This window comes from Aeromonas enterica (assembly GCF_054052465.1).
In genome coordinates, this window is sequence record NZ_JBSTYL010000004.1 from 169576 (window position 1) to 226292 (window position 56717).

A 56717-nucleotide genomic window follows, 5' to 3' on the forward strand; every position below is an offset into this window, starting at 1 on the left:
TGGGCGCAGCCCCTTGCATATCGGCTGACGCCGAGTCGACCGCGGACGAGGCGGGTTGCGTCGCCAAAGCGGCCGAGGGGATATCCGCAGTCACAGTCTGAGTCGCCACGGCGGCTGAGACCGGCTCCACCGACATGGGCTGGGTCACCAATGCCTCCGGGGCTGCTGCCTGTGCTGCGTCATCCCCGGTGGCCTGCGCCGCCGACTGGGCTGCCAGGGTTTCCGTTGCCGCCGAACTCTCTGTATCCAGGGGGGTCAGGGAGTCGGGAATAAGTGGCGGTGGCGGCAGGGCGGCATCCTCCATGCCCGGGTGGCGCGGTATCTCCGTCTTGGCCTGCATTGAGTCCAGAGTGAGGGGCGTCAGCGCCGGATGCAGGCGAGTGAATTGCTTGAGTCGTGCCGTCAGTACGTCACGCACCGTGCGCACCTCGGCGTCTGGCAGGCTGTCCAGCGCAATCAGTTCGGCGGTGACGGAGAAGGTGTTGATGCCGCTGGGCTGCCCCGGATAGAGGTTGGCGCCGATGCGGCTGCGCTGGTAGTAAGGGTGATTCTTGAGCAGGTGGTCGACCTGCTCCCCCTCGATGGGAATGATGCGTGCCTTGCAGCGGCCGGTCAGATCCCCTATGCCCTGATTGGGGTGCCCCGCCACCATGAAGGCGGCATCCAGAGTGCCATCGCAGAGCCCTTCCAGCCGACTGTTGACGGAGGTGGAGATGACAGGGGCAAAGCTGCTCTCCTGCCAGCCCATTGCATCGAGCAGAGCCTGGCTGGTGACGCGCTCTCCCGACCCCGGATTGCCCAGATCGACCCGCTTGCCTTCGATGTCGGCCAGGGTGTTGATATTGCTGTTGGCGCCAGCCAGCAAGGTCAGCGACTCCTGGTGGAGTTGAAACAGGCTGCGAAGTCGGTCATTGGGGGGCTGGCCCACAAAGGGGCCAGTGCCGTGGATGGCATGGTGCACTACATCTGACTGCACCAGTGCCAGCTGGATTTTCCCCTGGTCCAGCTCTTTCAGGTTGGCGAGGGAACCCGAGGTGCTCTGCACGGCGCAGTGCAGCCCGTGATTGGCGCTCTCTTCGTTCAGCAGGCGGCAGATGGCTCCTCCCGTCGGATAGTAGACGCCATTGAGCGCCCCCGTGCCTATGGTGAGATAGGCGGGCGTGGCGGCGTACAGGGGCAGCACCAGGGCAGCCGCCAGCCAGGGCAGGGCGGTACGAGACAGGGTCGACAGGTGGTGCAGGGCGCTTGGCAACATATTGAACCGGATCAATGGCTGATAAAAAGGATGGGTCAAGCCCATCCCGTCTGATTTCACGGCCCGCCTTCATCGCTGATGGCGGCTGGTGCGGCCGATATTCAGCCGCAAAAATATACCCTATTGCTGTCAGATGCGAGTCTGGATCGCTTTCTCCATCCGGGCCAGCGCCTCGCTCAGCCGTGCCCGGGTGCAGCCGAAGTTGAGCCGCACGAACTGGCCATCGCCGAACTGGGCACCGGGGGAGAGTCCCACCCCAGCCTGCTCGAAGAAGGCGATGGGATCCTCGAGCCCGAGTGCACTGACATCGATCCAGGCGAGGTAGGTGGCCTGGTTGCGCGCCAGCTTGACGCCGGGCCAGCGGGCGACCGCCTGTTCGATCAATGCCAGATTGGCGGCCAGGTAGTCGAGCTGCTCGCAGAGCCAGGGATCGCCTCCCTCATAGGCCGCCTCGGCCGCCACAAAGCCCAGCAGGTTGACGTCGGCGCTGATGCCGCGCATCGCCTGTTGCAGCTTGAGGCGCAGGCGGGCGTTGGGCACCACGGCGAAGGCGCAGCACAGACCCGCGATATTGAAGGTCTTGCTCGGAGCCATCATCACGGCGCAGCGCTCGGCAGCTTCCGGGCTGATGGCGCCATAGGGTATGTGGCGGGCATTTTTGTCCAGCAGCAGGTCGCAATGGATCTCGTCCGAGCAGACCACCAGGTTGTGGCGCTCGGCGATGGCGTCGATGGCTTCCAGCTCCTCACGGGTGAACACTGTGCCGCCCGGGTTGTGCGGGTTGCACAGCAGCAGCAGATCCGCCGCAGGGGCTTGACGCTCCAGTTCCTCCAGATCCAGCACCCAGCGACCGGCCTCTTCCACCATGGGGACTGTGAGCAGCGGGCGATCGTTGAAGCCCGGCGCCTGCAGGAAGGGGTAGTAGACCGGCTTGGGGGTGATGATGCCGCGGCCGTGCTGGCTCCAGGCCTTGCAGGCGAGATTGAGGCCAGGCACCACCCCGGGCAGGAAGACGATCCACTCTGGCTGGATGGTCCAGCCGTAGCGACTGGACAGACGCGCGATGATGAGTTCGATCAGCCGGGCAGAGGGACGCGAGTAACCGAAGATACCGTGGGCGACCCGCTGGGTGAGGGCCTCGATGACGGTGGGTGGCGAGACAAAGTCGGTGTCAGCTACCCACATGGGCAGCACGTCCTGTCCCTTGTACTTGTCCCATTTCAGGCTCATGGTATCGCGACGATCTATTTCCCGGTCAAAATCAAACATGTGAAATCCTTATGCTGGCCAGTGGGCTTTCAATGTACGGGGTCGGGCGCGGGGTCGCAAGCCTTGAGGTGGCTCTTGATAATGACATAAAATAAGCGGCGCCATTTCATGCACTTGCCGAATTTGGGCCAGTATCCTCCCCCCAATCCAGTGGTAATTCTATGAGTTTGTTGACCCTCGCCCTGAAGAGGTCGGATCCCGTCTCCCTCTCCTTTTTGGCCGTGACCTTTATGACCGGGGTGGCGGTGGCGCTCCAGGTGCCTACCTTGAGCCTGTTTCTGGCCGAAGAGGTGCAGGTGCGTCCCTTGCTGGTCGGACTGTTTTATACGGTCAACGCCGTGATCGGCATTCTCATCAGCCAGTGGCTCGGCCACCGCTCCGACAGCAAGGGGGATCGCAAGCGGCTGATCCTGCGCTGCTGCTTCGCGGGGGTGGTGCTCTCCCTGCTGTTCGCCTGGAATCGCAACTACTGGCTGCTGGTGAGCCTGGGGGTGCTGCTGGCGAGTCTGGCGGCCACCGCCAGTCCCCAGCTGTTTGCCCTGGCGCGGGAATATGCCGACAGCCGCAACAAGCGGGCGGACATGTTCAGCTCCGTGCTGCGGGCCCAGTTCTCCCTGGCCTGGGTCATAGGCCCCCCCATTGCCTTCGCGCTGGCCATCGGCTATGGCTTCGAGGTGATGTATCTCGCCTCCGCCCTGGCCTACCTCATCTGTGCCTTCGTGGTGTGGCGCTGGCTGCCCTCCCTGCCGTTGCCCACGCCAAACAGTGAGGTGGAGCGGGTCAGCAGCTGGCGAGATCCGTCGGTGCGGGCGCTGTTCATCGCCTCTACCCTGATGTGGACCTGCAACAGCATGTACCTCATCAACATGCCGCTCTACATCACTCGCGAACTGGGGCTGGAGGAGAAGCTGGCCGGTGTGCTGATGGGCACGGCCGCAGCCCTCGAGATCCCCTTCATGCTGCTGGCGGGCTACTACACCCAGCGCTTCGGCAAGCGTCCCATGATGCTGGTGGCCGTGCTGGCCGGGGTCGGTTTCTACGTGGGGCTGGTCACTTTGTCGAGCCAGTCTGCGCTCATCGCGCTGCAACTGCTCAACGCCATCTTCATCGGCATCGTCGCCGGGATCGGCATGTCCTACTTTCAGGATCTGATGCCGGGGCGCGCCGGGGTGGCGACCACCCTGTTTGCCAACAGCATACGCACCGGCTCCATCATGGCGGGGGCGATAGCGGGAACTGTGGCCGAGATCTGGAGTTTTCACGGGGTCTTCATGGTGGCCACTGCGTTGGCGCTTGCGGCACTGGCTGCCTGCTGGCGGGTGCCCAATGTGTGAGGCTGGTCTGTGACCGGTTGGTTATGGGGGGCGAATGCAGCCTGACGGCTTGGGCTTATTTGTCGTTGTCGGTCTGATATTCGTTGCGCAGGCAGCGCAGCAGCAGCTCGGTGGCCGGGCCCAGCGAATCCGCTGACGGGGTCAGCAGATAGGTGTAGAGATGGCGCTCGTTGCCACTGGCCAGATCCAGCGGCACCAGGACGCCGCTGGCCAGCTCTTCCTGCACCAGATGGCGCGGCAGCCAGGCATAGCCAAGACCGAGTCTGAGCATGGCGATCACCTCGTGATAGTGGGTCGCCTTCCAGCCGGTGTCATCCGCATCGTTCCAGTCCACCGAGCGGTGAATGGGGGGATGCAGGCTTATCTGGTTGTGGCTGGCGAGCTCGTCGGTCGAGACGGCACCAGCCAGAGCGGCGAGGGGATGCTCGGCCGAGCAGAGCGGCAGCAGGCACACCTCGTCCAGCGGCAGGCCGGTACGATCCTGGGGCAGGTGCTCGGAGAGCATGAGATCCCCCACCTGCAAGGCGTTGAAGTGGCAGTGAATGCGCTCGTGCAGATTGACGCGGCAGCCCCGGCTGCGGGGATAGAAGTGGGCCAGCGCCCGATAGAGTCGCTCCCGTGGTTGCAGTACGGAAACGTAGAGATTGATCTGCGGCTCCCACTGCCGTTCCAGGTTGTTGGCCAGGTTCTCCAGTTCTTCCACCTGCTGGCTGAGCTGACGGGCCCGCTTGAGAAAGATCTCCCCCGCTGGGGTCAATACCGCCTTGCGCCCCCTCACTTCCAGCAGCGGCACCCCCAGACTCTGCTGCAGCTTGGCCACCGCATGATTGAGAGAAGATTGGCTCTTGTTCAGCGCCTCGGCGGCCTGGGCATAACCGCCACAGTCCACCACGGCCTGAAAGATCCGCCATTGCTCAAACGTGCTCTTGGGACGAAACATATCTCAACCTGATCAGGGATCGTATGTGGTAAGGGCCTTCGACGGGGGCCGGTGGCACCCCATTGAATTTAACCCCATGCAGCGCAGGGTTCCGGTTATTTTGCAGATTTATTTGGGCTGGGCCACGAAGGTCTGGCCGGTGTTGCCACGGCTGTCAGCCCCCATCAGATAGAGATAGAGCGGCATGAGATCGGCCGGCGTCTTGAGCTGCTGGGGATCTTCCGCCGGGAAGGCGCTGGCGCGCATCTTGGTGCGGGTACCACCCGGGTTGAGGGTGTTGACCCGTACCGCCGTGTTCTCCAGCTCGTCGGCCAGTACCTCCATCATGCCCTCGATGGCGAACTTGGAGATGGCGTAGGTGCCCCAGTAGGCGCGGCCCTTGCGGCCCACGCTGGAGGAGGTGTAGACGATGGAGGCCTCACCGTGCTCCTTGGCGGTCTGGCGGATCAGCGGCAGCAGCGCCTGGGTCAGCAGGAACTCGGATTTGACGTTGACCTGCATCACCTCGTCCCACTCCTTCTCCTGGATGTGTTCGAACGGTGACAATGTGCCGAGCTGGCCGGCGTTGAACAGCACGCCGTCGAGGCGGCCAAATTGCTGCGCGAAGGTCTCGGCCATGCCGCGGTAGTGGGCGGCGGTGGCACCTTTCAAGTCCACTGGCACGATGGCGGGCAGCGGATAACCGGCGGCCTCGATCTGGTCATAGACTGCCTCGAGCTTGGCACTGGTGCGGCCGAGCAGGATCACGGTGGCGCCGTGGGCGGCATAGGTGATAGCGGCTTCGCGGCCTATGCCGTCACCGGCACCTGTGACCAGAATGACCTTGTGCTTGAGCAGATCCCGGGGGGCCTGATAATCGAGCATGACAACTCCTGTTAACAAGTTCGTGGCAGATGCGCGCGGCAAATAGAGGCGCAAGTGTACTGACCCCGCACGGCATTTGACCAGTATGAGACGGCAAAAATGTGAAGAAAATAGAGGGGTTGTGCTTGTCTAGTGTGTTTTTTGAGCCACTCTCGCAGAGTTTTTGCGCGCGCCCGGCAAACTCCCTAGAATGTGAAAAACTCGAACATTGAGCGGAGCATCAAGTGGCATTTTTGACCGAATATGGCCTGTTCCTGGCCAAGACCCTCACCTTACTGCTGGCCATAGCTGCCGTCATCCTGATGGTGATCAGCAGCCGTCAGCCGAAGTCCCGCAAGGGGGAGCTGGTGGTGACCGATCTCTCCAGCGAGCTGGAGCAGGGGCGTTACCAGTTGCAGGCGGCGCTGGCCGGCAAGGCCGGGCGCAAGCAGCTGGAGAAGGCACGCAAGGCCGAACACAAGGCTCGCGCCAAGACCGAAGACGAGCGCAGCCGGCTGTTTGTGCTCGATTTTCACGGCAGCATGGACGCCAAAGAGGTGGCTTCCCTGCGGGAAGAGGTGAGTGCCGTGCTAGGCGTGGCCCAGTCCGGTGACGAGGTGTTGCTGCGCCTCGAGTCCGGCGGCGGCGTGGTGCATGGCTATGGCCTGGCCGCTTCCCAGCTGCAGCGACTGCGCGACAAGGGCATCAAGCTCACCGTGGCCATCGACAAGGTGGCGGCGAGCGGCGGCTACATGATGGCCTGCGTGGCCGATCAGATCCTGGCGGCGCCCTTTGCCATCGTTGGTTCCATCGGCGTGATTGCCCAGTTGCCGAACTTCAACAAGCTCTTGAAAAAGCACGACATCGAATTCGAGATGCACACAGCCGGTCAGTACAAGCGCACCATCACCATGTTCGGTGAGAACGACGATCTGGGACGGGAGAAGTTTCGTGAGGAGCTGGGCGCCATCCACGAGCAGTTCAAGGCGTTTGTGGCCGAGCACAGGCCCAACCTCGACATAGACGGTGTTACCACTGGCGAGCACTGGCTGGCGAGCCAGGCCAAGGGGCTGGGGCTGGTGGATACCCTCTGCACCAGTGACGACTACCTGCTGGCCCAGGCCAGCCATCACAAGGTGGTCGGCATCAGCTATCGCAAACCAAAGAGCCTGACCCAGAAGCTGGGCCAGCAGGCGGCGCTGGCGCTGGAGTCCGGCCTTGGCCGCCTCTGGCAGCAGGGGCCGTGGCGCTGACGCCTTGTTTGCACCCCAGACATGAAAAAGCCGGGCACTTGCCCGGCTTTTGCTATCCAGCGCCTCAGCGCTGGAAGGGGTAGACGGAGCCCAGCTTCAGGATCTGGGTCAGCTCGTCCAGCGCAGTGCGGGACTCTTGTACCAGCGCCGGGTCGCGCAGATCGTCCAGCGCCAGGCTGTCGCGGTAGTGGCGCTCGACCCAAGTGTCCAGCCGGGCAAACTGGTTGTCGTTGATGAAGCAGGCCGGATTGACCGCCGCCAGCTCGGTGTCGTTCATGGCGACCCGCAGCCGCAGGCAGGCAGGGCCGCCACCGTTGCGCATGCTCTGTTTCACGTCCATGTAGTGCACCCCCTTGATCGGGGTACCCAAGGTCACCAGCTTGGCCAGATAGGCCGATACCGCCGGGTTGTCACGGCACTCGGTGGGGGCGATGATCGCCATCTCGCCGGACGGCAGGGTCAGGATCTGGGTATTGAACAGATAGGATTTCACCGCATCCTGCACCGACACCTCGGCAGTCGGCACCTCGATGAAGTGCAACTCGCCCTCGCCGAACTTGGTGCGCACCTCGTCCAGCGCCGTCGCCGTGTTGAGGAAGGCTTGCTGGTGGAAGAACAGCACGTTCTGGTTGCCCACCGCGATCACGTCGTTGTGGAACACCCCCTGATCGATCACATCCGGATTCTGCTGGATGAAGACGGCGCTCTCTTCACTCAAACCGTGCAGACGGGCGATGGCCTGACTCGCCTCCAGGGTCTGGCGGGCCGGGTAGCGTTTGGGGGCTGGCTGGGAGACGTCAAAGGCGCTGCGGCCATAGACGAACAGTTCGACCCCGGACTCGCCATAGGCACGGCACAGCCGGGTGTGGTTGGCGGCGCCCTCGTCACCGAAGTGATCGTTTTCCGGCAGGTGCTGGTGGTGATAGAAGTGGCGATCGTTGTTGAACACGGCGCGCAGTATGCGGCCCGTCACCTCGGGTTCGAGGGAACGGTGGAACTTGTTGGTCAGGTTGGCGGGGGTGAAGTGAATGCGGCCATCCTGGGTATCGGCACTCGGGGAGACGGTGGCGGCGTTGGCGGTCCACATGCTGGAGGCCGAATAACAGGCGGCCAGCACGGCGGGCGCCTGTTTCGCGGCCTGGGCCAGCACGCTTGCATCATTGCCGGTGAAGCCCAGGCGGCGCAGGGTAGCCAGATCCGGCCGCTCCTGCGGTGCCAGCACCCCCTGGGTCATGCCAAGCTCGGTCAGCGCCTTCATCTTGCGTAGCCCCTGCTTGGCCGCCTCCTTCGGATTGGACGCCTCCTTGGCGTTGCTCTGGGAGGCGACGTTGCCATAGGACAAGCCGGCATAGTTGTGGGTCGGGCCGACCAGGCCGTCGAAGTTGACCTCGAAGTGCTTCATTGAGTACATCCTTTCGATTTTTATATGGGTAGCGGTTCCTTCCGCGCACAAAGCTGCGGGATACAGCCATTATAAGGAGATTTTGTCTTTTGTAACAAGCTGATAACCAAAGTGGTTTGTTATGTTACAAGAGCGGTTGGTTATGTCGTTTCAAATATAAAAAGGGGGTGGATATAGCATAAAAATAAAAAAGCGGTTGCTTCCCGCGGCTCGGCTTCGCATTAATAAATAAAGAGGTCAGCTGGTTCGGGCGGGTGAGCTAATTTGCTCACAAGATTGCTTTTTCGCGTCAAATCTCTTATACAGCCCCACAAAACCGCACACCAACCCCGTCGGGTGCAATGAGGATAATAGTTACAGCATGGGCAAATCACTGGTCATAGTGGAGTCTCCGGCCAAGGCCAAGACCATCAACAAATATTTGGGCAAGGACTACGTGGTGAAATCCAGCGTCGGTCATGTTCGCGATCTGCCCACCAGCGGCAGCGCCAGCAGCGAGCCCAAAAAACCTGTCATTCGCGGCATCAAGCTCAGCGAATCAGAGAAGGCTGCCAAGGATCGCAATGCCCTGTTCTCACGGATGGGGATCAATCCGACCGCAGGCTGGCAGGCCAACTACCAGATTTTGCCCGGCAAAGAGAAAGTGGTCAGTGAGTTGCAAAGTCTGGCCGCCAAGGCCGACACCATCTATCTCGCAACCGACTTGGATAGAGAGGGAGAGGCGATCGCCTGGCACCTGCGCGAGATCATCGGTGGTGACGACAGCCGCTACAAGCGGGTGGTGTTCAACGAGATCACCAAGACCGCGATTCAGGAGGCGTTTGCCCAGCCATCCGAGCTGAACATCCACCGAGTCAACGCCCAGCAAGCCCGTCGTTTCCTCGATCGGGTAGTGGGCTACATGGTCTCCCCCCTGCTCTGGAAGAAGCTGGCTCGCGGCCTGTCCGCCGGTCGGGTGCAATCCGTCGCGGTGCGTCTCATCGTCGATAAAGAGCGTGAGATCAAGGCGTTCGTACCGGTGGAGTTCTGGGATCTCAACGCCGACCTGCTGACCGGTGAACATGCCTCCCTGCGCATGGAAGTGGTCAGCCGCAACGGCGCCGACTTCAAGCCGGTCACCCAGGCCGAGACCTTTGCCGCCGTGGCTGCCCTGGAAGGGGTCGACTACAAGGTGGTAAACCGGGAAGACAAGCCGACTGGCTCCAAGCCTTCCGCCCCCTTCATTACCTCCACCCTGCAGCAGGCGGCATCGACCCGTCTGAGTTTCGGGGTGAAGAAGACCATGATGATGGCCCAGCGTCTGTATGAAGCGGGTTACATCACCTACATGCGTACCGACTCCACCAACCTCAGCAAAGAGGCGGTCGAGGCGGTGCGGGAATATATCGGCGAGCAGTATGGCGCCGCCTATCTGCCGGCCGAACCGAATCTCTATGGCTCCAAGGCTGGGGCCCAGGAAGCCCACGAGGCGATCCGCCCCTCCAGCGTGCTGGTCACGGCCGAGATGCTGGAAGGCATGGAGCCGGATGCGATGCGGCTCTATGACCTCATCTGGCGCCAGTTCGTGGCCTGCCAGATGACCCCGGCCCAGTACGACTCCTCCACCTTGACCGTCAAGGCCGGTGAGTTCGAACTCAAGGCCCGTGGTCGTACCCTGCGCTTCGCCGGTTGGACCAAGGCGCTGCCACCCATGGGCCGCAAGGGCGAAGACAGCCAACTGCCGGCGGTGACCGTGGGCGAGGTGCTGAAACTGGTCAAGCTGGATCCACGCCAGCACTTCACCAAGCCGCCTGCTCGCTTCACCGAAGCCGCGCTGGTGCGCGAGTTGGAAAAACGTGGCATCGGCCGTCCTTCCACCTACGCATCCATCATCTCCACTATCGTGGATCGTGGTTATGTGCGGGTCGAGAGCCGCCGTTTCTTCGCCGAGAAAATGGGTGAAATCGTCACCGACCGTCTGGTCGAGAACTTCGTCGAGCTGATGAACTACGAGTTCACCGCCAAGATGGAAGACAAGCTCGATGGCATAGCCGAAGGCAGCCTGGAGTGGAAGAAGGTGTTGGACGCCTTCTACGAAGAATTTACCCAGGAGCTGGCAAAAGCGGATCGGGACGCGGAAGAGGGGGGCATGCGTGCCAACCAGATGGTGCTGACCGACATCGACTGCCCGGATTGCGGCCGCAAGATGGGGATCCGCACCGCCACCACCGGGGTCTTTCTCGGCTGTTCCGGTTACGCCCTGCCGCCGAAAGAGCGCTGCAAGAAGACCATCAACCTGGTCTCCGCCGACGAATTTGTTTCCGCCACCGACGGTGACGAGGCTGAAACCGAGGCGCTGCGAGCCAAGCACCGCTGCGGCGTCTGCGGCACCGCCATGGACGCCTACATCATTGATGACAGTCGCAAGCTGCACGTCTGTGGTCGCAACCCGGATTGTGACGGTTACGAGATCGAGAAGGGCCAGTTCAAGCTCAAGGGCTACGAAGGGCCGAGCATCGAGTGCGACCGCTGCGGATCCGAGATGCAGCTCAAAAATGGCCGCTTCGGCAAGTACATGGGCTGCACCAGCGAGACCTGCAAGAACACTCGCAAGATCCTGAAAAACGGTGACATAGCGCCGCCGAAGGAAGATCCGGTGCCGCTGCCGGAGCTCAAGTGCACCCAGTCCGATGCCCACTTCGTGCTGCGTGATGGTGCGGCCGGCCTGTTCCTGGCCGCCAGCAACTTCCCGAAATCCCGTGAGACTCGTGCGCCCCTGGTGGAAGAGCTCAAGCGCTTCAAGGATCGTCTCTCGCCCAAGCACCAGTACCTGGCTGACGCTCCAGCGTCAGATCCTGACGGTAACGCCTCCATCGTTCGCTTCAGTCGAAAGACCAAGGAGCAGTACGTGATGACCGAGGTCAACGGCAAGGCAACGGGCTGGACGGCGCACTACGACAACGGCAAGTGGCAGGAGAGCCTGGCCAAGTCGAAGAAGGCCTGATGGCTTGCAGTTCACACTATGATGAAAGAGGCCCCTTGCTGGGGCCTTTTTGTTGGCAGATAACGGTATACTGAAACCGCTGCAAGGATGGCAGCGCTGGACATGGAGGTTGTGATGGAGATTAACGAGATCCGGCCGGGAATGACCTGTCTGACCCGGGAAGGAACTGCCTATGTGCTGGAAGTGGACAAGCAGAGTCTGCTGGTGTTACTGCAGCGGGAGTATGAAACCATACCTGTGCAAGTGCGCAGTGACGAGATCCTGGCTCCCCTCTCGCAGTGATGCGGGAGAACCATCGTCAAAAAGGAATGAGAAACAGCAGCTCGGCGAGGTCGGGCTGCCATTGCCATTCCCGCATCCTGACCCGCCCACCAATCACGGGCACCCCCTCTTCCTGCAGCAATCCCGCCTGTTTATCAAAGCCTGCCGACCCCTTGGGCAGTGAAATGGTGCCGCCTGCGCCCAACACGCGATGCCAGGGCAGTACCTTGTCCGTTTCCCGCAGCACCTTGCCGACCAGTCGGGCTCGACCGGGCAGCCCAGCCAGATCTGCTACCTGACCATAGCTGACCACCTTGCCGGCCGGGATCAGGGCGAGGATCGCCTCGATACGTGCGACCTTGCTCAGGGGGGCAGGGGCCGATTCCATCTTCATGAGACATGACTCGTCAGAAACAACAGAAGCGCCATTGTGGCGCTTCTGTTGTGGGAGTGGCAACTGCTTCAACCAAAGGTCTGGCTGAGCCCCTTGAGCTGCTTGGCGCGTTCCAGCAGCTCCTGACTCGAGTCATCGACCTCCTGCATCTTCTGGCTGTTGGCGTGGGAGTACTCGGAGATCTGGTTGATGCTGCGGCTGATCTCTTCCACCACTGCCTGCTGTTGCTCGGCGGCGGCGGCGATCTGGCTGGAGAACTCGGTCACCAGCTCGATCTCTTTCAGCACGGAATGCAGGCTGCTGGCGCCCTGGCGGGTCATGTCGGCGCACTCGCGGGTCTGTTGCAGGTTCTCCTGCATCATCCCCTTCCAGCGCCCCAGGGTGTGCTGGATCTGCTGTATGCTGCCCTGGATCTGCTCGGTAGCCTTATGGGTGCGGGTGGACAGGGTACGCACCTCGTCGGCCACCACTGCAAAGCCGCGGCCCTGCTCACCAGCCCGCGCCGCCTCGATAGCGGCGTTGAGGGCCAGCAGGTTGGTCTGATCGGCTATGCCCTGGATCTCGCCCATCACGCTGCCGATCCGCTCCGACTCGCTGGCCAGCTCCACCGCCGAGTGGAATGCGAGTTCCGCCTGTTTGGCGAGCTGTTCGATGCGCTGTTCGGTCTGACTCAGTTGTTGATTGGTGTTTTCGCAGCGGCTGCGAGCCTCGCTGACCTGACCGTTTGAATCCTGAATGTTGCGGGCAATCTCGTGGGCCGTGCTGGCCATCTGGGTCATGGCTGTCGCCATCTGCTGAGTCTGGGCATCCTGCTCGTTGATGTCGAGGCACGCCTGATGAGACGCCTGCTTCAGGTTGGTGGCCAGGGCCTGCAGGGGATGGGTCGCATCGTTGACCCGGCCCAGCACGGTACGGATACGGGCCTGCAGCATCTTGATGTGAAAATCGGCGATGGCGCCGGGGCCGTCGCCCGAGTAGACCAGCCGGGTCAGGCTGTCATATTCGCGACCGAGCTGCTGCAGATAGAGCGGCAGGGCGAAGAGCTCGCGCCAGTAGGCGCCGCCGATGAGCAACAGGGGCAGCAACATCAGCAGGACTGTCATGGCCCCCTGGCTGGCGAAGGCCCAGCCGAGCAGGCCGAGCAGCAGCAGGGCGATGGCCGGTGCGCGCACACGGGCAAGGGAGGGGAGGTTGCTGCCGGTGCCGAGCTCGGCCTTGAGCAGAGCCTGATAGGTCTGGCTCGCGACTCGCTTGAGCTGGGGTTCCGGCTTGCAGCGCACCGACTGGTAGCCGCTGATCCTGCCCCCTTCGTAGATGGGTGTCACATAGGCATCGACCCAGTAGTAGCGGCCATCCTTGCAGCGGTTCTTCACCATGCCGCGCCAGGGCTTGCCCTCCTTGAGGCGGGACCACAGATCGGCGAAGGCAACCTTGGGCATGTCGGGATGGCGAACCAGATTGTGGTTGTGGCCGACCAGCTCCTCGACGGGGTAGCCGGCGATGCGGCAGAAGGCGGGGTTGGCGTAGGTGATCACCCCTCGCAGATCCGTGGTGGAAACCAGTTGTTCGTCGGCAGGAAACTCCACTTCGCTGTCCAGGGTATGGATGTCTCTGCGGGCCATAGGAATACGCTCCGATGTTCTTGTTGATAGTTTTGTCGTTGTTATTGTGGCAGATCTGGGCGTGGTTGCTGGCGCTTGCCAGGCGGCGCCAAGTCGGCTTCATAGGGGGCTGAATTTTGCCAACAATGGCGGATGAATGGTAGGGGAAAGTTGATGTTTTGTTGGGGAATGGTAAAAAAGGCGGCCGAAAGGCCGCCAAGGAGAAAGATAACACTACCTCTGTGGTACCCGGTAACGCACCTGTAGCTGGTCGAGGATCTGCAGCTGGCCCGGCAGGCGGGCGGCGAAGTGATCCCACGCCTTGCGGGCAGGGTCGCTCCAGGCCACCTCGGCCGTGGCCAGCATGCGCGGGAACAACATATAGTCGAGACGGTCACGAGAGGTCACCAGTTCCGACCATAAGGGGCTCAGCACCCCCAGGATGTTATCGTTGGCATGGAAATCGGCTGGTGCGGGGTCGCAAGCGTAGACCTGCTCCAGATTGAGGGTACCCGCCCAGTAGAGGCCGGGTTCGCGGGGATCCTGACTCCAGGCCAGATCCAGATAGAGGTGCTGGGCCGGTGCCATCACCACGGGATAGCCCGCCGCAGCGGCATCCAGCCCTGCCTGGAAGCTGGTCCAGGCGAAGATGGTGGCGTCCCGGCTCACCTTGTCGCCGTGCAATATCTCCTCCCAGCCCAGCATCCGCTTGCCCTTGCCGGCCAGATATTGCTGGCAGTGGCGCAGCAGGTGGCCCTGCAGCTCGCGGCAATCCTGATACCCCTGCCGTTGCATCAACTGCCGGCAGGCGGGGCTGTCGGTCCAGACCCCGGTTGGTACTTCGTCTCCCCCCATGTGTACCAGCGGGCCCGGGAACAGCTCGCACACCTCGTCGATCACCGCCTCCAGGAACTGATAGGTGCCGGGCAGGGCAGGGTTGAGCACGTTGTCGTCAAAATATTGCACCGACAGGTAGCGGGAGCGATCTGCCTCCTCAAGCAGCAGCTCGGGCAGTGCCTTGATGGCCGCATGACAGTGGCCCGGGATGTCGATCTCGGGAATGACGGTAATGCCGAGACCGGCGGCATAGGCCACCAGCTCGCGCACCTCGCTCTGGCTGTAGTAGCCGCCATAGGGTTCGGCGCCGCCGCTCAGCTGGGGCCCGACCGGCAGATCGTGACCGCGCCAGGCGGCCAGCTCGGTCAGTTGCGGGAAGGCCTTGATCTCGAGCCGCCACCCCTCGTCGTCGGTCAGGTGCCAGTGGAAGCGGTTGAACTTGTAGAGGCTCATCAGCTTGAGCAGGCGCTTGAGAGTGGCGAGGGAGTGAAAGTGGCGGGCACAGTCGAGGAAGATGCCACGAAAACCGAAGCGCGGTGCATCGGCGAGCTCGATGCAGGGCAGGCTTTCGCCATGTTGCAGGGCCCACTGGGCCAGGCTTGTCAGGCCGTGGCGCCAACCCGCCTCGCCGGCTGCGACTATGGTCACCCCCTCCGGCGTGATGGTGAGGCGATAGGCCTCGGCAGCCAGGGGCTCCTCGATCAGCCGGATCTCGGCGTCGTGATCCTGCTCCAGCGCGAGACCGGTCAGCTCGTTGAAATGGGCCAGCAGGGCGGTCAGCGACCCGGGCCCGCTGACATGGGCCCGCTCTGCCAGCCGGAAGTTGCCCTCCAGCAACACCAGCTGATCCGGTTGGGGCACTATGCCGGCGAGGGGATCGACCTCGGGCAGGTCCGGGGCGCCGGGCCCGCCGGGCGGCAGGCCAAGCTCCTCGCTGACCAGTTCCACCGGCATCAGTTGGGGGCCCGTGCTGGCCTCGGGCAGGCTCAGGAAGAAGCCGCGCGGCATGTCGGAGAGCCGCTTGATGGGGGTGTTGCGACAGCAAAAACGCAACTCGCTTTGCCCCTCGGCCGGGATCAGCACCTTGTAGCTGCCGCTCTGGCGCTCCAGTCTGGCGCCCTCGAGGGAGGCGGGATCTATGTGACGCGCCAGGCAGAAGTGGAGCTTCCAGGGAGCGGCCGGCAGCTGGCTCAGGCTAAAGCGAAACCAGACGTCCTCGCCATCGCGTCGGTCAACCTGGGTGTGGATCAGGGGTGCAGACATGAAAATTCCTCTGATGGGGTTAAGGGGACAAACAACGAGACAATTTCTTTGTGGTACTGGTCAACCAGAGGAGGGATCCTGAGTGTGGAGATGGGCTCCCCCCGGAGCGGGCAGAGGGGGATCCTGTCCCCGCCAGCGGGCAGCTTAAATTGAACAAGGTTCAGCAGTGCAGACATGGGAACGTCTCCGACTGGGCAAACAGTATGGCCCCCTCCAGTGCATCGGCTTTGGGGTTGACCAGATTCAGGTGTGCCAGCCGGGGGGCGAGGCGCATCCCAATACCGCCGAGCAGGGCAATCTGGCTGGCCCCCAGCTGCTGCATCCCCTCCAGCAGGGTATGCAACTGGGCGCAGGTTTCATCCAGCAGTTGGCAGGCGAGTTCATCGCCGTCGCTGGCGGCATCGAACACCCAGGGGGCGAAGCGGCCATAATCGGCCGGAATGGCGCGGGCTGCCCAGCGCACCACCTCGGCCTGATCCCGCCTGAAGTGGTCGAGCAGGCGGATGGCCAGCGTGCTGGGGGGCAGGATGCCGTCATGGCAGAGCAGGGATTGCTGGATGGCACGCAGCCCAAGCCAGGCGCCGCTGCCCAGATCCGAGATGGGAAAACCACGGCCGGAGCAGGTGTGGATCTGGCCATGCTGATAGAGGAGCCCGGCCGAGCCAGTGCCGGCGATGAGTATGGCTCCCTCCTGGCCGCCAAAGGCACCGAGGCAGGCACCGAAAGCATCCGAGGTGAGCCGCACGCTCGCGAAAGGGAAGGGCATCTCGAGCATGGTGTGATAGCACTCCGCCAGCTCGGCGGAGGCAAGCGCCAGCCCGACCCCCATCCCTTGCTGTGAATCGTCACCCAGTCCGGCCTCCATGCGGGCCTGATTGATGGCGGACAGCACGTTGGCATGGGCGATCTCGATGCCCAGCTCCAGATTGGAGCCGGCTGCGCGCCCCTCGCCCAGCAGCTTGCCGGCACGGTCACGAATGCGGGCGCGGGTGTGGGTACCGCCGCCATCCACGCCGACCCAGTACTCAATCATGTTGACCTCCCTGCACACTCTGCCAGCTGATGGCCAGGGCGAACCAGGCGGCGTGGGGGATCCACTGCTCCCCCCAGCGCCAGTTCTGATCCAGCCTCTCCTTGTACTGCTCCGGGATAAAGGCCAGGTCGTTCTCGTCATCGAACCCGGCCGTGATGCCGTTGCAGATGCCGCCGAGGGCATTGGGATAACCGGCTGTGTAGCTCGGGTTATTGATGCCGTGGCCCGCCAGCATGCAGGCATTGAACGGGTTTTGCCCCAGGATCCAGTCGAGCTGGCGCTGGCCGAAGCCGAGCAGTGGCCCGGATTGCTGCGGGATCTGCTGTGCGGCGGCGAAGGCCATGGCCGCCAGGGAGGCCAGCCGGGCGTTTTCACCCTGCCACCAATAACCGGATTCGTTGTGGTGGGGCATAAAGAAGCTGATTCGCGCTTCTTCGCCAACGCCCTTCACGAACTGGCGGGCGAGGGCGAAGGGGTTGTCCACCTGGGTGCAGAGCGCCAGCTCGGCGGCCAGCGCCTGCTGCACCACGGTTTGCACCTGGGCCTTGCGATCCTGCTCCGGCTCTACGCCGAGGTATTCCAGCAGCGCCAGCACCGGCAGGCCCGCCTCGGCGGCGTGGTAGTAGGGGCGCGAGCCATCTTCGTTGGCCGACCAGTAGTGGCCGAACTCCGGGTGGGGACGCTGGCGGGCGCACAGTTTGCCAGCCCATACTCTCGCCTCGCTTAGCCACTCATGGCCCAGCGTCTTGGTCAGCTCGACCGCCGCCAGCAGGGCGCAGTAGTCGTCGATGATGTTTTCGACCCCGTCATCCAGATAGGCGAGGTTATGCTCGCGCAGGTGCAGATAGCCGTGCCTGGCAGCCTCGGCATAGTGCTTCGCATCAAGGTCGCCGCTGACGTTCTCGCGGGCGGCGCGGGCCAGCGCCGCTATGGTCATGCCGCCCCCTTGCCGAAAGCCCGCCTGCCAATTGGCAGACTTGAGCCCCTGCTGGGTGGCGTAGGCGCACAGCTCGCGTTGCTCGGGATCCTTGCTCCACTTGTCGAACAGCGTCATGTAGAAGAAGCCGCTCTCATCCTGCATCCGGCAGAGGAAATCGGCGCCGTGCAGCGCCTCGTCATTGAGCCGCTTGCAGAGGTTCACTCCGTCTATATCGCGGCGCGGTGCCAGCAGTTCCCGGCACTTGAGCAGGGCCCACACTACCAGGGGAGTCTGCTGGGGGTTGAGGTAGTTGGCGTAGGAGAGGTGGCTCAGGTATTTGCTCATGTCGCCGCTGGCATCGAACCAGCCGCCGTGCACGTCTTTGTGCTGGTCGGTACCAAACAGGCGGGCGCTGCGGTCGGCCCGATCGAAGGCGCCGCTGGCGCGCTGGCCCTTGAAGTAGTGAATGACGTCGGAGAGGCAGTGGTTCGCCAACAGGTGGTGGCCGATGGCAAAGGGAGCGGAGCGGACTATGCGCTCATCCATCGCAGCGGTGGCAGCCGTGATGACCTCCAGCCGGTAGTGGCCGGGCTCCTTGAATGAGGAGAAATCGGCGCGCCAGTAGGCTCGGCCCTGCCAGCCGTCGACCCGGCCGGCCGGTTGCAGCGGCGCTTCAAACAGGATCTGGTCATCAGCCTGGCGCAGCAGCCGGACATGGCCGCGGATATCGAGGTCGGTACAGTTCTGCAACAGGGCGATCTTCTGCCCGTCGCACGCGTAGCCCACCTGATTGATCAAGAGTTCCATCAACGTCTTACTCCTGTGGCTCACCTCGATTGGCAAGGCACATTGCGGGGCCCTGATGGCCCCGTTTCGAGGCGTGGCCGGACGCCGTGTCCGGCCGGTCAGTCTGTCACTCGTAGAGGTAGCAACGCACGAAGTGGTTGTCGGCCAGCCGGGTGATGGGGGGCAGCTCATCCTTGCAGCGAGCCATGGCCTGATTGCAGCGCCCGGCAAACGGGCAGCCACAGGATTCCGGTGTCCACAGCGGTATCTCTCCCTTGCGACCCCCCTCCAGCTCGGCGTGGATGCTCTTCTCGGGGTCGGGCACCGCCGAGATGAGCAGCTGAGTGTAGGGGTGCTGGGGGTGGTGCAGTATCTCGTCCACCTCGCCCCACTCCACCATGTGGCCCACGTACATGACCGCCAAGTCTTCCGCCACGTAGCGGGCGGTGGCGATGTCGTGGGTGATGTAGAGCATGGAGACCCCCAGCTCGTTCTTCATCTGCTCCATCAGGTTGAGGATGCCGATGCGAATGGAGACGTCGAGCATGGAGGTGGGCTCGTCCGCCAGCACCACTTCCGCCTCCACCGCCAGGTTGCGGGCTATGTTGACCCGCTGGCGCTGGCCGCCGGAGAGCTGGTGCGGGTACTTGGCCGCCGTCGCCTTGGCCGGGGTGAGCCCCACCTTTTCGAGCAGGGCATGGACCATGTCCGGCAGGTCTTTCTTGTCGATCACCTTGCTGTGCAGCAGCAGGGGGCGGGCTATGTGGTGGTAGATGGTGTGGGTCGGGTTGAGCGAACCGAACGGATCTTGCCACACCATCTGCACGCTCTGGCGATAGTCGAGCAGGGCCGTGCCCTTGTTGAACTCCTCGAGGTCGCGGCCGCGATAGAGGATGCGGCCGCTGGAGAGCTTGTACATCTTGGCGATGATCTTGGCGATGGTGCTCTTGCCGGAGCCCGACTCCCCCACCACTGCCAGGGCGCGGCCCCGGTGCAGGTTGAAGGTGATGTCGGAGAGGGCCCGCATCTTGCCGCTCTTGATGGCATTGGAGTTGACGGGGAAGTCCTTGTAGAGGTGCTGGACTTCGATGATGGGCGCGTCGGTTTGGGCGATTTGCATGACAGACATCCTTAACAGCCAGCGGCCTTGTCCAGATAGATCAGGGGATCTTGTTGCTCATCCTGCGCCTCATGGAGGTGGCAGGCGGTCTGTTGTCCCGGCCGGATCTCGACCAGGCGGGTGTACTCCTGCCGGCAGCGCGCGTGCACCTTGGCGCAACGGGCCTGAAAGCGGCAGCCGACCGGCACCTCCAGCAGGTTGAGCGGGGTGCCGGGGATCCCCTCCAGCACGGTTTTCGGGCCGTGCAGGGGCGGGAAGGAGTTGCCGAGCCCGCGGGTGTAGGGGTGCAGGGGCGAGGTCAGGATCGCCTTGGAAGGGGCCACCTCGATCAGCTCACCGGCGTACATGATGCCGATGCGATCGCAGAACTCGACCATCAAGGAGAGGTCGTGGGTGATGAACAGGATGGAGAAGTTGAACTGCTCTTTCAGGGCGTAGACCTTCTGCAATATCTCCCGCTGCACCACCACGTCCAGCGCCGTGGTCGGCTCGTCCATGATCAAGAGCTCGGGGTTGAGCGCCATGGCGATGGCGATCACCAGCCGCTGGCGCATGCCGCCGGAGAACTGGTGCGGATAATCCTTGAGCCGGCTCGGGTGTATGTCGACTATCTCCAACAGCACCTGGGCGCGCTTGATCGCCTCATAACGGGTCATGCCGGGGTTGTGGGCCAGCAGCACGTCACAGAACTGCTCCTCCATGCGCAGCACTGGGTTGAGCGCGTTCATGGCGGACTGGAACACCACAGAGACCTGTTGCCAGCGATAGGATCGCAACCGCTCTTCACCGTAGTGGAGTATGTTTTCTCCCTTGAACAGGATCTCGCCGCCACTGATGTAGGCGGGCGGCTTGTGCAGCCGGGCCACCGAGAAGGCGATGGTGGACTTGCCGCAGCCGGACTCGCCGGCGAGGCCGAATACCTCGCCGGGGGCTATGTCAAAGCTGACCGAGTTGACGGCGCGCACGTCGCCGCTCTCGGTGATGTAGTCGACGCAGAGGTTGCGTACCGACAGCAGGGGTGGGGTCTTCATGCTGTCCTCTCCTGTGGTGCTGAGACGGGCGCGGCGAGTTTTTTCCAGCGGTTGAGCCCTTTATGGGATCGCAACTGAGGGTTGGCTATCTCGTCGATGGCGAAGTTGAGCAGGGCCAGGCCCGCGCCCAGGGTGGCGATGGCGAAGCAGGGGGCCAGGATCTCCCACCAGGCACCCACCAGGATGGCGCTGGAGGTCTGGGCGTTGTAGAGCATGATGCCCCAGCTGACCACGGTCGGATCGCCGAGCCCCAGGAACTCCAGGGTCGCCTCGGTGACGATGGCGTAGATGATGGAGCCGATGAAGCTGACCCCTATGATGGAGATGAGGTTGGGCAGTATCTCCACCAGAATGATGCGCCAGGCCGGCTCCCCCAGCACCTCGGCGGCGATGACGAACTCTTTTTCGCGCAGCGCCAGGGTCTGGGCCCGGATGACGCGCGCGCCATAGGCCCAGGAGGTCAGCCCTATGATGAGGGCAATCACCGTCGGTGACGCCTCCCCGATGAAGCTTGCCAGCACCAGTAGCAAGGGGAGGTTGGGGATCACCAGCACCACGTTCATCAGGAAGGTGAGGCATTCGTCGATCACGCCGCCAAAGTAGCCGGCGGTGATGCCGATGGTGATGGCAAGGGCGCACACCAGTATGCCGGCCCCGAAGCCTACCATCAGGGAGATGCGGGCGCCGTTGGCAAACTGGGACCAGATGTCGTGGCCCATGCGGGTGGTGCCCATCACGTACTCGGCGCTGGGGGGCTGGTGCGGACGGGAGACCCGCTTGGTCGGTTCGTTGCTGGCCAGCAGCGGGGCGAACAAGGCCATCAGCACGAAGCTGACCACGATGAAGAGGCCGAAGGCGGCTTTCTTGTTGCCCAGCAGAATTTTCAAGATAGTCGGCATGCGCATCTTATTTGCCTCCTGTACGCAGACGGGGATCCAGGAAGACGTAGAGCACGTCGGCCAGGAAGTTGAAGCTGAGCATGGTGATGGTCATGATGAGCAGCTGCCCCTGAATGAGCGGGTAGTCGCGGGCCAGGATGCCTTGATAGAGGGTTAGACCCAGGCCGGGGTAGTTAAAGATCACCTCTGTGATGAGGGAGCCGCCGATGACGAAGCCGAGCGCCATGGAGAGCGCGGTGACGCTCGGCAGGATGGCGTTGCGGGCACCGTAGTTGAAGATGACCCGGTTGCTGGAGAGCCCCTTGGCCTTGGCCATGGTGATGTAATCCTCCCCCAGCAGGTTGATCATGTTGTTGCGCATGGTGATGAGGAAGCCCCCCACCTGCACCATGGCCAGCGTCAGCACCGGCATGATGGCGTGCAACATGATGCTCTTGATGTGTTCCCAGCCGAAATCGGCCTGGATCTCAGGGCTATAGGCATAGCCGATGGGCAGCCACTCCAGACTGACCCCGAACAGGAAGAGGGCGAGCAGGGAGATGACCACGGGCGGAATGGCCTGCATCACCAGGGTGAGCGGGGAGAGGATGCTGTCCATGCGCCCCCCGCGGTGCCAGGCGGCAAAGATGCCGACGATGGAGCCGATGGAGAAGCTGAGAATAGTGGAGGTGCCCACCAGAAACAGGGTCCAGCCGATGGCGCGACCCAGCACGTCAGCGACCGGTTGGGGGTAGTAGCGCACCGAGGTGCCGAGATCCCAGGTGAAGACACTCTTCACATAGGTGAGAAATTGGGTGCTGATGGGGCCGTCCACAAAGCCGAAGGTCGCCTTGAGGGCCTCCAGTGCGGCGGGTTCCATCATGGCGCCAGCCCGGGCAAACATGACGGAGACGGGATCTCCCGGCATGGCTCTGGGTAGCAGGAAGTTGATGGTGGCGGCCACCAGGAAGGCGACCAGATAGAAGGAGAAACGTCTCAGTATAAATCCCATGGTAAACCCTTTTACTGCAAGCCTGCCCCGCGCCGGGCAAAGCTCCCCCAACCCCGTACGATCCGGGGGATGGAAGACATGGCGGGGAAAATGGCCCCCCGCAGGGGGCCGGGGTGGTTAGCTGTTTGGCTTGAGTGACAACACGTGCAGCAGACGCTCCGGGGTGTCCGGGTGAACCTGCGGCTTGGCGACCGGGTTGTCGGCACTGAACCAGCCGTGGAAGCGCTTGGTGCTGTATTCGTACCAGGTCGGGTTGTTGAACACCGGGATGATGGTCTGGTTGGCACCGACCCTGTCCTGGATCTCGAACATGATCGCTTTCTGCTTGGTGGCATCGGCGGTCTGGGTGAAGTCATCGATCAGCTTGTCCAGCGCCGGATCCTTGTAGCGGGGCGCCGCAAAGCGGTTGCCGCGCTCACCCATGTTGCGGGAGTGGAAGGCGGTTTCGAAGTACTTGTGCGGGTTGGCGCCGGCAAAGTAACCCTGCAGAGCGACGTCGAAGTCACCAGTGATCAGGTTTTCGGTCCAGACGGTCGCTTCCGGAGTAGCGGTTTTGGCGTTCAGACCCAGGGCCTGCAAGCCTTCGACCCCGATCTGGGCTGTGTTGACCCAGTCGGTCCAGCCGTTCGGCACCAGTACCTTGAACTCGATCTTCTGGCAGGTAGGGGTGTCGATGAACTTGTCGCCGTCACAATCCTTGTAGCCGGCCTGTTTCAGCAGGGCCTTGGCCCCTTCCAGATCGAACTTGTTGAACTTGCCGTATTTCTTCTCGACTTCCGGGTTATTCCAGGAGGCAAAAGCCTTGCCCAGACCTGACGGGTATTCGTTGACGGTCGGGTAGCCGTAGCCGGCGATGTCCACCATGGACTGACGGTCCATGGCCATGGAGAAGGCGCGGCGGAAGTTGATGTCGTTGAAGGCTTCGTGGTTGCCAGGGTTTTTGGCCTGGAAGTTGACGTTGAATGCAACCGTGCCGGAGGCCGGGAACCAATACTTGTTGTTCTTCGGATCGTTGCCGACGTAGAGGCGCTCGATGTCCGGCACGAAGGAGCCGAACCAGTCCACGTCACCCTTCATCACGGCGGCCAGCACCTGATCGTTGGTGGCCATCTGCGGCATGCGCAGGCAGTCGATGGCGAGGTTGGCGTTATCCCAGTAGTGCGGGTTGCGGCACTGGGTATAGAGCTGGGCGGAGAAGTTGTCCACCTCGGTGAAGGGACCGGTACCGACCGGCTTGTCGTTGGTGAAGGCAACCGGATCCTTCACGGACTTCCACTGGTGCTCGGGCACTATGGGCACCAGTACCAGGTCATTCACCACGTTGGTGTTGACGTCGGTCAGCTCGAACTTGACCTTGTTGGGGGCCAGCTTCTCTACGCTCTTGATCTGGGTCCAGATTGAGCGCTCGTCCAGCGCCTTGTTGGCCTTGACCAGATTGAAGGAGAAGAGGATGTCATCGGCGGTAAAGGGCTGACCGTCAGACCACTTCACACCGTCACGCAGATCGAAAGTGACGGATTTCAGGTCCTTGCTGAACGCGTAGTTGGTGGCCAGACGATAGACGGGCTTACCACCCTGCATATCGTTGAAGATCACCAGCGGCTCATAGATGAAGTGACGGGTGGTGTGCAGCAGACCGGCCTGCAGGAAGGGGTTGAAGTTCTTGACCCAGGCGGTTTCCTGTTGGGCGACCAGAGTCAGCACCGTCTTGTTGTCGGCAGCCATTGCATTGCCGGCAGCCCCGGCAAGCATCATGGTTCCCAGCAGTACAGCAGTAGAGATTTTGGATACTTTGGCAAGCATATTATGTCCTTTCTTATTTATATTCCTTGTTCGGATTTGAGCACCGACATCGCATGCTGTGGAGGTCGGCCCTCAATGTTGGTCAGGTTTTTCACCCTTGTAGTTGTGTCATCCAACGTCCCTAGCAAAGCAGAGTTAACAGGAAAACAACAAGTGTTCCGTTCGTCGATATCGTAAAAATCACGGCCCTTACGTCAATTTCGTCAAAATGGCTTTTAACTCATTTTAAATCATTGGGTTATGTTATTTGCTTTGGCGTAATAAGTCCCCATCCATATGCTCATCATGACAATTGTGTGAATTGGATCGGCTCCCGTTTTGACGTATGGCGAAGGCTTAATTTTGCACAAAAAAAAACCGCCCCGGCAAGTGTGAGCCAGGGCGCAGATCGGGACGGGTCATGTCAGGGTTTGCGGTTGGCGAGCTGACGCAGGGTCTGGGCGCTGTGGTGCAACTGCTGGCGCTGGAGATCGCTCAGCGGGCCGTGGGTGAGCACATACTCGGCGGTGGCCACCACCGTCTTCCAGCGCGGCGCCTTGGGCAGGGTATCCAGGCTCAGGTATTTGTCGAGGGTACGGGTCTGCGGGCTGGATCTGTCCATGTAGACGCGCCACAGCTTGCTCTTCTCGGCCAGCACTATCTTGCCCTTGCCCGTGCTCTGCTGCCAGGCATCCAGAGTGAGGCGCATGGTATCCACCAGGGCCCGGCGCAGCGGCTCGTCATCCTGCTGGCGAATGAGATCGTCGGCGAGCGAGCGGAACTCACCTCCCAACCGGCTCAGCTCACCCAGCAGCTGACCGTCTTCTATGATGGCCTGGCGCGACAGGCTCTTGAGGGCGTTCTCCAACGCCATTACCCGGTTCTCGTCCTGGCGCGGCTCGGTGCTGAGGGTGAGGGCGAAGGCGGCCTGTCCCCCCAGGCTGATGGGCAGGGCGCGGGCGTTGAGCTCGTCTTTCAGGCCTGCTACCAGAAACTCCAGACGCTGCTCCTGGCGGGCCCCCAGATCGGGCCACTGGGTGGCCAGCGGGCTTGCCAGCCAGTCGTCCAGCGGCTGACCCTCCATGGCTTCCGGCTCCTGGCCCAGCAAGCGGGCCAGTACCCGGGAGGCAAACAGCACAGTGCCCTGCTCGTCGATGAAGACCATGGGATCGGCCCCTTCGCCGAGCAGCGCAAGCAGCCGCTCCTGATCCTGATGCAACTGCTCCTGCAGAGTGAGGCGGTGCTCTATCTCCTGTTTCAGCAGGCGGTTCTCCACCAGAGAGGCGCGGCCGGCACTCGCCTCCAGCAATGCTTTGACCCGGGCAAACAGCTCCTCTTTGCAAAACGGTTTGACCAGATAGTCGTTGGCGCCGGCGTTGAAGCCCTCTTCTATATCCTTGGGCTGGTTGAGGGCGGTGAGCAGCAGCACCGGCAGCTGATCCTTGGGATGCTGCTGGCGCAGGCGGCGGCAGACGTCAAATCCCGACAGGGTCGGCATCATCACGTCCAGCAATATGAGATCGACCGGCTCCTGAGCCAGCTTGGCCAGCGCATCGTGGCCGTCGCTGCTGGGCAGTATGCGGTAGCCGCAGGGCTGCAGCAGGTGGCGCAGTATGTGCAGGTTGATAGGCTCGTCATCCACCACCAGTATGAGTGGCGCACCCTCGGGGGGTGGAGGCAGATCGTCGCTCTCCCAGTCCGGCAGGATCAGCGGCTGCTGGCGCACCAGCTGGTGTTCAATCTGGCGGCTATCCAGAGTCAGGCTACCCGCCTTGCCGCTGGCGAGCGGCAGGGTGAAGGCGAAGGTTGAACCGACGCTCGGCTCGCTCTCCACGAAGAGTTCACCTCCCATCAAGTGCACCAGCTGGCGGGTGATGGAGAGGCCGAGGCCGGCCCCCTGCTTGCTCACTTCCGGGCTCATCTGCACCAGGGGTTCGAAGATGTACTCCAAATGATCCGAGGCTATGCCGATGCCGGTGTCGGTCACTCTGATGCGCAGGAAGTTGCCCTCCACCAGCGCGCTCAGCACCACCTTTCCTTGCGGCGTGTACTTGATGGCATTGCCCACCAGGTTGTAGAGCACCTGTTCGAGTCGCTGTTCGTCTGCCAGCACCGGCGGCAGTTCGGCCGGGCTTATGTCCACCAGGGTAAGGGGCTTGGCCTGCACCAGGTGCTGACAGAGCTCCAGCACCAGCCGGATGACCCCCTTGGAAGAGACCGGTTGCGGGTGGATCTCCAGCTGGCCGTAACGCATCTGGTGGTAGTCGAGCAGATCGTCCACCAGCCGGGCCAGGCCGTCGGCGCTCTTGATGATGAGGCCGAGCTGCTTCTGCTGCCCCTCGGTGAGATCCTGCTGGCTGGCGAGCATGGACTCGGCCATCCCCTTGATGCCGTGGATGGGGGTGCGCAGTTCGTGAGAGGTGTTGGCCAGCAGTTCATCCTTGAGCTTGTCCGCCTGTTGCAGGCTGAGGTTCTGCTTGTGGGTCAGTTTGACTTGCTGTTGCAGCTCCTGGGTCTGGCGCTCGATGAGCTCTATCTTGTCCTTCACCGAGCGCTGCATGTGGCGAAACGCCTGGGCGAGCCGGTCGATGTCATCGTCGGTACGCTCGATGGCGATGGGATGGTCCAGGGCGCCATCGGCCACCTGCTCGGCGGCGGCGGTGAGGGAGCGCAGCGGGGCTGTGATGGAGTGGGAGAGCCAGCGGGAGAACAGGATCAGCAGCAGCAGGGAGCCAGCACCCAGCAGGATCACCAGCGTCTCCAGCTGCCGGATGGGGCGGTAGGCCTCGCTGGTGGAGATCTCGGCGATGAAGGCCCACTCGGTGTCGAACACCTTCACCTGGGTATAGGCGGCCAGCACCTCGTCATCATGATAGGAGCGAAACAGTCCGACCCCCTGTTCGCCGGAGAGGGTTTTGACCACAAGTGGTGTCTGCAAAGGCCTGAAATTTGGGCTGAAGCTGTTTTCCACGCTGAATTCCGGCGCCAGCCAGGCATTGGCTCGCATCCGTTTGTCCGGCCCGATGAGGATGGTCTCGCCAGTTTCACCAAGGCCTTCCCGTTCTGCCATGATCTGGTTGAGCTTGTCCGGCAGCAGCTCGAAGATCACCACGCCGCGCACATAGTCGTACTGCATCACGGGGGCGGCCATGTAGGCGACCACCTGGCCGGTCAGCTCGTTGCGGCCAAAGTCGGTGAATTCGAAGATCTGCTGCGGCTTCTGGCCGCCGTCGAGGCGGCGCTTTATCTTGGCGAAGGTGCTGCCAAGGCCGCTCGCCTGATAGGGGCCCGAGAGCAGGTTGGTGGCGAAGTTGGGGCGCTTGGTGACCGAGTAGACCACATCGCCGTTGAGATCGATGAGGAAGATGTCGCTGTAGTTGGACTTGCGCACCATGTCGGCGTAGCCACGGTGAAAACGCTGGTGTACCCGGCCATACATCTCGTCCGCCAGGATCAGCGCGCTGATGGAGGGCTCTATGTCGACCTCGTTGTCGGGTTTTTGCAATTGATCCCAGGAGCCGGGCACATAGCGGGCCTGGGCACGGGCACGGGCCTCTTGTGGCGTGGTGCCCAATTTTTCAAAGGCGCCGGTAAAGCCATAGAAGCGGCCGATACTGTTGCCGGCAAAATCCTGCTGGGAGAAGTTGATGATCTGTTCTTTGAGGTTGCCGAAGTAGTCCTCCAGCTGGTTCTTCTTGATGTTGCGAACGGACACCAGATGGTTTGAGGTCTGGGTGGTGAGATCTTTGCCGTGGCTGTAGAGGAAGAACAGGGTAACGACCAGGAAGGGCACCAGGCCTAACATGAAAAAAGCCAGCATCAGCTGTGGCCTGAGCCCACGAGGCTTGAAGATCCATTTCATCGTGTGATTTTCAATTGAGAATCCAGTTACTAAGCGGCACAAGTCTCTGACTAAAGACTAATCATTTCAATGACTTTATCTTAATTTCGCCTGTGAGGTCACAGCCTGATGTGGTTTTTTTGGCCAAGCCGTTTAAACCCTGAGCAAACAATACAAGAAAGGGTTAAAAGTGCGAGAAAAGGGTTGTGCCCGCGCTTGGGGTACGTATAATGCGCCTCGTTGTCAGGCAACTGGCACACGGCAGTCAGGCGGGAATAGCTCAGTTGGTAGAGCACGACCTTGCCAAGGTCGGGGTCGCGAGTTCGAGTCTCGTTTCCCGCTCCAATTTCTCATAGCACCAACTATGGGTATCACTTTCAAGGCAATCAGCCTTGTCAGCATGGCGCGTTAGCAAAGCGGTTATGCAGCGGATTGCAAATCCGTTTAGTCCGGTTCGACTCCGGAACGTGCCTCCATCATCTTTCTGTTCAGCCTCATCCCTGCAGTAATACCTCACACATTCATGTGTGCATTTCTGTTTCCCGCTATTCCGGTTTTCTCAATATCCCTGCTGCGTCAGCAAGGGTTCGCAACCCTGTTGTTGCCACTCCCGTTCCAGATAGCGATTGACCTCGACCAGATCCTGCCCACGGAATTGAAATTGCACCTCGGCCGAATGTTCGGTCAGATCCATCATCTTCTGTTTCAACTGGCCGCATTGCCACAGGCTGATGGTCGGAGCCCCCTTGTAGGCTAGCTCTATGCTGTCGTTTTGATTGAGTCGCCAATCCTGCCATTCCGACCAGAGCAACAGGCCCAACACGCCTATGATCGCCACTTCTGCGGATTTCATCGCACAGACTCCATGTTGACTGCCAACTCATTAAATCTGGTCAAACGGTGCCGCTTTGCCAGGTTTTGTTGCTTGTAAGTTAATGGTTGTAACCCAATTTCATTTTGTGGCTTTTGGCGAACTTTTTTGCGAAAAAACGAGATTGTTGGTGTAGTAATACTACAAAATGTGGAGTAATCTTTGCTCGGTGGTCTTACCAGTAAGGAGTGCTATCATGTTTCATCCCTATTCTCTGACTCAGATAATTCTTCGTCGCATCTATGTGCTGCTGGTGGGTATTCTGGCCTTCCCCGTGATGCTGTTTCGCAGTGATCGCGCGCGTTTCTACAGCTATCTGCACCGCATCTGGAGCAAGACCAGCACCAAGCCTGTGTGGCTCAAGATGAGCGAGCGTGGCGAGCGGATCTTCTACTAAGCTCGCCCTCAGACAAAAAAGACAGCTTCGGCTGTCTTTTTTGCATTTACAACAAGTTGAAATAACTGAGTTTTTTCATCTTGTTTCCATGCTGTGATCCCATCAAGTCGCTGACGTGCAGGGCACTGCATTCGTAGTATGGTGAAGTGTTGCTTGGGCCCGCTTATACGGCGCTGTTCCCAAGTCATCTCCTGATCATGCAAACAGTGAAAATCCCGGCTGATGCCGGGATTTTGTATCTTGTGCCGTTGCTATTTCTATGGAGCCAGCACTACCTGATCATCAAACCGGGTTGGTTGGCGGTATCTCTGTCTGCCGATTGGCCGCATTTTCCGGTTGGGGCAGTTCGTCGTTGAATTGATGGAGCGGCACAGGTCGGCCGAACAGATAACCCTGCAGATAGTTGACCCCTTTTTGCCTGAGGTAACTGGCCTGCGCCGGCGTCTCGACCCCCTCTGCGACCAAAGACAGACCGAGGCGGGTTCCCAGATCGATCACATTCTCGACTATGTGTTCGGAGAGGGACTCAGTGCCAATCTTCCCGATAAAGGACTTGTCGATCTTGAGATAGTCAACGTGGAACTGCTGCAAATACACCAGGCTGGAGTGGCCGGTACCAAAGTCATCAATGGCCAATCTGACACCCATTTCATCGAGTTGTTTGAACAACGACAACGTCTGTGGATCGGCAATCAGCAGCTCCCGTTCGGTGAGCTCAAGTACCAGCACGACCTGACCCGGAGCAAAATAGTCGAGGAACCGGCGGCATTCCGCCAGCAGAGTCATATCACGGCAGTGGGCAGCGCTGATGTTGATACTGATATGAAAACCGTGGGGAACCTTTATCCGTTCGGTGCCTAGCACCCGGGCTACTTCCTCCATGATCATGGTCGTCATGGGAACGATGAGACCGCTCGCCTCTGCTTGGGGAATAAAGAGATCGGGACGGATCAGCCCTGCCGTCGGATGCTGCCAGCGCATCAGAACCTCGGCACCCATCACTTTCCCCCCCTCAGCCTCCACCAGTGGTTGCAGATACGGGGTAAATTCTCTATTTCGCAGGGCTCGCGCCAGCTCGATCTCCGGGGAGCGGGGGCGGCCCAGCAGCCACCAGATCAGCAGGGCAAAACCCAGGGAAATGCCCAACAGTGACAAGATGGCCCATTGTCGCGCCTGCCACAGAGAGTACCAGAACGAAGGGATCTCGTGGCCTGCATAGATGGAGAGCGGGTAGAGTGTGGAGCTGATCTCATGGCTGGCCAGCGTGGGTAGGGAGAGTGAGTCCTTCCTTAATACACCGTCCTCATCCAGCCACTGCTGCCCGACGTGAAGCAGCACCTGGCAGGGCTGGCCACTGAGCACCAGCATAAAGCGCAGGTAATCTCCGTCGATAGTGCTGAAGGTTGCGCCCTTGCCATAGCGAGAACGAAGGACCAGCAAGGGGTGATCGACACGGACCTGATTGCCCGCCATCAATCGTAGGCGTCCATCGCTGTAGCTTTCAATCCGGTCAGGCCACTGGATGGCACCGAGCAGCGAATTGCAATAGACCCCTTGCTCTCCCACCAAGTTGACGGTGCGTACAAACGGTACCAGTGCCACCTGTTGGCGCAGGGTGAACAAGGCTTGTTCACAAGGCTGCTCTATGAAGGGAAATAGTGTCCTGTTGGCACTTTCGGCATGCGCCAGCATGGTTTCCATTAGAGTAATCGCCTGCCTGGCCGAATGTTCGGACTGACGATCAAGCGTGCGCATGTAACTGTTGTACAGCGCCCAGCCCCCTAGCAAGAAGGGCACACTGAACAGCAGCAGAGCACAGCCAAAGCGAAGCCAGGGGCGGGAAAAATCGAGCGCAGGAAGTGACAACGACATAATGGGACCATACACAAACATGGCTGCTCAACATAACAGACGATGCTGAATCCAGGCCTAACACGAACAAAAAACAACCACCACCATTGCTACAGTGGCACCCCAAAAAGTCTGATAGATAGCAGTATCGATGTCGGGTTTATCCATCTGGTGACGCTGACACCTGATGGTGTTTGCGCCGGATCACTGGCGCACCTCCGGGCTGGTCATGCTGGCGCCGCGATTAATTTTTACACTGTTTTCTGGCGGTGGTTGGGCTGCCATTCAGCTTGGGATTGATATCGTTTTGCTTGAGGAGAATAGTTTTTTCGCTGAGAACTATTCATTTCGTATCCTGATTTTTTTTGATTTCTGGCCACTCTGTTGAGTGGTCTTTTTTTTTATTTATTCAAAGAGGGAGGCAAGCGTGTTGGTCGACGTGCCCTGCATGTCTATCCGTGGAAGCTGAACATGTTGGCGTAATGGGTACTCGTTCAGAAATGTGGTGTGTCAATACCCCTGGCCACCGGTAGCGATAGCGGGTCTGCCAACTGAGGGGGCTCAGGCTATGTGCTTTTATTATTTGTTTAAAAACAAGTGGTTGCTTGTTGTTCTTTTTATTGATGTGTCTGTTTTGCACTTTTTTTGAAATTTTTTTCGCGGCAGGCCGGTTCTATTGCAGGCACCGGTTGCAACGGACCGGGCACATCACTCTTAACGACAAGGAATATCAGGATGAACGTTAAAAAGAGCACTGCCATCGCCTCTGCTATGACTGGTTTGCTGGCTCTCGGCGCCCAGTTTATTGCCGCACCGGCCATGGCTGCCGATGAAAAGGAAAAGTGCTACGGCGTGGTGAAGGCAAGTAAAAACGATTGCGCCACCAAGACCAACTCCTGCGCCGGTACCGCCAAGATGGATGGCCAAGGCGATGCCTTCGTTGTGGTCCCCAAGGGGCTGTGCGAAAAGTTGGTTGGCGGTTCACTGCAACCCAAGTAAGACATGTGCCACGGTGTGCCCTTGAGGTCACACCGTGGCTTTTTTCCGTTCGGTGACAGCGAGCCTTGCAATGAACCCCTTGATTGGTATCGGATTACGAACACCCCATTACGACGAGATCCGGCAAACCTTGCCAGCGGTCGGCTGGCTGGAGGTGCACAGCGAAAACTACTTCGAGCGCCACAGCCACGGTTTTCAGGTGCTTGCTGAATTGGCACGACACTACCCGATCAGCCTGCACGGGGTCGGTATGTCCCTCGGTTCTGCCGATGAGCTCAATCTTACCCATCTTGACCAGCTTTCTGCCCTGAGCGCAGTCATCAAGCCGGTACGGATCTCCGAGCACCTGAGCTGGGGCAGCATAGGTGGACGCTATTTCAACGATCTGCTGCCGGTGCCCTATACCCGGGAAGCCCTGACCCGCATGAGTGATAAAATTGCACAGGTTCAGGATGCGCTGGGCAGCCGCCTGTTGATCGAAAATCCCTCCTCTTATCTGCAATTGGCTGGCGAGATGAATGAGTGGGAGTTTTTGGCTGAGCTGCAACGGCGCAGCGATTGCGCCATCCTGCTTGATCTCAATAATCTTTATGTCAGCGGCTTCAACCACGATTTTGATTGCAATGACTATCTGGCGGCCATCAACCTCGATACGGTCGGCGAGATTCATCTGGCCGGATTTACCGACAAGACCTTGCCCGAAGGACACCTCTATATCGATACCCACAGCGCCCCCGTGGCCGAACCTGTGTGGGAGCTCTATCGCCAGATATGCCGCCAGCGTGCCATTCCTACCCTGATCGAATGGGATCTGGATATTCCCCCGCTGGCAGTATTGCTGGCAGAGGCCGAACGGGCCAGCGCCATACTGGATACGGCCGTCAACACCCGCGTAGTGTCGGAGGCTCTTCATGTCTGAACTGGCGCAGCGACAACAACAGTTTGCCGATGGTCTGCTTGAGGAGGGTGATGCCATCCTGCCACACATTCATTCACGCATTTTCCCGGCCCAGTCCGTGCTGCAGGTCTACCGCAACCATTTCATCCTGAGTCTGGGTGAGGTGCTCGCCAGCAGCTATCCCGCGGTCAAGGCCATGGTAGGAGAGGACTATTTTGCGGCAGCGGCGCGCGGGTTTGTATTGGCAGAGCCGCTGCAAGAAGGCAGCGTCATGCACTATGGTGCCGGCTTTGCTGATTGGCTAACCCGGTTGCCGACGACCGCCGGCCTGTTCTGGCTGGGTGAGCTGGCGCGTTTCGAGTGGGCCCTTGAACGTGCCAGTCTGCTGCCGCTGGAGTCGCGTAGCTGGCCGGCTGCACGTATCGCGGCCTTGCCGGCATCGGCCTGGGAGAGTCTGGTGCTGATGCCGGCCAGCGATCTGCGGCTGTTTGACAGTGCTTATCCGGTACTGGCGCTATGGCAGATGGCCATTCATGACGGGGAGGTGGTGAGTGAGCTGGCGGCGCCCACCTGGCTGGCGTTAAAAAAGCGGCCCGATTGCCGGGTCATGCCGCTGGCGCTGACCGAAGGGGAGTGGCGACTGCTGGAAGGGTGCCTGCAGGGTCGCCCGCTCTCGGCATTGCTAGAGCAGGATCCGCAGGCAGACGACTATCTGCCTCACCTCATTACCCTCGGCCTGTTGGTCGATGTGGGCTTAACCGCGGAGCAAATATCATGACAAGCAACAAATTGAAGCTGATCCTGCCGCTGGACTCGACAACGCCCTGGTGGCTGAGCGGCGCCGTTTTATTGCTGGCCAGGATATGGGTCGCCTCGGTGTTTCTACGCTCGGGCTGGCTCAAGCTGAACGCCTGGGATGCCACTCTCTACCTATTTGAATTCGAGTATCAGGTCCCGCTGATCCCCTGGCAGCTGGCGGCTTACGTCGGTACGGCGACCGAGTTGCTGCTGCCACTCCTGCTGCTGCTCGGGCTTTTTACCCGTCCTGTCGCCGCCCTGTTGTTTGCGTTCAACATCATGGCCGTGGTCTCTTATCCCACTCTGTGGGCGGGTGGTTTTTATGATCACCAGTTGTGGGGATGGATGCTGCTGAACCTTGCACTCTGGGGACCAGGCCCGCTGACGTGTGACCAATGGCGCCTTGCCAGAAGGTCCTGAACTCATCACACTGTTTTTTCACAAGACGCGCTTCCGGGCGCGTTTTGTCATGTTTGGTGTATCGATGGGGTGAAAGATGCCGATGATCATTCGTCAGGCAACGCAGGCGGATATCCCGGCTCTGATCAGTTTGCGCATGAGGCTATTTTGTGAGGTGGGTGAGTTGAGCGATCCGCTGGCCGATCAGGATCTCTGGCGAGCGACCCGCAGCTATTTCAACACGGCCCAGGCCGATGGCAGTGCGTGCTCCTGGCTGGTCGAGGTCGGGGGAGAGGTGGTGGCGAGTGGCACGCTGGCACTGTTTGTGCGGCCACCCTATCCCGGCAATCTGTCGGGGCGGGAGGCTTATCTGCTCAACATGTATACCCTGCCGGAGTACCGCAAACAGGGCATGGCCAGTGCGCTGCTCAATGCCATGGCGGCCTATGCCCGGGCCGAACAATTGGGCAAGGTGTGGCTGCATGCCAGCGATGAGGGGCGTCCTCTGTATGAACGCGCTGGTTTTGTGGCCAATTCGGCTTATTTGGAGTGGTTGCCGGGACATTGAGCCCGCCTATGGCGAGAGCTGGTCCGGTTTGTGTCGGCATCCGCGCTGGCGCCCTTGGCGCCATCGTTGTGTTTCTCTACACTGCGTGCCCTTGCGCGCTTCATTTTTCGCGCGGCTGTGCTCAACTATGATCAGACTCATGCTCGCTCACATTGGTTGCGGGTGTTTTTTGTCAGTTCTCACATCGTCAGCACAGAGGTTGACATTCATGTTCAATAACAAGCTGAAGGCGCAACTGCAGGCCTGCCAGACGCAGCTCGCCGAACTGCAGGGATTTGTCGATGCCGTCAAGGGTGGCGTCGCTACCATCATCTTTACGCCGGACGGCGGTATCCTGGAGGCCAACGAGCCATTTTTGATTCTGATGGGTTACAGCGCCGCAGAGCTGCAGGGTCAACATCACCGGATGTTTTGCAGCAAGACGCTGTCCCAATCTTCCGATTACCAGCAATTCTGGGCTCAGCTCAAGCAGGGGCGGGTCAAATCCGGGGTCTTCCCGCGTCTGAGCAAGCGAGGCGAGGCGATCTGGCTGGAGGCGACCTATTTCCCGGTAAAACAGCATGGCCGGGTGACTCAGGTGATCAAGATTGCCAGTGATGTGACCGAGCAGCATCAGCAGTGGCAGAATCAGGAAGCGATCGCCCAGGCGCTGGATCGCTCCCTCGCCATGATCGAGTTCACGCCGGCGGGGGAAGTGATCTCCGCCAATGCCAACTTTCTGAGCTGCATGGGCTACAGCCTCTCCCAGATCAAGGGACACCATCACCGTATGTTCTGTGATGACGCCTTCTATCAGGAGCAGCCCCATTTCTGGGAAGAGCTGGCCCATGGCCAGTTCAAATCCGGCCTCTTCATGCGTCACAACAGCCACGGCGATACCATTTGGCTGGAAGCTACCTACAACCCGATCCGGGATGAGAGCGGCAAGGTGAATCGGGTGATCAAGTTTGCCAGCGAGATAACGGAACGGGTAACCAAGAGTCATGCCGTCAGGGATGCCGCCCAGGTGGCCCATAGCACGGCGCAGGAAACCTTGCGCAGTGCCGAACAGGGGGCCGACTTGCTGCAATCCGTGGTGGATACCTCCTCGCTCATCAGCAAACAGGTGGACAAGACCATCCAGCTGATCAATCAGCTCAATGATCAATCCAAGAGTATCGAGGCCATCGTTTCCACCATCAGCAGCATCGCCGACCAGACCAACCTGCTGGCGCTCAATGCGGCCATTGAAGCGGCTCGCGCCGGGGAGCAGGGGCGCGGATTTGCCGTGGTGGCTGACGAGGTGCGGCAACTGGCGGCCAGAACCTCCCTCTCCACCAGTGAGATTGCCACCGTGGTGCAGAAAAACCGCGAGCTGACGGCCAGGGTCACGGACGACATGGCCGGTGTGGCCAGCAGCGCCGAGCTCGGCAAGCAACAGATCGACAAGGTCAATGAGGTGATGGTCGAGATCCGGCGGGAGGCCAACAACGTGTCGACCACCGTCTCCAACCTATCGATCTGATCCTGTGCAGCCTGTGTCCCGAGGGTGCGGGCTGTCCCCTGATGACTATTTTGATTTTCTGTATCAATTCCGAGCAGTCGACACACCAATCTGAACCCTTGCTGTATCGCTCCCTCCTTGTCAATTGCCCGCCGGGGGCGGCCTGTTTAGGCTTGCCGCCTCATGATTCTGGAGCAAGAAAACGTAATGGCAACAAGAGCAAAAAGCAGGGCCTTGGCCCTGTTGGCGGGCATGCTTGCGAGCATGGGGTTGAGTGGTTGCATGGGGCAGATGGGGCTCTCCTCCATGGTGACCAAGGGCAACCTCAGTGTGGTGGACAACCGTTACGGTCGGGCCGGGGTCTTCCTGCTGCTCTCTCCCGTCTATGGTTTGGCAGCGACGGCGGACTTGTTCGTGTTCAATACCATAGAGTTCTGGTCGGGCAAGAACCCTATCACCGGCAAGTCGCCGGCGCTGGTGGATAAGAAGCTTGATGCCCTGATCAAGGTCAACCAGCACCTGGACCCTTCCCTCAACAAGGTGCCCTTGGCCATGCTGCCACAAGGGGTACGCGAGATTGAGATGAGTTATCCGGACGAGCGCACCGCCCAGATGGAAGTGCACTATCTGGATGGTCGCAGCAGCCTGATGCGCGGTGAAAAACGCGGCGAGCAGCTGGATATCTACTTCGATGGCCGGCTGGTTTCAACCTTGACTAAGGCCCAGCTTGACGAAGTGATGAGTACCCGCAGGGCCGCGGCCTGATTTCGTCTGAATCCTGATCCGTTCCGCCAGGATTGAGTATATATTCCCAGCAGACAAGATTGCCGTGCGGCTAAGGGAGTAGCTCATGACCTTCAGCGGTCTGCGATTATCGGAACTGATCGGTTCCCTCAGTCATGCCCTCGACATGACTGAGGGTCAACCCAGAGGGCACTGCATCCGTTGTTGCTGGATAGGTTCCCGGCTGGGGGAGCGGCTTGGCCTGGATGCCGGGCAGCGCCACGACCTCTATTACACCCTGCTGCTCAAGGATCTCGGTTGCAGCAGCAATGCGGCCCGCATCTGCGAGCTCTATCTCACCGACGATCTGCACTTCAAACGCGATTTCAAGCTGGTGGATGGCTCCCTCTCCGAGGTGGTCAACTTCGTGCTGGGCCACACCGGCCTGCAGGCCGATCTGCTGGGGCGCTTTCGCAGCCTGTTTCACATCTTTCGCAACGGCGATCAGATTGCCAACGAGCTGATCCAGACCCGCTGCCATCGCGGTGCCGATATCGCTCGCCAGCTGCGCTTCAGCGATGAGGTGGCCGCTGGGATCCTCTCTCTCGACGAGCACTGGAATGGCAAGGGGCGGCCGTTGCAGCTGGCCGGTGAGGCGATCCCGCTCTTCTCCCGTATCGCCCTGCTCTGTCAGGTGGTGGATGTGTTTCATGCCGCCGCAGGCCCGCAGGCAGTGCTCAAGGAGCTGCGCGGGCGCAGCGGCAGCTGGTTTGATCCCGAGCTGGTCAGGCAGTTCGAAGCCATGGCCGATGAGCATTTCTGGCAAGGGCTAGCGGATCCCCAACTGGCGGAGTGGGTGTTTAGTCATGCCTCCGGGCAGGGGGAGGTGGCGCTCGACGAGGACTATCTGGACGAGATCGCCGCCGCCTTCGGTCAGGTGGTGGACTCCAAGAGTCCCTACACCGCAGGTCACAGCGGCCGGGTGGCGCTCTATACCGACATCCTCGCCACCCAGATGGGGATCCCGGAGCCACGGCGGCGCTGGCTCAAGCGGGGCGCCCTGCTGCACGACGTGGGCAAGCTTGGGGTGAGCAACGCCATCCTCGACAAACCGGACAAGCTGAATGCCGATGAGTGGGTGGCGGTGCAGATGCATGCCGCCTACACAGAGGAGATCCTGAGCCGGATCGGCGTCTTCAAGGAGCTGGCCCAGGTGGCGGGGGCCCATCATGAGCGACTCGACGGCAAAGGTTATCCCAGGGGACTGGCGGGCGACGAGATTGCCCTCGAGACCCGCATCATCACCACGGCCGACATCTTCGATGCCATCACCGCCAAGCGGCCCTATCGCGGGGCGATACCCGTGCCCAGGGCGCTGGAGATGATGGCCGAGCAGCTGGGATCTGCCATAGACCCCGACTGTTTTGCTGCCCTGCAGGCGGGGATCAAGGATTTCTCCATCTACCTCACGGTCGAGCAGCCGCTGGCGGATGCCAGTTGACCCTTGTTGCACACCAGGCCCGAGTGCTCTGCGCGATATGACAATGCCCCGCATTGCGGGGCGTTTTGCTATGGGCGGCTCTGACTGCGGGGCGGGTACATCACCAGCCCCAGCAGACGGCGCAAGTGGGTGAGCTGCTCGGTGAGCTGCAGACTCAGCCAGAGATAGCCGCTGATGGCGGCCTCGCCACCGGCATCGAGCCGCACCCGGGTCGCGGCCTCCTGCAACTCGCTGATGGCCTGTTCAGCCCCGTTCAACTCGCCGCTCTTGAGCATCAATGCCAGCTGGATCATCACGGCCTCGGTCGCCTGCTGACAGGCGCGCAGCTCGGGGGTGCTCTGCATCAGAAAGTGGCTCTGGCGATCACTCCAATAGGTGTTGGCCAGCATCTCCAGAGTGCAGAGGGTGTTGCGCATCGTGGTCTGGATGGCCTCGAACAGGGCGCTGCCAAGGCGGGTCTCCTTGACCGCCGGGGTCAGCAGGGGGCGCAGGCTCACCATCTTGGAGAGCAGGCGAGAGTGGCTCTGGGCCAGCCTGGGTCGTTCCAGAATATTGGGGGAGAGGTGGGTATGGTAGAGCCGGTGCGCCTGCAGCAGGGTGTCGTGCATCTGCAGCCGCCAGTGGCTGTAGGCGCGCTGGGGGTAGATGCTGCAAAACAGCAGCGCCAGCAGGGAGCCCAGGATCACGTCGGCACTGCGCCACAGTGCCGTCTCTATGTCCCCTGGCATGGCCCCCATGGTGACGCCCAGGGTGATGCCGATGAGCAGCCCCACGTAGGGGCGCTTGCCGAGCGCCAGATAGCCGCACAGGAACATGATGCAGCCGCACCACAGCAGGGTCAGCGGCAGGGAGTAGAGCTCCAGATAGAGCGCCACCACACCGCAACCGGCGCCGAAGATGGTGCCGACCACCCGTTGCAGGGCGCGTGACAGCACATTGCCCCAGAACGAGATGGGGCCCATCACCACCACCAGCGTGATCAGCGGCCAGGTGCTTTCCGGCAGCTTGAGTTCACGGGTCAGCAGAAAGGTGAGCATGAAGGCAAGCGCGATGCGCAGGCCGTGGACGATGCGATAGTGGCCATAGATCAGCAGATCGAGCCGGGAGAGCGGGGTATTCAGGCGCAAGGGACAAGCCTCGAGTCATGGGCGCAAGCACCCCGCCACGCCCGGCGGGGTGCTTGCTATGTATCAGGCCACTTGTCCCTGGAGTGGGTGGATCCAGACCCGCTCGCCGACCGCGATGGCCGGCTGGGCGGGGACAATTTCAATCAGGCAGTTGGCATTGGCCATGGAGCTGAGAATACCGGAGCCCTGCGGCCCCGTGGTGCGCACCCGCAGCACGCCACTGGCATCCTGATGGAAGATGCCGCGCAGAAACTCGGTGCGCCCCGGCCGGCTCTGCATCTTCTGCTCGGCCTGTGCCGACAGGCGCAGCGGCTGCCAGACCCGGCCCTGCAGGCGGGCGATGGCGGGCTCGACAAATTGCAGGAAGCAGACCATGGCCGCCACCGGATTGCCCGGCAGGCCGAAGAAGGGAGTCGCCCCCAGCGTGCCAAACGCCAGTGGGCGGCCCGGCCGCATCTGGATGCGCCAGAAGGCGATCTGGCCCAGTTCCGCCAGCACCTGCTTGATGAAGTCGGCATTGCCCACCGACACCCCGCCCGAGCTCAGCACCAGATCGGCGTCGGCTGCGGCTTGCTCCAGCTGTCGGCGCAGGATGGCGGGATCATCGGGAATGATGCCAAGGTCCATCACCTCGCAGCCGGCGGCGGCGATGAGTGCCATCAGGGTGAAGCGGTTGCTGTCGAAGATATGGCCCGGGGCCAGCGTCTCGCCCGGCGCCTGCACCTCGTCACCCGTGCTGAACAGCGCCACCTTGAGCGGGGTACGCACGTTGAGAGTGGCTTGACCGAGCGACGCCGCCAGTCCCAGCTGGGGGGCGCCGAGACGAGTCCCGGCCGGGATGGCGACCGCGCCCTTGGCGAGATCTTCCCCGGCCAGACGCACGTTCTGCCCCGCCTTGATGGGGGCGCTGAGGGTGACCCAATCACCCTCAAACTGGGTCTCTTCGCGCATCACCACGGTATCGACGCCGGGGGGCAGCGGCGCGCCCGTCATGATCTGCACCGCCTGACCCGCCAGTACCGGCTCGTGGTGTTGCTGGCCCGCCAACACCTGACCCACCAGTTGCCAGCGGCCGGCGGCGAGGTCGTCGCCGCGCAGGCCAATTCCGTCCATCGCCGAGTTGGCGTGGGGGGGCACATTGATGGGGCTGACCAGATCGCTTGCCAGCACGGCGCCGTGGCAGCGGGCGAGCGGCAGGTCGATGCTGCGGGTCGCGGGCTCGAGTGCATCAAGAATGGCCTGGCGGGCACCCTCGACCGACAGAAAACCGGCCCCCGGCGCCTGTTCTTGCTGCCGGCTGCGCTCGAGGTACGCGCAGACGAAGTCAGCGATGGCGGCCAGATCGTTGATGTCGAGCCGGGGCAGGGTAGTTTCCTGGGGCTGATCGCTTGCCAGGGCGATGATGTCGCCATCTTCCGGGAACAGCAGCGGCTTGCCCAGCGCCGTGCGGTGCAGCTCTATCTTGGGGAAATGTTCGTGTTTGAACCCCTCCACCAGCAGCAGGTCGAGGCGGGTTTGATCGAAGCTGGCCAGCAGCTCGCAAAAATCGGCCTCGGCCAGATCGGTTTCAATGATGCGGGCGTGGCGGCGGCGGGAGGCGACCATCATCTGGCTGGCGCCGGCCTTGCGCAGGCGATGGCTGTCCTTGCCCGGCTGGTCAATGTCAAAGTCGTGGTGGGCGTGCTTGAGCACCCCAAGGCGCAGGCCACGACTCACCAGCAGGGGGATGAGCTGCTCCAGCAAGGTGGTCTTGCCGGTACCGCTCCAGGCGGCAAAGCCGAGCAGGGGAAGGGTGGGGGCCGGGGTCATGGGGTGGCTCCTTGTTGGGGGTCGGTAGACGAGTTCAGCAGGCGCGTCTCGTAGGCGGCCAGCTCGGCAGGACTGTTGAGATTGATGAAGGCATCCGGCTGGTCGGCAAAGCTCACCACCGCCATCCGGTGGCGGGCAAACCAGATATCTATCTTGCGCTCCCCCTCGGCCAGGGCAAGGGTGAGCGACGGCAGCAGGGACTTGTGCAGCAGGGCCACCACGGGTTGCAACCAGTCGCCGTCGTGGGCCACCACCAGTTCAGTCTGCGGGGTGAGGGCGGCGCGAAAGCGGTTCATCAGATCATGGGGTAGAGCGGGGCCGTCGCAGGGGACGAACAGCACCCAGTCGTGACGGGCGGCGGCAAGGCCGGCCTGCATGCCCGCCAACGGGCCCAGATAGTCCGGGTTGTCGTCGCTGATGACGGGGGCCAGCGCCTGATAGCGGGCCTGACTGCGATTGGCGTTGATCAGGATCTCGTCGACCTGGGGGCGCAGCCGGTCAAGCACGTGGTCGATGAGCGGGCGGCCCGCAAGCGGGATCCAGCCCTTGTCTTCGCCCCCCCGGCGGGTGGCGCGGCCACCGGCCAGCACGACGGCAGAGACGGGAAAGCGGTCAGTACGGGGTTCGCTGTTTGAGGTCATGTCGCTCGATGATTTTCAAAGGGGTGGGTTCGTGCAGCCGGCCACGGGCGAGGGTCCATTGCCGCTCGCACAGGTCAGTCAGATCGTTGCTCTGGTGGCTGATGATGACCAGGCCGCTGCCCTGTTCCCGCAGATCTTGCGCCAAGGCGGCCATCAGGGCAACCGAATGTGCATCCAGATTGGCGGTGGGTTCATCCATCAGCAGAAAGGCGGGTTGCAGCGCCCAGGCGCGGGCCATGGCCAGACGCTGGCGCTCGCCACCGGACAAAATACTGATGTGCTCGCGCGCCAGTCCCTCCAGCTCGACCCGGCGCAGCGCCTCGAACACCCGCACCTCGTCGGCGGCCTGATGGCCGAGGGCCCAGGCCACGTTGTCGTGTACGCTGCGATCGAACAGATAGGGGGTCTGGTGCAGATAGGTGACCCGGCCAGGCCCGGGATCCCGTGTGATCCACTGTTCGAGCCTGGCGCGCCAACCGCAGGCGAGGTTGGTGTGGCCCCGGGTCGGCGTCAGCAGGCCCGCCAGTATCTTGAGCAATGTGGTCTTGCCCACCCCGTTCGCCCCGCGCAGCCAGATGGCGTCGCCCGCCGCGATGGAGAGCCGCTCTATCTGGAACAGGTTGCGCTCGCCAAAGCGCATCATCAGCTGGTGGGCGGTCAGGGCCATGGGGTACTCCAGTTGATAAAAGGTGAGGGCATGGTCAGTTTTTCAAATAACTGTGACCACGGCACGCGGTCAGCAGCAGGTTGAGCAGCAGGGCCAGGCTCAGTAGCACTATGCCCAGCGCCACCCCCTGGGCAAAGGCGCCCTTCTGGGTTTCCAGCGCGATGGCGGTGGGGATGTTGCGGGTGAAGTGCAGAATATTGCCGCCCACCATCATGGAGCAACCCACCTCGGTAACGATGCGGCTGAAGGCGCCGATCACCGCCGCCAAGAGACCGAAGCGGCACTCGCGCATCAGCCCGAGCAGTGCCCTCGGCCAGGAGAGTCCCAGAGTGAGCGCCGTCTCCCAGGCGCGCCTGTCGCTCTGGATAAAGGCGGCGTGGGCCATGGTGGCGATGACGGGGAAGGCGATCAGCATCTGCCCCACCACCATGGCCTGCTGGGTGAACAGCATCTTCCAGTCGCCGAAAGGGCCGGCCCGCGACAGCAACATGTAGAGCAAGAGGCCGATCACCACGGTCGGCACCGACTGCAGGGTATTGATGCAGGAGAGCCAGAGCCAGCGCGCCGGGATCGGCAGATAGGCCAGCGCAAAGCCGAGCAGCAGCGCCGGCACCAGCACCAGCGCCAGTGCCAGGCAGGAGACGGAGAAGGAGACGCCCACCACCTGCCACAGATCCGTGTCGCCACCGAACAGCAGGGCAAGCGCCGCCAGCGTCGTCTCGACCAGAGTTGGCATCAGACACTTGCCTCATGGGGCAGGGCGAGGGTCGTCAATGCGGTCGTATCCAGCAGAGTCGGCATTATTTTCCGTTGGCATCGGCCACAAACAGCGCCTGTCCGGCCACCTTGAAGTCACCGATAAGCTGCTGGCCATGTTCGGAGACCAGCCAGTTCTTCAGGGTACGGGCCCCGTCGGTGTTGAGATCAGGGTAGCGCTTGGGGTTGACCAGGATCACCTGATAGGGGTTGAACAGACGCTTGTCGCCCTCCAGCAGCACGGCGAGATCCAGCTTGCTCTGGTAGGCGAGCCAGGTGCTGCGGTCAGTCAGGGTGTAGGCACCGAGCTCCGAGGCCATGGTCAGGGTTGGCCCCATGCCCTGGCCGATGGATTTGTAGCCGGCGAACTCGGGTTTGACGTCGGCCGCCTGCCACAGGGTCTTCTCCTTGATGTGGGTGCCGGACTCGTCCCCGCGAGAGATGAAGGTCTGGCCTTTGTCCTTGATGGCTTGCAGCGCCTTGGCGGCGTCGTGCAGCTTGCCCAGACCGGCCGGATCCAGGCTCGGGCCGACGATGACGAAGTCGTTGTACATCAGGTGCACCGGCTCTATGCCAAAGCCCGCGTCAACAAAGGCTTTTTCGGCAGACGGAGCGTGGGTCATCACCAGATCCGCGTCGCCGTTCTCACCCATCTTCAGGCTCTGGCCAGTACCGGCCGCCATCACCTGCACCGGATAGCCTGTCTCCTTGGTGAACTGGGGCAGCAGCCAGCCCAGCAGGCCGGACTGCTCTGTGCTGGTGGTGGTGGCGAGGCGGATCGGTGCCTTGGCGCTTTCGGCGTGGCTGGCGGTACTGAGCAAGGGGAGACTCAGCAGCAGGGCGGTCGAGAGGGCAAGGGCGAGACGTTGGCGCACGGTTCCTGTGATCATGATGTTCATCGTATCCGGTTGATGGGGAGAGGGCAGGACTAAGCAAGCAGGGTGCCAAGCTGGCCACATGCTGTCAGCAGTGTGGTTTTTAATGTGAAAACAGTCGGTTAAGGGCATTAATTGCGTGATGGCCTCGTTGCTTTTAATAAAGGGGGTTGGCACTCGGGACCGGTTAGCGACAAAATGTCCCACAGTTTATAAGGTCTGTGGGACAATCCCGGAACCTTGTCGAATCTGAGGTACTTTTTTCATGACTGCACCCGCCAGCCGCTGGTCCGCCCTCTCCCTGCTGATTGTCGACGACGAACCCGGCATGCGCAGCTTCCTTGCCAAGGCGCTGGCCCGCCGCTTTGCCCAGATAGAAACGGCCGCCAGCGTGGAGGAGGCCGAAGCCCTGCGCTGTCGCCTGCATTTTGATCTCATCATCGCCGACATCCGCCTGCCGGGGCGCTCCGGCATCGAGTGGCACGAAGCCATAGACCCGGCCACTCGCCGCAGCGACATCATCTTCATGACCGGTTTTGGCGATATGGAGACCGCCCTCAAGGCGCTGCGCCTCGGCGCCAGCGACTTTATCCTCAAGCCCTTCAACCTCGATCAGATGGTGCAGGCGGTGGACAGAGTCATCGAGCGCCGCCAGATGGAGCGGGAGAACCTGCTGCTGCGCCGGGAGGTGAGCAAGCTGTTCCCGCCTACCCTGATCGGCGACAGCGCCAAGACCCGCGAGCTTAAAACCCTGATCGCCCGGGTCGCCCCCTCCAACGCCGCCGTGCTGGTGGAGGGGGAGTCCGGTACCGGTAAGGAGCTGGTGGCCCGCGCCCTGCATCAACTCTCCGGCCGGATGGGGGCCTTTGTGCCCCTCAACTGTGCCTCCATCGCGCCGGAGCTGCTGGAAAGCGAGCTGTTCGGCCACGTGCAGGGGGCCTTTACCGGCGCCCGCAAGGGGCGTGACGGCCTGTTTCGGGTCGCCCATCAGGGCACCCTGTTCCTCGACGAGATCGGCGAGATGCCGCTGGCCATGCAATCGTCCCTGCTGCGGGCGCTGGAGCAGAAGGCCATCCGCCCGGTCGGTGCCGAGCGCGAGCTGGCGGTGGATGTGCGCATCGTCGCCGCCACCAACCGCAACCTCAAGGCCGAGGTAGACGCGGGCCGCTTTCGCGAAGATCTCTTCTATCGCCTCAACGTGGTGGCGCTGCCGGTGGCGCCGCTGCGGGATCGGATCGACGACATCCCCGCGCTGGTACACCACTTCACCCGCCAGCTCACCGCCGAGATGGGGATGGGCTCGTTAAGCTGGACTCACGAGGATGTGGTGGCGATGCAGGCTTACCCCTGGCCCGGCAACGTGCGCGAGCTGCGCAACCTGATCGAGCGTTGCCTGCTGCTGGGCAAGCCGCCAGCGGATTACTGGCGAAGCAGCAAGCCCGCCGAACAGGGGACGAGCGAGGAGGGTTATCCGCTGGCGTGGCCGCTGGCGGAGGTGGAGAAGGCCCACATCCTGCAAGTGGTGGCCAGCCATGATGGCAACAAGTCTGCCGCCTCCCGGGTGCTCGGGGTGGCGCGCAAGACGCTGGATCGCAAATTCAAGGAGTGGGCCATCGAATGAGGAAGGCTGACTGGATGGGGTGGCGATGAAACTGACCCTGCTGCCCAGCTGCGTGCGAACCAAGGTACGCTGGCGCCTGCTGCTGCTCACCTCGGTACCCATCATGCTCACCCTGGTGGGTATGATCGCGCTCACCCTCTACTGGACCCTCACCTACAGCTGGCAGAACCTGCTCACCACGGTGCGCAGCGATCTCGGGGTGGCCCACCACGCCATCACGGTGCAGCAGCAGCGCCAGACCGAGCATCTCGAGCATCTGCGCGATGCCTGGGCCTTTCAGCTGCGGCTGCGGGAATCGCCGGATCAACTGCATGACTGGGTGATGCCCCTGGCGGCCAACTATGGCCTCGATTTTCTGCGCTTGCGCCGTGGCCCCGAGCTGGATCAACTGACGGCGCAGGAGCGGGCCGCCCTCACGGCCGGACGCAGCGTCAGCCACTTCGTGGTCTGGTCGCAGCAGGAGATGCTCGCCCTCTCCCCGCAGTTGGCCAAGCGGGCGGTGCTGTGGCAACGGGATGGCACCAGGGCGGTGGAAAACCGGGGGCTGATCAGCCTCTCTCTGGCTCCGGTGATGGGCCGCGACGGGTCGCTTTGGGCGGTGCTGGAGGGGGGCGAGCTTGTCAACGGCAGCACCCGGCTGGTGGATGAGCTCAAGGGGCAGGTGTTTGCCAAGAGCACCCTGCCGGATGGCAGCGTTGGCACCGTCACCCTGTTTCTCGACGATCTGCGGGTGAGCACCAACGTGCCGGTCAGCAGCAGTCGCCAGATTGGCCGAGCGGTGGGTACCCGGGTCTCGCCGCCGGTGCGCGAGCAGGTGCTGGGGCGAGGGGAGATGTGGATCGATCGCGCCTTCGTGCAGGATGCCTGGTATGTGTCGGGCTACGAGCCACTGCTGGGGGCGAACGGCGAGCGGATCGGCATGCTCTATGTGGGCTTTCTCGAGTGGCCCATCATCCGCACCTATCTCACCAATCTGGTGGAGCTGGGCTCCGGCGTGGTGCTGCTGTTGCTGCTCTCCGGCCTGCTGGTCTATCGCGGCGCACGGGATCTGTTCACCCCCATCGAGCGGATGCACAAGGTGGTGCGGCAGGTGCAGGCGGGTCAACCGGCCCGCATCGGCCCGCTGGCCCTCGACCCTGATCACGAGCTGGCCCAGCTTGGTCGCCAGTTCGACGCCATGCTGGACCGGCAGGAGGCGCACCAGCAGCAGATGGCTCGCAGCGCCGACGAACTGGAGCAGAAGGTGGCCGAGCGCACCCAGAGCCTCAAGCTCAAGACCGCCGAGCTGGAAGATCATATCCATATGCTGACCGAGGCGCGCCAGCAGCTGCTGATCAGCGAGAAGCTGGCGGCCCTGGGCGAGCTGTCGGCCGGGGTGGCTCACGAGATCAACAACCCCTTGGCGGTGATCCTCGGCAATGTGGAGCTGATGAAGCTGGAGCTGGGGGCGGCGGCCGAGCCGGTCAGTGAGGAGCTGGCGCTGGTGCTGGCCCAGATCGAGCGCATTCGCGCCATCACCCGCAGCCTGCTGCAATACTCCCGCCCCGGCGATTACGAGACGGCGCCTGTGTGGCAGCACCTCAATCCCATCATCGAGGAGAGCCTGACCCTGGTGCGCTCCGCCCTGCGCCAACAGCAGGTGGAGCTGGTGGCCGATCTCAGGGCGCTGCAGCCCATCGAGGCGGATCGCCAGCAGTTGTTGCAGGTGCTGATAAACCTCTTGGTCAACGCCAGCCACGCGTTGGGGGAGCAGGGGGAGATCCGGGTCGAGAGCCGCGACTGGTTCGATGAACTGGGTCAGCTGCGCGGGGCCGAGGTGCGGGTGATCGATAACGGCAGCGGCATCGAGGCGGCGATTATCGACAAGATCTTCGACCCCTTCTTCACCACCCGCGCCACCGGCACCGGGCTGGGGCTGGCCCTGAGCCACCGCATCATCAGTCGCTGGGGCGGAGAGCTGCTGGTGGACTCCACCCCGGGGCAGGGGAGCTGCTTTACCGTGCGGCTGCGCAGCCACGCCCTGCTGCCCAGCGGCAGCGAGCCCGCGCAACTGGAAGGGTGGCGTATCGCGCTCAATGCCGAGGGGCGTGAGACAGGCGATTGATCTTGTTATAAAAAGGTCCGTTATAAAAACAGCCCGTCAACATGGTTGGCGGGCTGTTTTGTCAGTGGGGTAAAGCTAATTTACTGCGGGCTCCACACCAGCTTGCCGCTCTGGGTCAGGTCATAGCCGCCGAGGCGGGCCGCCAGCTCGCGCCCCTCGGGGGATTGCAGCCAGCCGATCAGCTGTTGCAGCAGGGTGCGAAAGAAGACCCCCTGCGGCATCACCAGATCGAAGCACTCCTGCGACAGTGGCATAAAGCCGAGGCCAAACTCGGTGGCGGTGCTCTGGGCGCCGGGCCCGACATCGGCATCGCCACGGCTGATGGCGGCGGCCAGCTCCCGCTCGCTGTTGACCTGCACAGTGCTCTCCAGTCGGGTCAGCGACTCCCCTTGGGTTTGCAGCCACTCCTGCAGGGCGCGCTGGCTGCCAGCTCCCTCCTGACGCATGGCCCAGCGCCAGTCGAGCGCCTCTTTCGCCTCCTTGGGTTGCAGCCCCTGCCGCAATACCAGCCCCTGCACCCGGCGAAATCCATGAACGATCACCCATTGGCGGTGGCCCTGATACTGCTGCACCAGCGCCGGATGGCGCAGGTGAGCCTCTTCGGCCTGCCCCCAGTGGATGGCGCACAGATCCACATGGCCGCGCGCCAGCATCGCCAGCCCCTGCCTTGTGCCGCAGGGGGTGTAGCCCACCAGCGCCTGGGTGCCGAGCTGCTGGGCCAGCCGGCTGCTGGCGTAGTGCAGCAACACGTCGTCTGAGCCCGCCAGCAGCAGCCGGTCGTTCATCACCCCCTCGTGACAGCTGCCGAGCAGCCAGCGATCGAGCAGGGAGCGCGGAAACAGCCACTTGCCGGTCGCCTTGGTGGCGGGGATGCGCGCCTCGTTGGCGAGCTGGTAGACCTTCTTCTCGTTGAGATCGAGATACTCGGCCACCTGCTTCACGTTCATAAATTCATTCATGGCTTGCGCTTGACCCCTTGAGTGGAGTGGTCGAGATACTCAACTATCTGTTTGGCACTCATCAACTCGTTCATGGCTTGCGCTTGATCCCTTGGCTGGCCTTATCGAGATACTCAACTATCTGTTTGGCACTCATCAACTCGCTCATGGCTTACTCTCGCTGACCGCGACCAGAGGGGCTGCTGGCCAGCACCGGCGGCTTTTCGTCCAGCTCCAGATGCTGCTGGCCGGTAAAGAGCTCGAAGTGGCGCCCCTTGGCGCGGGCAATCATGGTGATGCCGAGCTGGCGGGCGAGATCCAGCCCCATCTGGGTGACGCCGGAGCGCGACAGCAGTACCGGAATGCCCATCTGTGCCACCTTGATCACCATCTCCGAGGTGAGCCGCCCGGTGGTGTAGAAGATCTTGTCGTGGCCACCCTCGCCGCGCATCCAGAGCTCGCCGGCCAGGGTATCCACCGCGTTGTGGCGTCCCACATCCTCGACAAAGGAGAGGATTTCGCTGCCGCGACAGATGGCACAGCCATGCACGGCACCCGCCATCTTGTAGGTTTCGTTATGGGCCGACAGGGCTTTCAGCAGGGCATAGAGGGTGCTCTGTTTCAGCGTGGGCGCTGCCAGCACGACTCCTTCCAGCTTCTTCATCACGCTGCCATACATGGTGCCCTGACCGCAGCCGGAGGTGACCGTCTTCTTCTCCAGCGACTGGTCGAGATCGGCGGCCTGCTGGCTGCTCACCACGGCGGCGGCTTCGCTTTCCCAGTCGACGATCACCGATTCTATGGCCGCAATATCCTCGATAAAGCCCTGATTCTTCAGATAGCCCAACACCAGCGCCTCGGGGCGGGCCCCCAGGGTCATCAGAGTCACTATCTCCTTCCAGTTGAGGTAGACCGTCAGTGGCCGCTCACAGGCGATTTGGCGGGTTTGCATCGTGCCCTGTTCATCCATCACTTCGACGGCCATGGTGAGCTGGGCGGCAGCATTGCTTTTGATAAAGGTCGGTGTCATGGGCCCCTCGCGACCGGTTGCCGGGATCTAAGGGGAAGGATATAGCAAGTTTTGTTCCAGATTTCAGTGAGGGCAATAATGTCTGTTATAACTGCGTAAATCTAGAGGATTAATTGCTCTGATTAATCAGATAGATAAACTTATTTCGACAAAGTTAAATAAATTCATAATTATAAGGATGAAACTTTTTAAGCCATTATTTAGGGGTGTGAATTGAATTTTTGCTTAACAGTTACCGATATTGATTGGTCAATAACTAAAGATGTATTATCTATTGTCGGTACAGTTGGCGCCATTGTAATAGGATCTTTAGGGCTATTTACTTGGAGGCGGCAACTTAGGGGAACAAGTGAATATGAGTTAGCTAAAAAGGCTATATTGAAAACCTACGAAGTTCAACAGGCGCTTCAGTTTGTTAGAAACCCTATGCTTTATTTAAGCAAGGAGGAAGTAGAAGCTGGTCGTAGACTTGAGGAAGAACAAAGGATTTATAATGAGAGAATGGCCCATCTATATGATAAGTGGGCTGAATTGCAAACCATTCGTCTTGAGGCGAAAGTTATTTGGCATGATGGGGCTCATAAAGTTTTTGATGAGCTCCACCAGCGAATAGGGGATATGCGAGGTGCTATTTGGTTACATTTCTGGATGAAGGGGGCTTATGCTGGGCCTGGAGCTACAGTAGACAATAATCTGGAGCGAAGAATGGAAAATGATAAGACGGTTTATTATATTTCAGATGATGATGAGTTTAGCTTGACAATAACGAGGTCGGTAAGTCGCATAGAGGAGTTTTTTGGACCAAAAGTCCGTAGCAAATGAATTTTTATTACATGGGGTAACGAAGTAAAACCCAAAATTTACCCAGAAAAAATCATCAAGGCAATAATCGGATAATTCGACGTTATTCAATTATTGCCATTCCTTCTGGTCAGGCACTGGTTACACAGATCTAGTTATCATCCCCCCAATCAGCCACCAAACCGGCCTTGGCCCCACTCTTGCTATGTCTTATCCCATTGATGGCCGTGGCCGCCATGAATCTCCTGCTGTGATCCGCCCCGAACGGGGTGGATCACTGGGGAGGGCGGCCCGGAAGAGACCTTCTGATGGGAGCCGTGACAGTGCAAGACACAACCAATATTCTCTCCCCGCAGCGCTGGCTGCAGCTGGAGTTAAAGGCCATCGACAGCCAGGTTGGCCGCTGGCAGAGCCGCCGTTTCGAGATAGCGGTGCTCCATCCCGCCGAACCCGAGGCTGCAGGCGCCTTGCCCCTCACCCTGTTTCGCGACGAGCGGGGGGATTATCGCTTCAACCTGAGCTCCGGCTCGCCTCGCCTCTTTGTGACCGGAAGCCGCGTGGACAATGGCTTTGTGGCCGATGGCCTCACCCTGAGCCAGACCGTGGCGGCCGCTTATATGGATGGCGAGCGACAGGTGCTTTCCTGCCCGCTGCCTGAGGCGCTGCAAGCCTGGGTCGAGGCCTTTATCGGCCGCCACGGCGAGCTGCTGGAGGCCCGCCGCAAGGGCAAGAAGGGCAAGGGGCGGGCGCAGGATCAGCTCGGTGTCGATAGCCAGGATCAAGCCAGCTGCGGCGCCGTCAAGGCCACCGGCCCTGATGGTCGTGAGCGTGGCAGCGACGCCGGAAACAGCGTCCATGAGTGAGTTCCTCAAGCGCTGGCACTCTCGCAAGAGTGAGGCGCGCAAGCATCAGGTATTGCAGCTGAGGGAAGAGGTCATCCCCGAGGCGGTTGCCACGCCAATCGAAGGCAGTGGTGAGAGTGAAATGTCAGATACTACGCTGGATAGCCGCGTAGTCAGCACTGACAATGGGGGCTGTGAACCCGATGCTGCCGAGGGTCTCCTGTATGAGGTGTCAGAGGGAAAACCGGCTATCGGTTACGCTGATTCGCAGCCGGCCAGCCCAGCCCAGCCGGGTAAATCTGCGCTGCCTGACAAAGAGGCGCTGCGCGCCATGTTTCGCACTCACCAGCCGGACGGGCTGGATGACTACACCCAGGATTTCAGCCAGCCCGAGCTATTGCCGGCGGCCCTGACGGCGGGGCTGCGCAACTGGCTGGTGGAGGCGGTGACGGCGCCCGAGGCCGAGTCCGGCTGCGCACTGTCGCCATCAGATCAGGCATCACCCGAGCAGGCCATTGCCGACCAGCCAGCCGCTGCCCCCTCTTTTTCTTCTCCCGCCTCCCAGCGGAGTGAACCGCCCGCCACCTTGCCAGCCCCGGATCCACAAGCCCACACCAAGGATCGGGACATTTTGGTTGATGAGGGTGGACAAAATGTCCCAACCAAGGGTGGGGGAATGGAGTGTCTGGGATCCTGACTCCCTGCCAGTCACTATTTTTCCGGGGGAGTTGGCTCGGCTCTTGCTCCTCCACAAGACCAACAAGCGATCCATCCCATGAGGTGGACCGCACAGGAGTGCATGTGAGCATCGAACAACATTACTCAAACCTGACCCCCGATGGGGGAGTAGCGGGGCGCAATGAGCGAGCCCGCGCCGACGCCTTGCGCCACACGGTCAAGACCGACAACCTGATCCCGGCTACCGTCTCCTACCAGAGCCAGGGGCGCCTGCTGCTGGTCGGCCCGGAAGATCGCATTCGCCGCGCCGCCAGCCTGCTGCCCGCCGGGGTGAAGCCCACCCTGCTGGTGACCGAAGCGGTGCATGATGCCGAAGCGGCAGATCTCGAAGCCGTCTTCGACGCCACCGCATCCCTCAATGCCCTGACCCTGCGCGAGCCGAGCCTCAAAGGCTATCTGGGTCAGTATCAGCTCACCGGCCTGAACGGGCAGGGGGAGCGGGTTGATCTGGCGAGGCTTTGTTTTCCACAACAGGGTTTCCCGCAGCAGGCTGCGGCAGCTGTCAGTGAACTGCCAGGGGAGCCACGCTTCGATCTGGTGGCCGATCTGGGCCGCGTCCCGCTGTTTGCGCTGGAGCGCCCGCCGGTGGGCTATCTGCATCTCATTGATGACGATGGGCTGGCCGAACGGCTTGCAGAACTTTGCGCGCTGACCGGTATCTTCGACAAGCCACGCTATTTTCGTCTCGACCCCGAGGCCTGCGCCTTTACCGCCCGCGGCGTGCCCGGTTGCAGCCGTTGCCTCGATGTTTGCCCGACCGATGCCCTCAAGCCCATCAATGGTCGCATCCAGATCGATCCCCATCTCTGTCAGGGTTTTGGTAGCTGTGCCTCCGCCTGTCCGACCGGTGCGATTGCCTATCATCAGCCCGATGCCAACACCAGCGGCGACTATCTGTTCCGTCTGCTCAAGCACTACCGGGAGGCGGGGGGCGACGCGCCGCAGTTGCTGATTGCCGGTGAAAGTGAGCGCGAGTGGGTGGAGGCCGAACTCACCCGTTTGCCCACCAACTGGCTGCCGGTCTGGGTGGAGGAGATCGCGAGCTTAGGCATCGAGAGCTGGTTCGCCGCCCTCGCCTATGGCGCCAGCGCGGTGCGCATTGCGCTGGGTGACGATGCTCCCGAAAGCGTGCGGGCGCTTGTGGGGCGGGAATTGGCGAGCGCCGCTGTGCTCTTGGCGGGCGCGGGTCTTGCTGCCGATCGCATCGCCCTGTTTAACCCGGATGCCGAACAAGATAAGCCGATCTCCTGTGAACCAGCCCTTGCCCTGCTGGACAAGCCGCTCAAAGGGGACAAACGGGAGAACCTGTTTGCCGCCTTTGATGCGCTCTGGCAGGCCAACAATGGCGGCCGCGAGCCGCTGGCGGTGCCCCACGGCGCCCCTTACGGCAGCGTCGAGCTCAAAGACGCTGACTGCACCCTCTGCATGGGCTGCGTGGCGGTCTGCCCGAGCCGCGCCCTGCATGCGGTGGGCCATACGCCGGGCCTCAACTTTATCGAGCAGGACTGCATCCAGTGCGGCATGTGCGAAAAGGCGTGCCCCGAGCAGGCCATCGTGCTGGCTCCCCGCTTGCAGCCGGTGCCCGAGGCGCGCCGCGCCGTGCAGAGCCTCAAAGCCGAAGAGGCGGCCTGCTGCATTCGCTGCGCCAAGCCGTTCGCGCCGGCCTCGATGATCCGCCGCATCCAGCAAAAACTGGCCGGCCACTCCCACTTTCAAAACGAGGCCGCCCAGCGGCTGCTGATGTGCGAGGACTGCCGGGTCAAGGATGTGTTTGCGGCGCTGGCGGCGGATCCCGTCTCCCAGCTCAAGGTGTGAGGGGCCAGTGATGACTGAACAACATAACGAAAAGGCTGGCGAACTGACCATGACTGAACTGGAACAGAGCAGCGCCGATCTCTACGCCCTGCTGGCGAGCCTCTGGCGCGCCGCCCCCCGAGGCGAACAGCTCGCTTGGCTGCAAGGCCTGCAGGCCATGCCCGGCCCCTTTGCCAGAGGGCTGGGGCTGGTGCAACTGGCGGCCAGCAGCCACCACGAGAATGAGCTTGCCGAGGAGTATCAGGATCTCTTTATCGGGCTGGGGCGCGGGGAGATCGTGCCGTTTGCCTCCTGGTATCTCACCGGCTCCCTGATGGAGCTGCCGCTGGCGGTGCTGCGCGCCGACCTGCAGTCGCTCGGTTTCGAGCGCCAGAGCGGGGTGTGCGAGCCGGAAGATCACCTGGCCGCCCTCTGCGAGGTGATGGCGGTATTGATTGCCGAGCAGCACCCCGAGCGCAACCGCTTCTATGAACGGCATCTGGCCCCCTGGGTGCTCGCCTGCTGCCGCGATCAGCAACAGGCGAAGGGTGGCAGCTTCTACCGGGCGGTCGGGGCGCTTGCCGAAGACTTTTTCAAACTGGAGCAGGATCTGCGCCTGCCCTTTGGTACCCCTGTGGTGACGCTGCCATGACGCGGCACCCACACACTCATAGCGAAGCCGGCACAGTGCGGTTGGCCATAACAAAAACAGAGGTCACAGAAAGATGAGCGATGAAAAGCTGAAAGACCCGTCCCGACGCAATCTGATCAAGGGGGTGGGCGTGGTCGCCACCATAGGCGTGCTGGCCGGTGCCACCGGCCGGGTGGTGGGCAAGGAGGTGCTGACCCACGACACCGAGCCTGACAAGGGCTATCGGGAGACCCCCCACGTTCACGACTTTTATCGCACCCTGCGCGGCACCGACTGAGCCGGCTCAGTGAAGGAGACCTTATGAAACTGACAAAACGAGCCGAGCCGGTCAATGCGAGCGAGCAAGGCAATGCGGCCGCTCGCGGCCAGGGGCTGACCCGCCGCGCCTTTATGGTCAACTCCGGTCTGGTGGCCGGTGGCGCCGTGGCTGCCGGTTGGCTGGCCCCCGCCATGATGCAGCGGGCCGAGGCCAAAACCGTGGCGGCCGGGGTGCCGGTCGAGGTGAAGCGCACCATCTGCTCCCACTGCTCGGTGGGCTGCGGCGTCTATGCCGAGGTGCAAAACGGCGTCTGGACCGGTCAGGAGCCGGCTTTCGATCACCCCTTCAACCTTGGCGGTCACTGCGCCAAAGGGGCGGCCCTGCGCGAGCATGGTCACGGCGAGCGTCGCCTCAAGTACCCGATGAAGCTGGTGGGCGGCAAGTGGCAGCGTCTGAGCTGGGAGCAGGCCATCGAAGAGGTGGGCAACGAGGTGCTGCGCCTTCGCAAGGAGTCTGGCCCCGACAGCGTCTACTGGCTCGGCTCCGCCAAGCACTCCAACGAGCAGGCCTACCTGTTTCGCAAGATGGCGTCCCTGTGGGGCACCAACAACGTGGATCACCAGGCGCGCATCTGCCACTCCACCACGGTCGCCGGGGTCGCCAACACCTGGGGCTACGGCGCCATGACCAACAGCCTGAACGACATGCACAACAGCAAGTCGATCATGTTCATCGGCTCCAACCCGGCAGAGGCCCACCCGGTCGCCATGCAGCACATCCTGCTGGCGAAAGAGCGCAACGGCTGCAAGATCCTGGTGGTCGACCCGCGTCGTACCCGCACCGCCGCTAAGGCGGACATGTACCTCTCCCTGCGTCCGGGCACCGACGTCGCCTTTATCTGGGGCATGCTCTGGCACATCTTCAAAAACGGCTGGGAAGACAAGGAGTTCATCCGCACCCGCGTCTACGGCATGGACGAGGTGCAAAAAGAGGTGGCGCGCTGGACCCCGGCCGAAGTGGAGCGGGTGACCGGCCTCAACGAACAGCAGGTCCATGGCGCCGCCAAACTGCTGGCCGACAACCGCCCCGGCTGCGTGGTCTGGTGCATGGGCGGCACCCAGCACACCACCGGCAACAACAACACCCGCGCTTACTGCATCCTCGAACTGGCCCTCGGCAACGTGGGCAAGAGCGGGGCGGGCACCAACATCTTCCGTGGTCACGACAACGTGCAGGGCGCCACCGACTTTGGTGTCACCTCCGACTCCCTGCCCGGTTACTACGGGCTGGAAGAGGGCTCCTGGAAGCACTGGGCCCGGGTGTGGGACGTCGATTACGAGTGGATCAAGGCACGCTTTGACAACAAGGCCTACAACGGCAAGCTGCCGATGAACAACAACGGCATTCCGGTCTCCCGCTGGGTGGATGGGGTGCTGGAGAATGCCGATCTCATCGAGCAGGGCTCCAACATCCGCGCCATGTTCTACTGGGGCCATGCGGTCAACTCCCAGACCCGCGGCCCCGAGATGAAGAAGGCG

The 56717-nt window shown here is 61.7% G+C and carries 49 protein-coding genes and 2 tRNA genes (2 of these 51 only partly in view); 25 read left to right on the top strand and 26 right to left on the bottom strand.

What is annotated here, in order from left to right; genetic code table 11:
* On the bottom strand, positions 1–1300 hold the 5' portion of the coding sequence (locus ACW5XD_RS06725; protein ID WP_456494324.1) for a TAXI family TRAP transporter solute-binding subunit. It extends 74 nt beyond the left edge of the window; the window shows 1300 of its 1374 coding nt (coding positions 1–1300); it begins with the start codon at positions 1298–1300; its stop codon lies beyond the left edge, outside the window.
* An 84-nt stretch (positions 1301–1384) separates the two neighbouring features.
* A complete protein-coding gene (locus ACW5XD_RS06730) occupies positions 1385–2524 on the bottom strand; it encodes a MalY/PatB family protein (protein WP_456494203.1) in 1140 nt (379 codons plus the stop codon).
* Between the two features lie 161 nt (positions 2525–2685).
* On the opposite strand from ACW5XD_RS06730, the gene ACW5XD_RS06735 reads away from it, so the two are divergent.
* Positions 2686–3858, top strand: coding sequence for an MFS transporter (locus ACW5XD_RS06735; protein WP_456494204.1), 1173 nt, complete (start codon positions 2686–2688; stop codon positions 3856–3858).
* A 55-nt stretch (positions 3859–3913) separates the two neighbouring features.
* Here ACW5XD_RS06735 and ACW5XD_RS06740 read toward each other — a convergent pair whose 3' ends face one another.
* The gene (locus ACW5XD_RS06740; RefSeq protein ID WP_456494205.1) at positions 3914–4798 is read right to left on the bottom strand and encodes a LysR family transcriptional regulator; all 885 of its coding nucleotides are present in this window, start codon (positions 4796–4798) and stop codon (positions 3914–3916) included.
* 108 nt (positions 4799–4906) lie between these two features.
* Positions 4907–5662 carry a YciK family oxidoreductase gene (locus tag ACW5XD_RS06745; RefSeq protein ID WP_456494206.1) on the bottom strand — a complete coding sequence of 252 codons (756 nt, stop codon included), beginning with the start codon at positions 5660–5662 and terminating at the stop codon, positions 4907–4909.
* Positions 5663–5886: 224 nt separating this feature from the next.
* Between ACW5XD_RS06745 and sohB the strand changes: the two genes are divergently transcribed.
* Positions 5887–6894 carry a protease SohB gene (sohB, locus tag ACW5XD_RS06750; protein WP_456494207.1) on the top strand — a complete coding sequence of 336 codons (1008 nt, stop codon included), beginning with the start codon at positions 5887–5889 and terminating at the stop codon, positions 6892–6894.
* Between the two features lie 64 nt (positions 6895–6958).
* On the opposite strand, the gene astB is transcribed toward sohB, so the two are convergent.
* Positions 6959–8296, bottom strand: a complete 1338-nt coding sequence (gene astB / locus ACW5XD_RS06755) for an N-succinylarginine dihydrolase (RefSeq protein WP_456494208.1) — start codon at positions 8294–8296, stop codon at positions 6959–6961.
* Positions 8297–8657: 361 nt separating this feature from the next.
* Here astB and topA point away from each other — a divergent pair, with 361 nt between their 5' ends.
* Both topA and ACW5XD_RS06765 read left to right on the top strand, forming a co-directional pair.
* The gene (gene topA, locus ACW5XD_RS06760) at positions 8658–11279 is read left to right on the top strand and encodes a type I DNA topoisomerase (protein ID WP_456494209.1); all 2622 of its coding nucleotides are present in this window, start codon (positions 8658–8660) and stop codon (positions 11277–11279) included.
* A gap of 114 nt (positions 11280–11393) precedes the next feature.
* Positions 11394–11561 (top strand): hypothetical protein, encoded by a 168-nt coding sequence (locus ACW5XD_RS06765; RefSeq protein WP_456494210.1) that lies wholly within the window; start codon positions 11394–11396, stop codon positions 11559–11561.
* 16 nt (positions 11562–11577) lie between these two features.
* Here the strand turns inward: ACW5XD_RS06765 and ACW5XD_RS06770 are convergent, their stop codons facing one another.
* The 11 genes from ACW5XD_RS06770 to ACW5XD_RS06820 all read right to left on the bottom strand — a co-directional run bounded on the left by ACW5XD_RS06770 (position 11578) and on the right by ACW5XD_RS06820 (position 28058).
* Positions 11578–11934, bottom strand: a complete 357-nt coding sequence (locus ACW5XD_RS06770) for an MGMT family protein (RefSeq protein WP_456494211.1) — start codon at positions 11932–11934, stop codon at positions 11578–11580.
* A 68-nt stretch (positions 11935–12002) separates the two neighbouring features.
* Positions 12003–13556, bottom strand: a complete 1554-nt coding sequence (locus ACW5XD_RS06775; RefSeq protein ID WP_456494212.1) for a methyl-accepting chemotaxis protein — start codon at positions 13554–13556, stop codon at positions 12003–12005.
* Positions 13557–13769: 213 nt separating this feature from the next.
* Positions 13770–15635, bottom strand: coding sequence for a beta-N-acetylhexosaminidase (locus ACW5XD_RS06780; protein WP_456494213.1), 1866 nt, complete (start codon positions 15633–15635; stop codon positions 13770–13772).
* Between the two features lie 160 nt (positions 15636–15795).
* Complete coding sequence (locus tag ACW5XD_RS06785) at positions 15796–16668, bottom strand: BadF/BadG/BcrA/BcrD ATPase family protein (RefSeq protein WP_456494214.1); 873 nt, start codon at positions 16666–16668, stop codon at positions 15796–15798.
* Positions 16661–18394, bottom strand: a complete 1734-nt coding sequence (locus tag ACW5XD_RS06790) for a glycoside hydrolase family 9 protein (RefSeq protein WP_456494215.1) — start codon at positions 18392–18394, stop codon at positions 16661–16663. Before ACW5XD_RS06790 ends, ACW5XD_RS06785 begins: the two co-directional genes overlap by 8 nt.
* Before the next feature lie 106 nt (positions 18395–18500).
* Positions 18501–19493, bottom strand: coding sequence for an ABC transporter ATP-binding protein (locus ACW5XD_RS06795; RefSeq protein WP_241278455.1), 993 nt, complete (start codon positions 19491–19493; stop codon positions 18501–18503).
* An 11-nt stretch (positions 19494–19504) separates the two neighbouring features.
* Positions 19505–20524: an ABC transporter ATP-binding protein gene (locus ACW5XD_RS06800; RefSeq protein ID WP_456494216.1), complete on the bottom strand. Its 1020-nt coding sequence runs from the start codon at positions 20522–20524 to the stop codon at positions 19505–19507.
* Positions 20521–21429, bottom strand: a complete 909-nt coding sequence (locus ACW5XD_RS06805; RefSeq protein ID WP_456494217.1) for an ABC transporter permease — start codon at positions 21427–21429, stop codon at positions 20521–20523. Before ACW5XD_RS06805 ends, ACW5XD_RS06800 begins: the two co-directional genes overlap by 4 nt.
* Before the next feature lies 1 nt (position 21430).
* Positions 21431–22414: an ABC transporter permease gene (locus tag ACW5XD_RS06810; RefSeq protein WP_456494218.1), complete on the bottom strand. Its 984-nt coding sequence runs from the start codon at positions 22412–22414 to the stop codon at positions 21431–21433.
* A 117-nt stretch (positions 22415–22531) separates the two neighbouring features.
* The gene (locus ACW5XD_RS06815; protein WP_456494219.1) at positions 22532–24217 is read right to left on the bottom strand and encodes an ABC transporter substrate-binding protein; all 1686 of its coding nucleotides are present in this window, start codon (positions 24215–24217) and stop codon (positions 22532–22534) included.
* A 403-nt stretch (positions 24218–24620) separates the two neighbouring features.
* A complete protein-coding gene (locus ACW5XD_RS06820; RefSeq protein ID WP_456494220.1) occupies positions 24621–28058 on the bottom strand; it encodes a response regulator in 3438 nt (1145 codons plus the stop codon).
* 248 nt (positions 28059–28306) lie between these two features.
* Here ACW5XD_RS06820 and ACW5XD_RS06825 point away from each other — a divergent pair.
* Positions 28307–28382, top strand: a tRNA-Gly gene (locus ACW5XD_RS06825).
* Positions 28383–28439: 57 nt separating this feature from the next.
* Positions 28440–28513, top strand: a tRNA-Cys gene (locus ACW5XD_RS06830).
* Between the two features lie 83 nt (positions 28514–28596).
* Here the strand turns inward: ACW5XD_RS06830 and ACW5XD_RS06835 are convergent.
* Positions 28597–28890, bottom strand: a complete 294-nt coding sequence (locus ACW5XD_RS06835) for a hypothetical protein (protein WP_456494221.1) — start codon at positions 28888–28890, stop codon at positions 28597–28599.
* A 214-nt stretch (positions 28891–29104) separates the two neighbouring features.
* Between ACW5XD_RS06835 and ACW5XD_RS06840 the strand changes: the two genes are divergently transcribed.
* Entirely contained in the window at positions 29105–29305 is a 201-nt protein-coding gene (locus ACW5XD_RS06840) for a YbfA family protein (RefSeq protein ID WP_043136007.1), read from the top strand.
* Positions 29306–29587: 282 nt separating this feature from the next.
* Here the strand turns inward: ACW5XD_RS06840 and ACW5XD_RS06845 are convergent, their stop codons facing one another.
* Complete coding sequence (locus tag ACW5XD_RS06845; protein WP_456494222.1) at positions 29588–31177, bottom strand: EAL domain-containing protein; 1590 nt, start codon at positions 31175–31177, stop codon at positions 29588–29590.
* A 166-nt stretch (positions 31178–31343) separates the two neighbouring features.
* Here ACW5XD_RS06845 and ACW5XD_RS06850 point away from each other — a divergent pair, with 166 nt between their 5' ends.
* From ACW5XD_RS06850 to ACW5XD_RS06890, 9 genes are all read left to right on the top strand, one after another.
* The gene (locus ACW5XD_RS06850; RefSeq protein WP_456494223.1) at positions 31344–31544 is read left to right on the top strand and encodes a hypothetical protein; all 201 of its coding nucleotides are present in this window, start codon (positions 31344–31346) and stop codon (positions 31542–31544) included.
* A 347-nt stretch (positions 31545–31891) separates the two neighbouring features.
* Positions 31892–32155 carry a BufA1 family periplasmic bufferin-type metallophore gene (locus ACW5XD_RS06855; protein ID WP_456494224.1) on the top strand — a complete coding sequence of 88 codons (264 nt, stop codon included), beginning with the start codon at positions 31892–31894 and terminating at the stop codon, positions 32153–32155.
* Positions 32156–32225: 70 nt separating this feature from the next.
* The gene (bufB, locus tag ACW5XD_RS06860) at positions 32226–33074 is read left to right on the top strand and encodes an MNIO family bufferin maturase (protein ID WP_456494225.1); all 849 of its coding nucleotides are present in this window, start codon (positions 32226–32228) and stop codon (positions 33072–33074) included.
* Positions 33067–33831: an HvfC/BufC family peptide modification chaperone gene (locus ACW5XD_RS06865; protein ID WP_456494226.1), complete on the top strand. Its 765-nt coding sequence runs from the start codon at positions 33067–33069 to the stop codon at positions 33829–33831. The genes bufB and ACW5XD_RS06865 overlap by 8 nt, the downstream gene beginning before the upstream one ends.
* Complete coding sequence (locus ACW5XD_RS06870; protein ID WP_456494227.1) at positions 33828–34271, top strand: DoxX family protein; 444 nt, start codon at positions 33828–33830, stop codon at positions 34269–34271. The genes ACW5XD_RS06865 and ACW5XD_RS06870 overlap by 4 nt, the downstream gene beginning before the upstream one ends.
* Before the next feature lie 82 nt (positions 34272–34353).
* Complete coding sequence (locus ACW5XD_RS06875; RefSeq protein WP_456494325.1) at positions 34354–34818, top strand: GNAT family N-acetyltransferase; 465 nt, start codon at positions 34354–34356, stop codon at positions 34816–34818.
* A 208-nt stretch (positions 34819–35026) separates the two neighbouring features.
* Positions 35027–36322, top strand: a complete 1296-nt coding sequence (locus ACW5XD_RS06880) for a methyl-accepting chemotaxis protein (protein ID WP_456494228.1) — start codon at positions 35027–35029, stop codon at positions 36320–36322.
* A 186-nt stretch (positions 36323–36508) separates the two neighbouring features.
* A complete protein-coding gene (locus ACW5XD_RS06885) occupies positions 36509–37066 on the top strand; it encodes a DUF3332 domain-containing protein (RefSeq protein WP_456494229.1) in 558 nt (185 codons plus the stop codon).
* 85 nt (positions 37067–37151) lie between these two features.
* Positions 37152–38525: an HD-GYP domain-containing protein gene (locus tag ACW5XD_RS06890; protein ID WP_456494230.1), complete on the top strand. Its 1374-nt coding sequence runs from the start codon at positions 37152–37154 to the stop codon at positions 38523–38525.
* Positions 38526–38593: 68 nt separating this feature from the next.
* Here ACW5XD_RS06890 and ACW5XD_RS06895 read toward each other — a convergent pair whose 3' ends face one another.
* From ACW5XD_RS06895 to ACW5XD_RS06920, 6 genes are all read right to left on the bottom strand, one after another.
* Positions 38594–39652 carry an FUSC family protein gene (locus ACW5XD_RS06895; protein WP_456494231.1) on the bottom strand — a complete coding sequence of 353 codons (1059 nt, stop codon included), beginning with the start codon at positions 39650–39652 and terminating at the stop codon, positions 38594–38596.
* A gap of 63 nt (positions 39653–39715) precedes the next feature.
* The gene (locus ACW5XD_RS06900; protein ID WP_456494232.1) at positions 39716–41461 is read right to left on the bottom strand and encodes a bifunctional molybdopterin-guanine dinucleotide biosynthesis adaptor protein MobB/molybdopterin molybdotransferase MoeA; all 1746 of its coding nucleotides are present in this window, start codon (positions 41459–41461) and stop codon (positions 39716–39718) included.
* Positions 41458–42102 carry a molybdenum cofactor guanylyltransferase MobA gene (gene mobA / locus ACW5XD_RS06905; protein WP_456494233.1) on the bottom strand — a complete coding sequence of 215 codons (645 nt, stop codon included), beginning with the start codon at positions 42100–42102 and terminating at the stop codon, positions 41458–41460. The genes ACW5XD_RS06900 and mobA overlap by 4 nt, the downstream gene beginning before the upstream one ends.
* Positions 42074–42769, bottom strand: coding sequence for an energy-coupling factor ABC transporter ATP-binding protein (locus ACW5XD_RS06910; RefSeq protein ID WP_456494234.1), 696 nt, complete (start codon positions 42767–42769; stop codon positions 42074–42076). Before ACW5XD_RS06910 ends, mobA begins: the two co-directional genes overlap by 29 nt.
* Positions 42770–42803: 34 nt before the next feature.
* Positions 42804–43505 carry an ABC transporter permease gene (locus ACW5XD_RS06915; protein WP_065401509.1) on the bottom strand — a complete coding sequence of 234 codons (702 nt, stop codon included), beginning with the start codon at positions 43503–43505 and terminating at the stop codon, positions 42804–42806.
* Between the two features lie 64 nt (positions 43506–43569).
* On the bottom strand, positions 43570–44415 hold the full coding sequence (locus tag ACW5XD_RS06920; RefSeq protein ID WP_456494235.1) for a substrate-binding domain-containing protein: 846 nt from the start codon (positions 44413–44415) through the stop codon (positions 43570–43572).
* Between the two features lie 250 nt (positions 44416–44665).
* Between ACW5XD_RS06920 and ACW5XD_RS06925 the strand changes: the two genes are divergently transcribed.
* Positions 44666–46021 (top strand): sigma-54-dependent transcriptional regulator, encoded by a 1356-nt coding sequence (locus ACW5XD_RS06925; RefSeq protein WP_456494236.1) that lies wholly within the window; start codon positions 44666–44668, stop codon positions 46019–46021.
* A gap of 25 nt (positions 46022–46046) precedes the next feature.
* Positions 46047–48125 carry a sensor histidine kinase gene (locus ACW5XD_RS06930; protein ID WP_456494237.1) on the top strand — a complete coding sequence of 693 codons (2079 nt, stop codon included), beginning with the start codon at positions 46047–46049 and terminating at the stop codon, positions 48123–48125.
* Positions 48126–48205: 80 nt separating this feature from the next.
* Here ACW5XD_RS06930 and ACW5XD_RS06935 read toward each other — a convergent pair whose 3' ends face one another.
* Both ACW5XD_RS06935 and ACW5XD_RS06940 read right to left on the bottom strand, forming a co-directional pair.
* On the bottom strand, positions 48206–49072 hold the full coding sequence (locus tag ACW5XD_RS06935; RefSeq protein WP_456494326.1) for a substrate-binding domain-containing protein: 867 nt from the start codon (positions 49070–49072) through the stop codon (positions 48206–48208).
* Between the two features lie 163 nt (positions 49073–49235).
* Positions 49236–50093, bottom strand: a complete 858-nt coding sequence (locus tag ACW5XD_RS06940) for a formate dehydrogenase accessory sulfurtransferase FdhD (RefSeq protein WP_456494238.1) — start codon at positions 50091–50093, stop codon at positions 49236–49238.
* A 213-nt stretch (positions 50094–50306) separates the two neighbouring features.
* Here ACW5XD_RS06940 and ACW5XD_RS06945 point away from each other — a divergent pair, with 213 nt between their 5' ends.
* From ACW5XD_RS06945 to ACW5XD_RS06975, 7 genes are all read left to right on the top strand, one after another.
* Positions 50307–50915 carry a hypothetical protein gene (locus ACW5XD_RS06945; RefSeq protein WP_456494239.1) on the top strand — a complete coding sequence of 203 codons (609 nt, stop codon included), beginning with the start codon at positions 50307–50309 and terminating at the stop codon, positions 50913–50915.
* A 287-nt stretch (positions 50916–51202) separates the two neighbouring features.
* Positions 51203–51757, top strand: a complete 555-nt coding sequence (locus ACW5XD_RS06950; RefSeq protein ID WP_456494240.1) for a DUF3305 domain-containing protein — start codon at positions 51203–51205, stop codon at positions 51755–51757.
* The gene (locus tag ACW5XD_RS06955; protein ID WP_456494241.1) at positions 51750–52433 is read left to right on the top strand and encodes a DUF3306 domain-containing protein; all 684 of its coding nucleotides are present in this window, start codon (positions 51750–51752) and stop codon (positions 52431–52433) included. The genes ACW5XD_RS06950 and ACW5XD_RS06955 overlap by 8 nt, the downstream gene beginning before the upstream one ends.
* A 104-nt stretch (positions 52434–52537) precedes the next feature.
* Entirely contained in the window at positions 52538–54289 is a 1752-nt protein-coding gene (locus tag ACW5XD_RS06960; RefSeq protein WP_456494242.1) for a 4Fe-4S dicluster domain-containing protein, read from the top strand.
* A 10-nt stretch (positions 54290–54299) separates the two neighbouring features.
* Positions 54300–54920, top strand: a complete 621-nt coding sequence (locus tag ACW5XD_RS06965; protein ID WP_456494243.1) for a TorD/DmsD family molecular chaperone — start codon at positions 54300–54302, stop codon at positions 54918–54920.
* A gap of 73 nt (positions 54921–54993) precedes the next feature.
* Complete coding sequence (locus ACW5XD_RS06970; protein WP_021229865.1) at positions 54994–55197, top strand: transcriptional initiation protein Tat; 204 nt, start codon at positions 54994–54996, stop codon at positions 55195–55197.
* A gap of 23 nt (positions 55198–55220) precedes the next feature.
* Positions 55221–56717 carry the 5' portion of a formate dehydrogenase subunit alpha gene (locus ACW5XD_RS06975; RefSeq protein WP_456494244.1) on the top strand. 1380 nt of this gene lie beyond the right edge of the window, so the window shows 1497 of its 2877 coding nt (coding positions 1–1497); it begins with the start codon at positions 55221–55223; its stop codon lies beyond the right edge, outside the window.

What these genes read in the sequence shown, in the direction of transcription:
- ACW5XD_RS06730 (WP_456494203.1), bottom strand. Translation starts at nt 2,524, where the DNA reads ATGTTTGATTTTGACCGGGAAATAGATCGTCGCGATACCATGAGCCTG.
- ACW5XD_RS06735 (WP_456494204.1), top strand. Translation starts at nt 2,686, where the DNA reads ATGAGTTTGTTGACCCTCGCCCTGAAGAGGTCGGATCCCGTCTCCCTC.
- ACW5XD_RS06740 (WP_456494205.1), bottom strand. Translation starts at nt 4,798, where the DNA reads ATGTTTCGTCCCAAGAGCACGTTTGAGCAATGGCGGATCTTTCAGGCC.
- ACW5XD_RS06745 (WP_456494206.1), bottom strand. Translation starts at nt 5,662, where the DNA reads ATGCTCGATTATCAGGCCCCCCGGGATCTGCTCAAGCACAAGGTCATT.
- astB (WP_456494208.1), bottom strand. Translation starts at nt 8,296, where the DNA reads ATGAAGCACTTCGAGGTCAACTTCGACGGCCTGGTCGGCCCGACCCAC.
- topA (WP_456494209.1), top strand. Translation starts at nt 8,658, where the DNA reads ATGGGCAAATCACTGGTCATAGTGGAGTCTCCGGCCAAGGCCAAGACC.
- ACW5XD_RS06765 (WP_456494210.1), top strand. Translation starts at nt 11,394, where the DNA reads ATGGAGATTAACGAGATCCGGCCGGGAATGACCTGTCTGACCCGGGAA.
- ACW5XD_RS06770 (WP_456494211.1), bottom strand. Translation starts at nt 11,934, where the DNA reads ATGAAGATGGAATCGGCCCCTGCCCCCCTGAGCAAGGTCGCACGTATC.
- ACW5XD_RS06775 (WP_456494212.1), bottom strand. Translation starts at nt 13,556, where the DNA reads ATGGCCCGCAGAGACATCCATACCCTGGACAGCGAAGTGGAGTTTCCT.
- ACW5XD_RS06780 (WP_456494213.1), bottom strand. Translation starts at nt 15,635, where the DNA reads ATGTCTGCACCCCTGATCCACACCCAGGTTGACCGACGCGATGGCGAG.
- ACW5XD_RS06785 (WP_456494214.1), bottom strand. Translation starts at nt 16,668, where the DNA reads ATGATTGAGTACTGGGTCGGCGTGGATGGCGGCGGTACCCACACCCGC.
- ACW5XD_RS06790 (WP_456494215.1), bottom strand. Translation starts at nt 18,394, where the DNA reads ATGGAACTCTTGATCAATCAGGTGGGCTACGCGTGCGACGGGCAGAAG.
- ACW5XD_RS06795 (WP_241278455.1), bottom strand. Translation starts at nt 19,493, where the DNA reads ATGCAAATCGCCCAAACCGACGCGCCCATCATCGAAGTCCAGCACCTC.
- ACW5XD_RS06800 (WP_456494216.1), bottom strand. Translation starts at nt 20,524, where the DNA reads ATGAAGACCCCACCCCTGCTGTCGGTACGCAACCTCTGCGTCGACTAC.
- ACW5XD_RS06805 (WP_456494217.1), bottom strand. Translation starts at nt 21,429, where the DNA reads ATGCGCATGCCGACTATCTTGAAAATTCTGCTGGGCAACAAGAAAGCC.
- ACW5XD_RS06810 (WP_456494218.1), bottom strand. Translation starts at nt 22,414, where the DNA reads ATGGGATTTATACTGAGACGTTTCTCCTTCTATCTGGTCGCCTTCCTG.
- ACW5XD_RS06815 (WP_456494219.1), bottom strand. Translation starts at nt 24,217, where the DNA reads ATGCTTGCCAAAGTATCCAAAATCTCTACTGCTGTACTGCTGGGAACC.
- ACW5XD_RS06820 (WP_456494220.1), bottom strand. Translation starts at nt 28,058, where the DNA reads ATGAAATGGATCTTCAAGCCTCGTGGGCTCAGGCCACAGCTGATGCTG.
- ACW5XD_RS06835 (WP_456494221.1), bottom strand. Translation starts at nt 28,890, where the DNA reads ATGAAATCCGCAGAAGTGGCGATCATAGGCGTGTTGGGCCTGTTGCTC.
- ACW5XD_RS06840 (WP_043136007.1), top strand. Translation starts at nt 29,105, where the DNA reads ATGTTTCATCCCTATTCTCTGACTCAGATAATTCTTCGTCGCATCTAT.
- ACW5XD_RS06845 (WP_456494222.1), bottom strand. Translation starts at nt 31,177, where the DNA reads ATGTCGTTGTCACTTCCTGCGCTCGATTTTTCCCGCCCCTGGCTTCGC.
- ACW5XD_RS06850 (WP_456494223.1), top strand. Translation starts at nt 31,344, where the DNA reads ATGGTGTTTGCGCCGGATCACTGGCGCACCTCCGGGCTGGTCATGCTG.
- ACW5XD_RS06855 (WP_456494224.1), top strand. Translation starts at nt 31,892, where the DNA reads ATGAACGTTAAAAAGAGCACTGCCATCGCCTCTGCTATGACTGGTTTG.
- bufB (WP_456494225.1), top strand. Translation starts at nt 32,226, where the DNA reads ATGAACCCCTTGATTGGTATCGGATTACGAACACCCCATTACGACGAG.
- ACW5XD_RS06865 (WP_456494226.1), top strand. Translation starts at nt 33,067, where the DNA reads ATGTCTGAACTGGCGCAGCGACAACAACAGTTTGCCGATGGTCTGCTT.
- ACW5XD_RS06870 (WP_456494227.1), top strand. Translation starts at nt 33,828, where the DNA reads ATGACAAGCAACAAATTGAAGCTGATCCTGCCGCTGGACTCGACAACG.
- ACW5XD_RS06875 (WP_456494325.1), top strand. Translation starts at nt 34,354, where the DNA reads ATGATCATTCGTCAGGCAACGCAGGCGGATATCCCGGCTCTGATCAGT.
- ACW5XD_RS06880 (WP_456494228.1), top strand. Translation starts at nt 35,027, where the DNA reads ATGTTCAATAACAAGCTGAAGGCGCAACTGCAGGCCTGCCAGACGCAG.
- ACW5XD_RS06885 (WP_456494229.1), top strand. Translation starts at nt 36,509, where the DNA reads ATGGCAACAAGAGCAAAAAGCAGGGCCTTGGCCCTGTTGGCGGGCATG.
- ACW5XD_RS06890 (WP_456494230.1), top strand. Translation starts at nt 37,152, where the DNA reads ATGACCTTCAGCGGTCTGCGATTATCGGAACTGATCGGTTCCCTCAGT.
- ACW5XD_RS06900 (WP_456494232.1), bottom strand. Translation starts at nt 41,461, where the DNA reads ATGACCCCGGCCCCCACCCTTCCCCTGCTCGGCTTTGCCGCCTGGAGC.
- mobA (WP_456494233.1), bottom strand. Translation starts at nt 42,102, where the DNA reads ATGACCTCAAACAGCGAACCCCGTACTGACCGCTTTCCCGTCTCTGCC.
- ACW5XD_RS06910 (WP_456494234.1), bottom strand. Translation starts at nt 42,769, where the DNA reads ATGGCCCTGACCGCCCACCAGCTGATGATGCGCTTTGGCGAGCGCAAC.
- ACW5XD_RS06915 (WP_065401509.1), bottom strand. Translation starts at nt 43,505, where the DNA reads ATGCCAACTCTGGTCGAGACGACGCTGGCGGCGCTTGCCCTGCTGTTC.
- ACW5XD_RS06920 (WP_456494235.1), bottom strand. Translation starts at nt 44,415, where the DNA reads ATGATCACAGGAACCGTGCGCCAACGTCTCGCCCTTGCCCTCTCGACC.
- ACW5XD_RS06925 (WP_456494236.1), top strand. Translation starts at nt 44,666, where the DNA reads ATGACTGCACCCGCCAGCCGCTGGTCCGCCCTCTCCCTGCTGATTGTC.
- ACW5XD_RS06930 (WP_456494237.1), top strand. Translation starts at nt 46,047, where the DNA reads ATGAAACTGACCCTGCTGCCCAGCTGCGTGCGAACCAAGGTACGCTGG.
- ACW5XD_RS06935 (WP_456494326.1), bottom strand. Translation starts at nt 49,072, where the DNA reads ATGAACGTGAAGCAGGTGGCCGAGTATCTCGATCTCAACGAGAAGAAG.
- ACW5XD_RS06940 (WP_456494238.1), bottom strand. Translation starts at nt 50,093, where the DNA reads ATGACACCGACCTTTATCAAAAGCAATGCTGCCGCCCAGCTCACCATG.
- ACW5XD_RS06950 (WP_456494240.1), top strand. Translation starts at nt 51,203, where the DNA reads ATGGGAGCCGTGACAGTGCAAGACACAACCAATATTCTCTCCCCGCAG.
- ACW5XD_RS06955 (WP_456494241.1), top strand. Translation starts at nt 51,750, where the DNA reads ATGAGTGAGTTCCTCAAGCGCTGGCACTCTCGCAAGAGTGAGGCGCGC.
- ACW5XD_RS06965 (WP_456494243.1), top strand. Translation starts at nt 54,300, where the DNA reads ATGACTGAACAACATAACGAAAAGGCTGGCGAACTGACCATGACTGAA.
- ACW5XD_RS06970 (WP_021229865.1), top strand. Translation starts at nt 54,994, where the DNA reads ATGAGCGATGAAAAGCTGAAAGACCCGTCCCGACGCAATCTGATCAAG.